This window comes from Rathayibacter sp. AY1D5, assembly GCF_002932515.1.
In the GTDB taxonomy this organism is placed as follows: Bacteria; Actinomycetota; Actinomycetes; order Actinomycetales; family Microbacteriaceae; genus Rathayibacter.
In genome coordinates, this window is record NZ_PSVU01000022.1 from 1 (window position 1) to 55144 (window position 55144).

A 55144-nucleotide genomic window follows, 5' to 3' on the forward strand; every position below is an offset into this window, starting at 1 on the left:
TTCGCGCTCTGGTCGGGCGTCGGCAGGGCCGCGCCGTTGGTGCCGTTGCTGGCGCCGGCGAGCAGGAAGTGGCCGCCGGCGGGCACCGAGCCGGTGAGCGGCACGGTCGTGGTGGGGTTCGCGGTGCCGGTCGCCGAGCGGTACTGGATCGAGAGGCCGCCGAGGGCGATCTCGGCGGCGGTGGGGTTGTAGAGCTCCACGTAGCGGTTGCTGAACGCGGCACCGGCGGAGCCTCCGCGGGCGAAGACCTCGCTGATGACGAGCTCGTCGCCCGAGGGCGCGGCCGCGGCGGAGGTCGCGACCAGCGGAGCGGCCGCCAGGGCCAGTCCGGTCAGGGCCGCCAGGCCGAGCCCGCGCCTCCGGCGGCGGTCGGGCGGGGTGGGAGAGTCGGGCATGGTGGTCCTCTCGATCGCCGCTCGGAAGAGCGGTCGCAGCGTCGTCGCCGCGCGGCGCGGCCAGCGCACCCCCGGAAGGGGCACGCATGGCCACGCTATGCAGTGCGGGTGCCCGGCCTGTGAACCGGACGTTTCATGAACGTAAACTCATCCACCGACATCGGGGCGCGCGGGTGCCGCTCGCGGCGCGTTCGCGGCTTCGCGGGACACACTCGTCGGATGATCTCCTTCGAGCTGGCCCGTGCCCTGCGCACGGCGGGCGTGCGCTGGACGCCCCGCACCGGTGACCGCTTCCGCATCGAGCGGGAGGGCTTCGACGGCGACGTCTTCACCGTCAGCGACATGACCATCGAGGCGCACGAGTACCCGAGCGGGACCGTCCTCGGCTTCAACGGCACCACGGAATGGGCGCTCGACTCCGTCTCTCTGGAGGACTCGCTCTGGCTGCCGCGGGAGGACCAGCTGCGCGAGCTCCTCCGCGGGACCTTCCGCTCCCTCCGTCGCCTCGCGGAGCCGGAGGCGCGGTTCGCCGTCGAGGTCGAGCTCGGCGGGCGGGCGCGGACCTTCGAGGACGCGGCGGCCGAGAACGCCTACGCGGAGGCGCTGCTCGCGCTGGTCAGCTCGGTCGCGGTCGACCTCGACGACGTGGACGAGCTGGACGCGGCCGACGAGCCCGACCGGGCGGCCGAGCGGGCCTGAGGCTCCGTCCGACCCCGACCCTCCGCATCCGGCGGGGCTAGGACGCCGCCTTCTCCGCCGCCGCGGTCTTCTTCGGGGTCCGCTTCTTCGCAGGCGCGTCGGCGCCCTTCTCCGTGTCGGCCTTCTTCGCCGCGGGCTTCTTCTTCGCGGCGGTCGTCGCCGGAGCCTTCGCCGCCTTCTTCGGGGCGGGCTTCGTCGCGGCCTTCTTCTCGGCGGGAGCCTCCTCCGCCGGCGCGCCCTTCGCCCCGCGGCTGCGCTCGACCGAGCGCTTGAGGGCCTCCATCAGGTCGAGCACCTCGCCGCCGCCCTCCTCCTCCGGCGCCTCGCCGAAGGTCGCGGCGGTGTCGAGGGCGTCGCCCTGCTCGATCTTGGCGTCGATCAGCGTGCGCAGCTCCTCCTGGTACGCGTCGTGGAACTTCGCGGCGTCGAAGTCCTCGGAGTAGGAGTCGACCAGGTGCGCCGACATCTCGAGCTCGCGCGCCGCGATCCGAGTGGTGCCCTCCAGCGACGGGAACTCGACCTCCCGCACCTCGTCCGCCCAGAGCAGGGTCTGCACCATCAGGAGCTTGCCGCGCACGCGCAGCGCGGCGAGGCGGGTCTTCTGCCGCAGCGCGAACTCGACGATCGCGGTGCGGTCCGTCTGCTCGAGGGTGCGGCGCAGCAGGACGTAGGCCTTGGGGGAGGAGGAGTCGGGCTCCAGGATGTAGGCGCGGTCGAACATGATCGGGTCGACCTGCTCGCTGGGCACGAACTGCACGACGTCGATCTCGCGGTCGCGCTCCTCCGGCAGCGCCTTGAGCTCGTCCTTGGACAGGACCACGGTGCGCTCGCCGTCGTCGTAGGCCTTGTCGATGTGGTCGAAGGTGACGACCTCGCCGCAGATCTCGCACTTGCGCTGATACCGGATCCGTCCGCCGTCCTTGTCGTGGACCTGGTGCAGCGGGATGTCGTGGTCCTCGGTCGCGCTGTAGATCTTCACCGGCACGTTGACCAGGCCGAAGGTTATCGCGCCCTTCCAGATGGCTCGCATGCGCCCAGTGAACACCGTGTCCCCCGGCCGCCGGAAGCCCTGTCGGACGTGAGGGAGCCCCCGACCGTCGAAGGGACCCGCCGCAGCGGGCGGTCTCGACGGTCCGGGGTCCCCCCAGGGCGGAACGACGGAGCCGCCCGGTCGTCGCGGAGCGACGGCCGGACGGCTCCGGGGCGGTGGCGGCTAGCCGCGCTCGGCGCGCCGGCGGCGCAGCGCGGCGAGCAGGAGCCCGCCGACGCCGCCGGCGATCAGCAGTCCGCCGAGGCCCAGCGGCAGGCCGACGTCGGCGCCCGTCGAGGCCAGGGGCGGGCGGCCGCCGGGGTGCGGCGCCACGGCGGTCGGCGTGCTGCTCGGAGTGGGAGCCGCCGTCGGCGCGGTGGTGGGCGCGGTCGTCGGGGCGACGGTCGGCTGCGCGGTCGGAGCGACGGTCGGCTCGGCGGTCGGGGCCACGGTGGGCTCCGGCGTCGGAGTCGGCGTGGTCGGGTCCTTCTCGGCGTCGATCGCGGAGGTGTCCGCGGCGAACGAGGCGGTCACGAAGGCGATGGCCTTCGACGTGATGCCGAGCGCCTCCTGGTTGATGTTGTCGATGTCGTCGGCGGCGGAGTGGTAGTTCGGGTCGTGCGTGATGCCGGCGGTGCCGCCGAACAGCGCGACCTCCTCCTCCGTCTTGACGTCGTCGGCGCCGGTGAAGACGCCCGAGGACGGGATGCCGACCGAGATGAAGCCGTCGTAGTCGCTGCGGCCGTCGAACGCGGTGTCGATCCAGGGCTGGTCGATCGAGTCGAAGTAGTCGGTGAACGCCTTCTCGGTCGCGATCGAGCCGGCGGGCACGTCCACGGGGGCCTCGTAGGTGGACTGGTCCGCGTCGTAGACGGAGATCACGTAGTTCGGCGAGGCGACCATGTCGAAGTTCATGTAGGTCGCGATCTTCGAGGCGTCCTCCTCCGTCAGGGAGTCGACGTAGGTGTAGGAGCCGACCAGGCCCACCTCCTCGGCGCCCCACCAGGCGAAGCGGACCGCGTTGGTCGTGTCGCCCGCGGCGGCCAGCTGCACGGCCGTCTCGAGCAGCGTCGCGGATCCGGAGCCGTTGTCGTTGATGCCGGGGCCGGCTGGCACGCTGTCGAGGTGCGCGCCGAGCATGACCACGTTGTCGTGGTCGCCGCCCGGGGTCTCCGTGACGATGTTGAAGGTCTCCACCTCGGTCGTCGTCTGGTCGATGAGGACCGAGACGCTCGCGGGGAGCGACGCCAGCAGCGCCTGACCCTCGGCCTGCGTGACGCCGACGCCGGGGACGGCGGCCTCGTCCTGTCCGCCGAACGTCCCGTTGAGGGCGTCGCTCGGCGCGTTGTCGTAGATGATGATCGCGGCGGCGCCGGCGGCACCGGCGGCGACCGACTTCTCGAGGAAGCTGCAGGAGCCGCGGCTGACGAGCGCGACCTTCCCGGTGGCGTCGAGGCCGGTCCAGGCGTCCGTGGTGCAGCCGAGCGGATCGACGGGGGCGATGAGCTCACCGGTCACGCCGCCCTCGGGCGTCGACGGAGTGAACTCCATCGGGGTGCCGACGGCGCCGGTCCCGGTGGTCAGCGTGAACGCGTCGATCGTCTGCGTCGCGGTGGTGAAGTCCTGGCGCTGCGTCGTGTAGCCGGCGCCCGCGAGGACCTTCTCCACGTACTCGCCGCTCAGCTCATAGCCCGGGGTGCCGATCGCGCGGGTGCCGCCGTTGGCGTCCGCGATCGACTGGAGCGCCTCCAGGTGGGTCATGATGCCGTCGACCGTGACGGTGTCGGCGAAGTCGACCGGCTCGACGGCGCTCGCCGTCGGCGCGAAGGCGAAGCCGGCGACGAGGGCGCCCGCTCCGATCATCGCGCTCGAGCCGATCAGCGAGCGGCGTCGGCGGACGCTCGGGGTGTTCGTGGTGGTTCGCGCCACTGGGGCTCCCTCTCCTCGAGAACGGGCCGCCGCGTCGGCGGCCCCGACGCGCACCTCCCGAAGACTGGGAGGGGATCGCGTCCTCTGCGAGGGTATTCACAGGAAACGGTGCGGCCCAGTCCCCCCTGCCAGATTTCATCCGGACGAAACACGGACCGGGCCGGCGGGTCGGTCAGGCCGTCGCCGGGCTCTCGGCCCACTCGCGGAGCATCGCGAGCGTCTCCTCCGGACGGTCGCGGTGGGGGCTGTGACCTGCGCCCGCCACGACCGCGTACCGGATGCGCGGATTCGCGCGCAGCACCAGGGCGGCGAGGGAGAGAGGGAGCAGCGTCTCGACCTGCGGGTCGCCGGCCAGCACGAGGACCGGCGGGCGGAGGCCCGGCAGGTCCGCCAGCAGGTCCCACGGGTCGTTGTCGTCGATCGTCGCCGCCACCGCGGCCGGATCGGCGGCCCGCACCGCGGCGAGCTTCTCGGCCCGGTCCCGCTCGTCCCAGAGCGGCTGCGCGACAGCGAGCTCCTCGGCCGAGACCGCGAGACCGGCGAGCTCGCCCGCGCGGACGGCGGCCCGCTGCTCCGGGGCGAGCCGGAGCACCGGGTCCAGCAGCGCCAGGCGCCCCGCCCAGCCGGACTCGCGGGCGGCGGCGCGCACCGCGACCGCTCCGCCGAGCGAGTGCCCGACGACGAGGTCGAACCGTCCCCGCGCGAGGGCGTCGTCGGCGTAGGCGTCGTGGCGGGCGGAGCCGCCGCGCGGCCCGTCGCCGTGTCCGCGCAGGTCGGGAGCGGAGACGCTCCAGCCCGCCGCGGTCAGCTCGCGGCTCAGCCGCCACCAGGTGCGGCCCGAGCCGCCCAGGCCGTGCAGGAGCAGGACCCTGCCCGCCGTCATCGCCGGAGCCTCAGTCGAAGCGCGGGTCGCGCCCGGTGCGCTCACCGGTCGCGAGCCCGGCGATCGCGGCGAGGTCCTCGTCGTCGAGGGCGAAGCCGAAGACGTCCAGGTTCTCGCGGATCCGCTCCGGCGTCACCGACTTCGGGATCACGACGACGCCGAGCTGCACATGCCAGCGCAGCACCGCCTGCGCCGGCGAGACGCCGTGCTTCGCGGCGACGCGGGCCAGGGCCGGCTCGTCGAGGAGGCGCCCGCGGGCCAGCGGCGACCACGCCTCGGTGACGATCCCGTGGGCGGCGTCGAAGGCGCGCAGCTCCTCCTGGGGCAGCCGCGGGTGCAGCTCGACCTGGTTGATCGCGGGCACCACTCCCGCCTCGTCGAGCAGGCGCTGCACGTGCTCCTCGGCGAAGTTCGAGACGCCGATCGAGCGGGCCCGCCCCTCGCTCTGCAGGCGCTCGAGGGCACGGTAGGTGTCGACGTAGCGGTCGCGCGAGGGGATCGGCCAGTGCACGAGGTAGAGGTCGACGTAGTCGGTGCCGAGCAGCTCGAGGCTCCGGTCGAAGGCGGCGAGCGTCTCGTCGAAGCCGTGGTCGTCGTTCCACACCTTGGTCGTCACGAAGACCTGCTCGCGGGGGAGGCCGCTCGCGCGGATCCCCTCGCCGACTCCGCGCTCGTTGCCGTAGAGGGTGGCGGTGTCGACGTGCCGGTAGCCGGCCTCCAGGGCGACGGCGACCGTGCGGGCCGCCTCCTCGTCGCCGATCTTGTAGACGCCGAGCCCGAGCTGGGGGATCGCGCGGCCGTCGTTGAGGGGGATCAGGGGGACGCTCATGCCTCCCATGCTGGCATGCGCCTCAGACGCTCCAGTCGAGCTCGCCGTGCGGTCCCACGTGCACGTCGTCCTCGATCAGCGCCGCGAGACCGGCCACCCCGAAGAGGAGGCGCCGCTCGGCGCGCTCCGCGTCGCTGCGCTCGTCGATTCCGCGCGCGGCGAAGTGCACGTCGTGGCCCGCCTGCAGGCCCTCGACGCCGAGCCGGCCTCGGAGCGCGCGCACGGGGCGCCGGCCGACGCCGAGTCCGCGCCAGAGGGAGCCCGTCTCGAGGACCACCGCCGTCTCGGAGGCGACGACCCCGTGCTGCTCGCGGTGCGCGGTGAGCTGCCACCCGTAGCCGAGGTGGTGCAGGCGGGTCGAGTGCGGGCCGCGCCAGGCGTGCGAGGACTCCTCGCGGCGGAAGTAGACGGGACTCGGGCGGAAGGACCCCTGCCAGAGCGCGGCGGCGAGCTCCGTGCACCACTCCGGGGTCTCCGGATCGGACCAGGGGTCGAGGAGGTCGGTCCGGGCGGCGGCGCGCCGGTGCTCGCGCACCAGCTCCTCCGCGTCCTCCCGCAGTCCCATGCCGTCCCCTCGTCGTCGTGGGCCTTCACCCTAGGGTGCCCGACAGGCGCCGGACAACCGGGGTGGCGGCCTAGGAGGGCAACGTGACCGGCTCGGTGTCGGGCAGCGGGCTGGCGTCGCGCCCGCGGAGATCCGGGTGGTACCGGCGGCCGAGCAGGGGCACCAGGAAGCCGACCAGGGCGAAGGCAGCGGCGACGACGATGGCGGCGGTCGGCCCGGCCTGGTCGATCTGCACGCCGGCGATCGCGGAGCCCAGCGCCGCGCCGATCAGCTGACCGGTGCCGACCCAGCCGTAGGCCTCCGCCGTGTCCGAGAAGCGCACGCTCGAGGCGGTGATCGCGAACAGCGCCGCGAGAGCGGGGGCGATGCCGATGCCGGCGAGGAACAGCGTGACGCACAGCCACCAGAAGTCGGTCGAGACCGCCGCCAGGCCCATGCCGACCGTGACGATCAGCATCCGCCGCGCGGTCGCCCACCGGCTGATCGGGATGTGGCCGAGGGCGAGGCCGCCGACCAGGGAGCCCGCCGCGAACACGGCGAGCACGACGCCCGACTCGACTCCGCCCTCGCCGAACACCGCGACGACGCCCGCCTCGACCGCCGAGCAGGCGCCGATCAGGAGGAAGCCGACGACCGTGGCCAGCAGCACCGGGGGCTTCGTGAGCACCACGCCCAGGCGGCGCTTCGAGCGCGGGATGCGGACGCGGCCCACCTCGGGCGAGGCGATGAACCAGATCCCGCCGCCGATCAGGAACGCGGCGGCGGTCAGGATGCCCGCGACCGTCGACACCTGGATCGACACGAGCGTCGCCAGCACCGGGCCGAGCACCCAGATGATCTCCTGAGCGGAGGCGTCGAGCGAGAAGAGCGGGGTCAGCTGCGAGCTGGTGACCATCTTGGGGTAGATGGTCCGCACGGCCGGCTGCACCGGCGGCATGCTCAGGCCGGCGACGAACCCGATCACGACGAACTGCCACACCTCGAGCGGGAGCACGGCCATCGCGATGATCGCGCCCGCGCAGACCACGAGGGTGATCGTCAGCACGCGGCGCATTCCGAGCCGCCCCATCAGGCGGCTGGTCAGCGGCCCGGCGATGGCCTGCCCGATCGACATCGAGCCGAGCACCAGGCCGGCGGCGGCGTAGGAGTGGTGCACCCGCTCCACGTGCAGGAGGAACGCCAGCGAGAGCATGCCGAACGGGAAGCGCGCGGTCAGCTGCGCGAGGATGATGCGCCCCACCCCGGGGGTCTTCAGGAGATCGGTGTAGCTGCCCACCGGACGACACTAGCGCTCCGGAGGGGACTGCGGTTCGTCGAGGGAGACCGCTGCCCGAGGGTCCCTCGACGGGTCGCGGTTCCCTCGGCGGAGGGGCGCGTCAGCCGGCCAGCACCTTGCGGATCCGCTGCAGCGACACGCTCTCGGCGGTGCCGAGCGACTGCGCGAAGAAGCTCACCCGCAGCTCCTCGATCATCCAGCGGGCGCGCGCGATCCGCTCCGGGGCGTGCGCGGGCAGCGGCACGACGCCGCCTGCCGAGCGGTAGAGCTCCTGGGCCGCCTGCACCTCGTTCAGCCAGACGCGGTCGCGCCCGACGTTCTCGGCGATCTTTCCGAAGCGCTCGGTGATCCCGCCGAGGTAGCGCGGGAGGTGCCGCAGCCGCTCCACTCCGGTCGCCGAGACGAAGCCCGGGTAGACCAGGCCGGAGAGCTGCTCCCGCGCATCCGTGAGGGCGGGCAGGAGCGCCATGCTCGTCGAGGCCTTGAGCGCCTTCTCGACGCCCCGGGCGGTGGTGAGGATCGTCGTGACCGTCTTCACGGTCTCGAACATCGCGTCCATGACGCTCGCCGAGACCCGGTCGCGCACGGCGTCGAACTCGGCGCGGAGGAAGAGCATCCCGTCGGGCTTCATCCGCCAGAGGACCGCGTCGACGCAGGCGAGCAGGCAGTCGGTGAAGAGCGCGGTCGTGTTCTGGTACGGGCTCTGCGCGAGCACGAGCTTCTCGTTCGAGGTGAGGTGCTGCTGCACGTAGGCGACGGGGCTCGGCGTCGCGAGCAGGAGGAGGCGGCGGACGCCTCTCGGGTGCTCGCGCGCCTGGTCCTCGGCCGTGGCCAGCAGGCGGATCGAGACCGAGTCGCCGTCGTCGATCAGGGCGGGGTAGGCGCGGATGGTGTTCCCGCCCTGCCGGGTGTCGGTGACGCGGGGCAGCTCCGGCATGTCCCAGGTCTTCAGGCCCCGGCGCTCGAGCGCGTCGGGGACCCGGGCCTCGACCACGCGGGCGACCTCGTCGCGGACCCGGCCGCGCAAGCGCTCGGCCAGCGGGGCGAGCTCCTTGCCGGCGGCGATCGTGCGCCCCCGCTCGTCGGCGACGGCGAAGGTGACCCGCAGGTGCGAGGGGATGCGCTCGAGGTCGAAGTCCTCGGGCTGCACCACCACGCCGGCCTCGCGGCGGATCGCTCCGGCCAGGGTCGCCGCGAACGACTCCGTCGGCGGATTCGGCACGTCGTGCGGCAGGGACGCGGTGAGCTTGCGCGCCCAGTCGTTCGCGGGCACCACGTTCCGGCGCAGGTGCTTGGGCAGCGCCTTGATCATCGCGGTGACCAGCTCGGCCCGGAGCCCCGGCACGAGCCAGTCGAAGCCGAGGGGCGTCACGCGGGGCAGGAGGGCGAGCGGCACGTGCACCGTCACTCCGTCCTCCTCCGTCCCCGGCTCGAACCGGTACGAGAGGCGGAAGCGCTGGTCGGCCTGGCGCCACTGCGTGGGGAACGCGGTCTCGTCGATCTGCTCCGCGTCCTCGGGGAGGAGCGTCTCCTGCGTCATCGTCAGCAGGTCGGGCTCGTCGTGCTGGGTCGTCCGCCACCAGGAGTCGAACGAGCGCACCGAGGTGATGTCGCGCGGGAGTCGGCGGTCGTAGAAGTCGAACACGGCCTCGTCGTCGACGAGCAGGTCGCGGCGGCGCGTGCGCTCCTCCAGCCGCTCGAGCTCGGCCCGCAGGGCCCGGTTCTTGCGGTCGAAGGCGTGGCGCGACTCCCACTCGCCCTCGACGAGGGCGTGCCGGATGAACAGCTCGCGGGCGTACGAGGCGTCGATCCGCGAGAACTGGACGCGGCGGCGGGCGATGATCGGCACGCCGTAGAGCGTGACCTTCTCGTAGGCGACCGCCGCGCCCTGCGACTTCTCCCAGTGCGGCTCGCTGAACTGCCGCTTCACGAGGTCGCCCGCGATCGCCTCGGCCCAGGCCGGATCGATCACGGCGTTCGAGCGGGCGAAGAGGCGGCTGGTCTCGACCAGCTCGGCGCTCATCACCGCGTCGGGGAGCTTCTTGGCCAGGGCGCTGCCGGGGAAGATCGAGAACTTCGCGTTGCGGGCGCCGATGTACTGCACGTTCTGGCGCTCGCGGCTCTTCGCCGCGCGCTGCGCCTGCTGCGAGGTGGTGTCCTTGATGCCCAGGTGCGAGAGCAGGCCGGCCAGGAGGCTCCGGTGGATCCCGTCGGGGTCGACCTTCGGCTCGCCCAGCTCGAGCTTGAGGGGGCGCGCGAGCTGGCGCAGCTGGCGGAACACGTCCTGCCACTCGCGCACGCGCAGGTAGTTGAGGTACTCGGCCTTGCACAGGCGCCGGAAGGCGCTCGAGGAGAGCTCCTCCTGCTTCTCCTCCACGTAGTTCCAGAGGTTCAGCAGGGTGAGGAAGTCGCTGGTGGGATCGACGAAGCGCGCGTGCTGCTGGTCGGCCTGCGCGCGGCGCTCGAGAGGGCGCTCGCGGACGTCCTGGATCGTGAGGCCCGCGACGATCGCCATCACCTCGCGGCTGACGCCGTGGCGGCGCGACTCGATCACCATCCGGCCGAAGCGCGGATCGATGGGGAGCCGCGCGAGGTCGCGCCCGATGCGCGTGAGCTGCGGTGCGGCCTCCGCCCCCTTGCGCGGGATGCCGCTCGAGTGCGCGCTCGGCGGCGTGCCGCGTACCGGAGCGGCATCCCGTGGAGCAGCGGAGGGGGAGCCGGGGACGCGGAGGGCGCCGAGCTCCGTGAGCAGGTCGAGGCCGTCCTTGATGCCGCGGGAGTCGGGCGGAGTGAGGAACGGGAACGAGGCGATGTCGCCCAGTCCGAGCGAGATCATCTGCAGGATGACCGCGGCCAGGCCCGTGCGCAGGATCTCGGGATCGGTGTACTCGGGGCGGCGGAGGTAGTCCTCCTCGGAGTAGAGGCGGATCGCGATGCCCGCGCTGGTGCGGCCCGAGCGGCCGGAGCGCTGGTTCGCGGAGGCCTGCGACACCGCCTCGATCGGCAGCCGCTGCACCTTCGAGCGCGCGCTGTAGCGCGAGATGCGGGCCGTGCCGCCGTCGATCACGTAGCGGATCCCGGGGACGGTGAGGCTCGTCTCCGCCACGTTGGTCGCGAGCACGACGCGGCGGCGGACGCCGGGGGTGCGCCCCTTCTCGAAGACGCGGTGCTGATCGGCCGCCGACAGGCGCCCGTAGAGGGGGAGCACCTCGGTGCCCGGCAGGTTGCGGCCCCGGATGGCGTCCTCGGCGTCGCGGATCTCGTTCTCGCCCGAGAGGAACACCAGGACGTCGCCCGGATCCTCGCGCGCCAGCTCGGCCAGGGCGTCGGCGATGCCGGTCATCAGGTCGCGGCTGCCGCTCGTCGCGTCGGGGACGTCGGTGTCGTCGTCCTCCTCCGGCTCCTCGGCGACCAGCGGACGGTAGCGGATCTCGACCGGGTAGGTGCGCCCGGAGACCTCGATGATCGGCGCGGGCTCGCCGGCGGCGTCGGCGAAGTGGGCCGCGAAGCTCTGCGGGTTGATCGTCGCCGAGGTGATGATCACCTTCAGGTCGGGGCGCTGCGGCAGCAGGCGGTGCAGGTAGCCCAGGAGGAAGTCGATGTTGAGGCTGCGCTCGTGCGCCTCGTCGATGATGATCGTGTCGTACCGGCTGAGCATCCGGTCGTGGTTCATCTCGTTGAGCAGGATGCCGTCGGTCATCAGCTTGATCCGCGTCGAGGCGGACGCCTTGTCGGTGAACCGGACCTGGTAGCCGACCAGCCCGCCGACCTCGTCGTCGAGCTCCTCCGCGATGCGCTCGGCGATGGTGCGCGCGGCGATGCGCCGGGGCTGCGTGTGCGCGATGCTCTCGCGGCCGAGCTCCAGGCAGATCTTCGGCAGCTGGGTCGTCTTGCCCGATCCGGTCGCGCCGGCGACGATGACCACCTGGTGGTCGCGGATCGCGGCGGCGATGTCCTCGCGCCGCGCCGACACGGGGAGTTCGGGCGGGTAGCGGATGCTGAGCACGTCTGACATGAGCCCTCCATCCTACGCCGCGTGCGACAATGCCCTGTCTCGTGAAACATCGCGGGCCACCCTGCCCGGTCGGGCGCTCCGGCGCCGGTCGACCACGGCGCACGATCCCGTGGAGCACCCCGATGAATCCGCAGTCCCTGCTGGTCGTGCTGAACATCGTGCTGCTGCTCTTCGCGATCCGGGGCGTGCTGTCGAACCCGAGGCTCTCGAAGGTCGCGAAGGTCTCCTGGGTGGCGTTCATCGTGATCGCGCCGTTCATCGGCAGCCTCGCCTACCTGGCGGTGGGCCGTCGCGGCGGGAGCGGCGGAGGCGGCACGGTCGTGCGCGGCACGGAGCGGCCGTCGGGCTGGTTCTTCGAGCGCTGAGCGGCCGGGCGGCCGGGCGGCGGGGGAGGTCCGCGGACGTCGGCGCCCCGCGGACCTCCTGACCCTCCGTCCCGCGGCAACCCCCTGACCGCAGGCTCCGCCCGCGTCTAGCGTGGAGCGCATGGCCGATCGTCTGCGCTCCAGTGTCAGCCCCTACCTCCGCTCGCACGCGGACAATCCGGTCGACTGGTTCCCCTGGGGCGAGGAGGCGTTCGCCGAGGCGGTGCGCCGCGACGTCCCGGTGATGGTGTCCATCGGCTACTCCACCTGCCACTGGTGCCACGTGATGGCGCGGGAGTCGTTCTCGGATCCGGTGCTCGCCGCGCGGCTGAACGCGGACTTCGTCGCGGTGAAGGTCGACCGCGAGGAGCACCCGGACGTCGACACGGCCTACCTGACGGCCGCGAGCGCGTTCACCCGGCAGCTCGGCTGGCCGCTGACGGCCTTCGCCACCCCCGCCGGCGAGACCTTCTTCGCCGGCACCTACTTCCCGCCGCGCGCCATCGGCGGCGTGCCCGCCTTCTCCGATGTCCTCGACGCGGTCTCGGAGGCGTGGCGGCTGCGGCGCGACGAGGTGCAGGCGACGGCGGGCGGCCTGGCCGCGGCTCTGCGCGAGGCGACCGCGGCCCTGCCCGCCGATTCCGCGCTGCCCGGCGACGCCGAGCTCGACGGCGCCGTCCGCGCACTCGTGGACGAGGAGGACCGGGTGCACGGCGGCTTCGGCGGCGCCCCGAAGTTCCCGGTGGCTCCCGTGCTCGGGTTCCTGGCCTCGCGGCCCTCGGGAGCGGCGCTCGCCGAGCGCACGCTGCTCGCGCTGGCCGCGTCCCCTCTCCGCGACCGCGACGGGGGCTTCTTCCGCTACGCGACGCAGGCCGACTGGAGCGATCCGCACTACGAGCGGATGCTGTACGACAACGCGCAGCTGCTGGACGTCGCGGCCGTCCTGCTCGGGCACGACGGCGCCCGGGTGGAGGAGCTGACCGGAATCGCGGAGGGCGTCGCCGCGTTCCTCCTGACCACTCTCGAGCGGCCGGGCGGCGGCTTCGCGTCGGCGCAGGACTCGGAGAGCACCGTCGACGGTCAGCGCTCGGAGGGCGGCTACTACCTCGCCGAGGACCGGTCCCGCCTCGCGCCTCCCGCTCTCGACGAGAAGGTCGTCACCGGCTGGAACGGCCTGGCGATCCGCGCGCTCGCCCGCGCCGGACGCGTGCTCGGACGGGAGGAGTGGCTCGACGCCGCCCGGCGCGCGGCGGACGCGGTGCTGCAGCGGCACCTCGTCGACGGCCGCGTCGCGGTGCGCGCCTCCCTCGACGGTGCCGTCTCCGCGGCCCGCCCGGCGCTGGAGGACCTCGGGATGCTGGCCGGCGGGCTCCTCGAGCTCGCCGTGGCGGAGGGCCGTCCGCGCTACGCGGTCGTCGCGCGCACCCTGATCGACGGCGCGCTCGACGCGGCCGACGGCCCGCTGCCGTTCGCGCTGCCCGGGGGAGGAGACCCGGCGCTGACCGCGCGGGGACTCCTGCTCGCGGCCGATCCCTCCGAGGGCGCCTACCCCTCCGGCCTGTCGGCGACGGCGGACGCGGCGCACGAGCTGTACCTGCTCACCGGATCGCAGCGCTACCGGGAGGCGGCCGAGGCGGTCGTCGCCTCGATCGCTCCGGGCGCGATCCGGCAGCCGATGGGCTTCGGCGCCGTGCTCGGGCTCGCCTCGCGGCTGGCTCGCCCGGTGCGGCAGCTGGTCGTCGTGGGCCCCGGAGCGGCGGAGGCGGTGCAGGGCGCGCGGTCCGCCGGGATCGGCGTGGTGGTCGGCGTGTCCGACGAGGGCGCCCGGGACTGGGCGGACGCGGGCTTCGAGCTGTTCGAGGGGCGGATCTCGCGGGAGGGGCTGCCGACCGCCTACTCCTGCGAGGCCTTCGTCTGCGCCCTGCCGACGACCCGCCTCCCGGAGGAGCTGCTCACGCGGCCGTGACCACCAGCGGCGCCTCGGGGTCGGCGGCCCACTCGTTGAGCGAGCCGTCGTAGACGACCGCCGTGTCGACTCCGAGCACCGCCAGTGCGAGCGCATCGGCCGTCGCGGCGATCCCGCCGCCGCAGTAGAGGACGATCCGCTCGGCCTGGAGAGCGTCTCCGAACAGCGACCGCAGCCGCTCCGGCGGCAGGAGCGTGTTGTCGGCCCGGTCGACGAGCCGCCCGGCGGGGACGCTCCGCGAGCCCGGCAGGTGTCCGAGGCGGGGTCGGCGCCCCTCCTCCCCGGTGAACTCCTTCGGCGGGACCGCGCAGACCAGCGCCCCGGGAGCCTCGCCGCGCACGACGCTCTCGACGCCGGCCTTGTCGATCCAGAGCGGCCGCTCCTCGCGCACGCTGATGCCGCCGCTCACGGCGGGCTCGACATGCCCCGTCTCGATCGGGCGCTCCTCCCGCCGCCAGGCCGGGAGCCCGCCGTCGAGCACCGCGACGGCGTCGTGCCCGGCCGAGCGCAGCAGCCACCACAGGCGCGAGGCCCACTGGCCGACCGCGGAGTCGTACACGACGACCACCGAGTCGTCGTCGATGCCGAGCGCGGCGGTCGCGGCGGCGAAGCGCTCCGGGTCGAGCCGGGTGAAGGGCAGGGGAGCCGCCGGATCGGACAGCTGCTCGAGCAGGTCGCCGAACACGGCGCCGGGGACATGCCCCTCGAGGAGGTACTGCTCGTCGCCGCTGAGGTAGCCGGGCCGCCCGTCGAAGCCGGGCACGAGCAGCACGCTGGCGTCGACGACGACGAGGTGCTCGCGGCCGAGCTGGTCGGCGAGCCACTGGGTCGAGACGATCGGCCGGGCGAGGTACGGGACGGAGGAGGTGCTCACCCGTTCCACGCTAGGCGCGACCGCCGACATGTGCGCCCCCGTGCGTCACGCACGGTCACGGACGCCACGGGCGCTCAGCACTCGATGACGTTGACCGCGAGGCCGCCCTCGCTCGTCTCCTTGTACTTCGACGACATGTCGATGCCGGTCTGGCGCATCGTCTCGATGACCGCGTCGAGCGAGACGCGGTGGTCGCCGTCGCCGTGCAGCGCGAGGCGGGCCGCGCTCACGGCGGTGGAGGAGGCGATCGCGTTCCGCTCGATGCAGGGGATCTGCACGAGCCCGCCGACCGGGTCGCAGGTCAGTCCGAGGTGGTGCTCCATCGCGATCTCGGCCGCGTTCTCGACCTGGCGCGGACTGCCGCCGAGCACCGCGCAGAGCGCTCCGGCGGCCATCGCGCAGGCCGAGCCGACCTCGCCCTGGCAGCCCGCCTCCGCACCGGAGATCGAGGCGTTCGTCTTGCAGAGCGAGCCGATCGCGGTGGCGGTGAGGAGGAAGCGGCGCAGCCCAGCGCGGTCGGCGCCCGGGACGAAGCGGAGGTAGTAGTGCCCGACGGCGGGGATGATGCCCGCCGCTCCGTTCGTCGGAGCCGTCACGACGCGCCCGCCTGCGGCGTTCTCCTCGTTCACCGCGAGGGCGAAGGCGTGGAGCCACTCCACCGAGGTCGCGCGGGCGCGGTCGAGCGGATCCTCCTCGAAGGCCTCGAGCCGCTCGCGGAGCACCGAGGCCCGGCGGCGGACGCCCAGGCCGCCCGGCAGCACGCCGTCGGTCGCCAGGCCGTGCTCGACGCAGGCGGCCATGGCGTCCCAGATCGCGTCGAGGCGGGCGTCGATGTCGACCCCGGGGTGCAGAGCGCGCTCGTTCGCGGCGGCGATCTCGGCGATGCCGGAGCGGGTCCGGTCGCAGGTCGCCAGCAGGTCGAGCCCGGAGACGAAGGGGTAGGGGTGCGGGGCCAGCGCAGCCAGCTCGGCGCGCTCGCCCGCGCGCCGGATGAAGCCGCCGCCGATCGAGTAGTAGGTCTCCTCCCACACCGGCAGCGGGTCGTCTCCGACCCAGACGCTGAAGGTGAGGGCGTTCGGGTGCTCCGGCAGCCTCGTGCGCGGCTCGAAGACGACGTCGTCGCGCGTCATCGCGAGGCGCTGCTCGCCGGCCAGGAGGATCGTCCCCCCCGCGTCGAGGCGCTCCCATGCCCCGCGCACCAGCGCCGGGTCGCACGTCTCGGGGTCCAGGCCGGCGAGACCGGCGACCACCGCGTCGGGGGTGCCGTGGCCGATCCCGGTGGAGCCGAGCGAGCCGTAGAGGGTGCAGCCCACCCGGCTCACGCGGCCGAGGAGCCCGGCGTCGCGGATCCGCTCGGCGAGGGCGAGGGCGGCGCGCATCGGTCCGACGGTGTGCGAGCTGGACGGGCCGATCCCCACGCTGAACAGGTCGAGGACGGAGACGTAGGCGCTCATCCACTGAGACTACGCCGGGGCCGGCGGAGTGCGCCGCCCGAGCCGCACCCGCGACGAAGAGCCACGGAGATCCGGCGTCGACGAGGGTCGGCGGCGGATCAGCGCAGCGTCTTGCGCGCCGAGATCTGGCCGGTGTCGAAGCCGAGCAGGTGCAGGCCGCCGTGGAAGCGGGCGTGCTCGACCTTGATGCAGCGGTCCATCACGACGGTCAGGCCCTTCGACTCGCCGTACTCGGCCGCCTCCTGGTTCCAGATCCCCAGCTGCACCCAGACCGTGGGCGCGCCGACGGCGAGGACGTCGTCGATCACGGCGGGGATGTCGCTCGCCTTGCGGAACACGTCCACGATGTCGGGCACGACCGGGAGCTCGGCGAGGCTGCGGTAGACCGGCTGCCCCAGGATCTCGGTGGCGTTCGGGTTCACGAAGTAGAGCTCGTAGTCGCTCGACTGCTGCAGGTAGGTGGCGACGAAGTAGGAGGAGCGGGCCGGGTTCGGCGAGGCGCCGACGATCGCCACGGTCCTCGCGCGGCGGAGGATGTCGAGTCGCCTGCGGGCGTCGGGGCCCACCCAGGTGCGCTGCGAGCGCAGCATCTTCGCCAGCGGCGAGTTCGCCGGGACCGAGCAGCTCAGCCCGTTGGACAGCTGGACGACCGTGTCGGCGGTGTCGGTGGTGCTCATGCTCAGACCTCCACGGCCGGGGTGTGCAGGGTGGTGGTCGTGTCCTCGGGGAGCTCGGTCGGAGCGTCGGGGGTGCCGTGCTCCTCGACCGCGCGGGCGAGCGCCTGGTCGAGATCGTAGATGATGTCGTCCGCGTCCTCGATGCCGACGGAGAGGCGGACGAGTCCGGGGAGGACGCCCGCGTGGAGGAGCTGGTCCTCGGTGAGCTGGGCGTGGGTGGTCGAGGCGGGGTGGATCACCAGCGTCTTGGCGTCGCCGATGTTGGCGAGGTGGCTGGCGAGGTCGACCGATTCGATGAAGGTCTGGCCGACGGCGCGGCCGCCCTTGACCACGAAGCTGAAGACCGAGCCCGGTCCCTTCGGCAGGTACTTCTGCGCGCGGTCGTGGTGCGGGTGCGCGGGCAGCCCGGCCCAGTAGACCGCCTCGATGCGGGGGTCGGCGTCGAGCCACTCGGCGACCCGGCGCGCGTTGTCGACGTGCGCCTGGATCCGGTACGGCAGCGTCTCGACGCCCTGGGCGAGCAGGAACGCGGAGTGCGGAGCGAGGACCGGCCCGATGTCGCGCAGCTGCTCCGCGCGCAGGCGCGTGAGGAAGCCGTACTCCCCGAAGTTGCCGTCCCACGACAGGTCTCCGTAGGAGGCGACCGGGTCGTGCAGCAGCGGGAACTTCTCGGGGGAGTAGTGGAAGCGCCCCGACTCGACGACGACGCCGCCGAGCGTGGTGCCGTGTCCGCCGAGGAACTTGGTGGCCGAGTGGATGACGATGTCGGCGCCCCACTCGATCGGGCGGACGAGGTAGGGCGTGGCGACCGTGGAGTCGATGATCAGCGGGATGCCGGCGGCGTGCGCGACCGCGGCGAGGCCCTCGATGTCGGCGATCTCGCCGGAGGGGTTCGCGATCGTCTCGGCGTAGAGCACCTTGGTCTTCTCGGTGATCGCCGCCGCGTAGTCGGCCGGGTCGCTCGAGCGGACGAAGGTGGTGTCCACTCCGAAACGGCGGAGCGTGACGTCGAGCTGGGTGATCGATCCGCCGTAGAGGTTGGCGGAGGACACCACGTGGTCGCCCGCGCCGACCAGCGCCGCGAAGGTGATGAACTGCGCCGAGAGCCCGGAGGCCGTGGCGACCGCGCCGAGGCCGCCCTCGAGGCTCGCGACGCGCTCCTCGAAGGAGGCGACCGTGGGGTTCGACAGGCGCGAGTAGACGTTGCCGTACTTCTGCAGCGCGAAGCGGGCCGCGGCGTCGGAGGTGTCGTCGAAGACGAAGGCGCTGGTCTGGTAGATCGGCAGAGCGCGGGCGCCCGTCACCGCGTCGGGGATGTTGCCCGCGTGGATCGCACGCGTCTTGAAGCCGTACTCACGATCTGCCATGCGATCGACGCTAGCGGGAGCCGCCGACACCGTCGCGCCGGAGCGACGCATCGCGTAACAGAGCGGCCCCGCAGTGCAGAGCGACCGTGCGCGACAGAGCGGTCGAGCGGATCGGAGCGCCGATCAGAGCGCCAGCTGCACCGCGGCCAGTCCCATCGCCGCGATCGCCGCCCACGACACCAGGGCGACGAGCAGAGCACGCCACCCCGTCGTCACGAGCGCGCGCACCCGGACGGCGCTGCCGAGCGCGAAGAGCGCCGCGGCGAGGAGCCAGGTCTGCGCGGTGTCGGCGGCGGCGAGCAGTCCCTCCGGCAGGGGGAGGAGCGTGCGCAGCAGCACCGCGGCGAGGAACCCGACCACGAACAGCGGCACGATCGCCGGGCGCGTCCCGCCGGTCCCGCCGCCGCGCCTCGTGACCGCCGCCGCCACCGCGACCATCGGCGCCAGCATGACCACGCGGGTCAGCTTCACCACGACCGCCACGGCCAGCGCCGACGCACCCGCCACCTGGGCCGTCGCCACCACCTGGCCCACGTCGTGGACCGAGGCGCCGACCCAGTGCCCGAACTGCACGTCGGAGAGCCCGAGCGGCTGCTGCAGGGCGGGGAGCACCGCGATCGCGAGCGTGCCGCAGAGCGTCACCAGCGCGACCGGCGTCGCCTGCTCCTGCTCCTTCGCCCGGGTCGCTCCGGCCATCGCGCCGATCGCCGAGGCCCCGCAGATCGAGAAGCCCGCCGCGAGCAGCAGCGGCTCCTGCCCGGGCAGCCGGAGCGCCCGGCCCAGCGCCCAGGTCAGGCCGAAGGTGGCCAGGACGATCCCGACGACGACCAGGATCGCGCCCCAGCCCAGCGCAGCGATGTCGATCAGCGAGAGCTTCAGCCCGAGCAGGACGATGCCGGTGCGCATCAGCGAGCGGGACGAGAACTTCAGGCCCGGCGCCAGCGCCCCGCTCAGCAGGGGGCGCGCCGCGGGCAGCTGCGCCACGAGGATCCCGAGCGCGACCGCCGCGGTCAGCATCGGCACTGCCGGCACCGTCGCGTGCAGCAGGGCCGCGATCACCGCCGCGACGGCGCAGGCCGCGACTCCCGGGCCCAGCCGCCGGATCAGACCCACGAGGGCAGCCACATGTGGGCCTGCCAGAAGGTGAAGGAGGTCTGCGCGCCGATCCAGAGCGGCAGGAAGTAGGCCGTCAGCGCCGCCGCCGCCACCGCGAAGACGAGCACCACGAGGACGCCGCGGGTGCGCCGCCTCCGCTCGTCACCCGGACTCCCGATCACCATCCCGGCCGTCAGCGCCAGCGCCAGCATCATGTAGGGCTCGAAGACGACGCAGTAGAACTGGAACACCGTGCGGTCGAGGTACAGCAGCCACGGCAGGTAGCCCGCGACGATCCCCATCAGCACGAAGCCGGCGCGCCACTCCCGGTACCGCGCGAGCCGGTAGAGGAGGTACACCAGCGCCAGGACTCCGGCGTACCAGATGAGCGGATTGGCGACCGAGGTGATCGCCTCGTCGCAGCGTGCGGCGGTGCAGCCGTCGACGCCCGTCGCCTGGTCGACGAAGTACATGCTGGTCGGCCGGAGCATGAGCAGCCAGGTGAGCGGGTTCGCCTCGTAGGGGTGCGAGGCCCGCAGGTTGATCGAGTAGTCGTACATCTGCACGTGGTAGTGCCAGAGGCTCTGCGCCCAGTCCGGCACCCACGCCAGAGCCCCGGTCCAGGCGTTGCCGGGGGCCTCCGACGCCCACTGCCGGGCCCATCCGCCGGAGGTGCGCAGCCAGCCCGTCCAGGTGACGAGGTAGGCGATCAGGGCGATCGGCACGACCAGGAGGAAGGTGACCGGACCCTGCTTGAGGATCGCGCCGCTGCCCCAGAACGGCACGCCCGCGCGGCGCCGCATCAGCGCGTCGACGACCACCGCGTACACGCCGTACGCCGCGAGGAAGTAGACGCCCGTCCACTTCACGCCCGCGGCCAGGCCGAAGAGCACGCCGGCCGCGAGCAGCCAGGGCCGCCACCACAGGACCGGCCCCCAGCTCGGCAGCGCTCCCGCCGCCACCTTCCGCGCCAGCTGCAGCTCGGCCCAGCGCCGGTCCAGCAGCACCGCCGCGACCCCGCAGAGCGCGACGAACATCAGGATCCCGTCCAGGAGCGACACCCGCGACATCACGATCGCGTGGCCGTCGAGCGCGAGCATCAGCCCCGCGAAGGAGGAGAGGAGGGTGGAGCGGAACAGGAGGCGGCCGATCACGATCACCAGCGCGACGGCGAGGATCCCCACGACGGCGGTCGCGACGCGCCAGCCGACGCTGTCGTCCGCGCCGAACACGCCCATCCCGAGCCCGATGATCCACTTGCCCAGCGGCGGATGCACCACGAAGGACGGCGCCCCCGTGAAGGTGTCCACGTCGCCGGCCGCGAAGCCGGGGTCCGGGTTCTCGGGCCAGGCGCCCTCGAACCCGAGGTTCCAGAGGGTCCAGGCGTCCTTCACGTAGAAGGTCTCGTCGAACACGAGCGAGCGCGGGTGGCCGAGGTTCCACAGCCGCAGCACCGCGGCCAGGGCGACCACCAGCAAGGGCAGTCCGAGCTCGTACAGCCGGCGGCGCGCGGGGGAGGCGACGAGCCGGGCGTGCAGGTCGTCGAACCAGGAGCCGCGCGGCACGTCCGGGAGCGGGGTGCGCTCCCGCGGTGCGGACGCCTCGGCGGGCTCCACCGGGACCGAGCGCGCCGATCCCGCCGCGTCCAGGAGCAGGTCGTCGAAGTCGCGCTGCGGTCGGTCCGTCACCCGGCCATGCTAACGGGGCGCCTCCTCCCGGGACGGCGGCGATCCGCGGCGGGAGGCCCCGGACCCGGCCTGGGAGACTGGCGGCATGATCATCCTCGCCGGCACTCCCATCGGAAACCTCGGCGACGCCTCCCGCCGGCTCGTGGAGGCGCTGGGCTCCGCCCGCCACGTCGCCGCCGAGGACACGCGCGTGACCATCCAGCTGATGCGCGCCCTGGGCGTCGAGAACCGGCCCGCCCTCTACGCGCTGCACGACCACAACGAGCGCGAGCGCGCCGCCGAGCTGGTGGAGCTGGCCCGCGAGGAGGACCTGCTCGTGCTGAGCGACGCGGGCATGCCCACGGTCTCGGACCCGGGCTACCACCTGGTCGAGGCGGCGGTGGCGGCCGGAGTCGCGGTCACCGCGCTGCCCGGTCCCTCGGCGGTGCTCATGGCGCTCGCCGTGTCCGGGCTCCCGACGGATCGCTTCAGCTTCGAGGGGTTCCTGCCCCGCCGGCACGGCGAGCGGGTCTCGACCTTCCGGGCGCTCGTCGACGAGCGCCGCACCATGGTCTTCTTCGAGTCCCCGCACCGGATCGGCGACGCGCTCGCCGACCTGGTCGAGGCGATGGGCCCGGAGCGGCGCGTCGTCGTCTGCCGCGAGCTCACCAAGATGTTCGAGGAGGTCCGGCGCGGCACGGCGGCCGAGCTGGCCGAGTGGGCGGCCGACGGCCTGCGCGGCGAGATCTGCCTGGTCGTCGAGGGAGCCCCCGCGAGGGAGGCGTCGCTCGAGGACGCGCTGGCCGACGTGCTGGCCCGCGTCGAGGCCGGATCGCGGCTCAAGGAGGCGTCGGCCGAGGTCGCCGAGATCACCGGGCTCTCGCGCCGCGCGCTCTACGAGGCGGCGCTCGCCTCCCGCCGCGGCTGAGGGCTCCCTCCCCGGCGGCGATCGCGGCCGGTCGTCCACGGCCTCCGTCACACGCCGGGAGCGGTGCCGCGCGGTGAATAGGATGGTCGCCATGTCCGACGGCGCCTCCTTCTACCTCACGACCCCGATCTTCTACGTGAACGACGTCCCGCACATCGGGCACGCGTACACCGAGGTCGCCGCCGACGTGCTCACCCGCTGGCACCGCCAGGCGGGCGACGACACCTGGCTGCTGACCGGCACCGACGAGCACGGCCAGAAGATCCTCCGCACCGCCACCGCCAACGGCACGACCCCCCAGGAGTGGGCCGACCGCCTCGTGAGGACCGCCTGGCAGCCGCTGCTCGAGACCATCGACATCGCCAACGACGACTTCATCCGCACCACGGACGCGCGGCACGAGGTCAACGTCCAGAAGTTCCTGCAGAAGCTGTACGACGAGGACGCCATCTACACCGGCGAGTACGAGGGCTACTACTGCGTGGGCTGCGAGGAGTACAAGCAGCTGTCCGACCTCGAGGAGGGCACCGGCGACTACGACGGCCAGTACGTCTGCAAGATCCACTCGAAGCCGGTCGAGCTGCTGAAGGAGAAGAACTACTTCTTCAAGATGAGCGAGTACACCGAGCGGCTGCTCGCGCTCTACGAGGAGCGTCCCGACTTCGTCCAGCCCGAGTCGGCGCGCAACGAGGTCGTCAGCTTCGTCCGCCAGGGCCTGGCCGACCTGTCGATCTCCCGCTCCAGCTTCGACTGGGGCGTGAAGGTCCCGTGGGACGACTCGCACGTGGTCTACGTCTGGTTCGACGCGCTGCTCAACTACATCACCGCGGTCGGCTACGGCCAGGACGAGGCGGAGTTCGAGCGCCGCTGGCCCGCGACCCACATCGTCGGCAAGGACATCCTGCGCTTCCACGCCGTGATCTGGCCCGCCATGCTCATGGCCGCGGGCCTCGAGGTGCCCCGGCAGGTGTTCGGCCACGGCTGGCTGCTGGTCGGCGGCGAGAAGATGTCGAAGTCGAAGCTCACCGGCATCGCGCCCGAGCAGATCACCGACACCTTCGGCTCCGACGCCTTCCGCTACTACTTCCTCCGGGCCATCACCTTCGGCCAGGACGGCTCGTTCTCGTGGGAGGACCTGTCGGCGCGCTACCAGTCCGAGCTCGCGAACGGCTTCGGCAACCTCGCCTCGCGGGTCGTCGCGATGCTGCACCGCTACTACGACGGCGTCGTGCCCGCGCCGGGCGAGCCGACCGAGGCGGAGGAGCGCGTGCAGCGCATCGTCGCCGAGGCCGCCGCGTCGGCCGACCGGTCGATCGACGCACTCGCGATCCACGACGCGATCACCGCCGTGTGGAGCATCGTCGAGGAGCTCAACGGCTACATCACCGAGCAGGAGCCGTGGGCGCTGGCCAAGCGCGAGGAGCGCGAGCGCCTCGGCACGGTGCTCTACACCGCGACGGAGGGGCTCCGCGCCCTGGCCGTGCTGCTCTCGCCGGTCGTGCCGCGCGCGACGGCGTCCCTCTGGGAGGCGCTCGGCGTGACGGAGTCGCTGGGCGCCCTCACCGCGCAGCCGATCCGCGAGGCGGGCCGGTGGGGAGTCCTCCCCGTCGGCACCACCGTCGGCACGCTCGCCGCGCTCTTCCCGCGCATCGAGGCTCCCGCGTCCTGACGGCCGCGCCTCGACCTGTGGACCGACCAGCCGAGCGGCCCGGAGTCGCCGGCGGAGGATCCGCAGGGGAGTGCACGATGACCGCGATCCGAACGCGAGGGGCCGGGTGCGAACGGCCCGCCGCTCCGTGGGGGCGCACATGACGCGCGAGGTCCTCGACGCTCTCGAGCAGGCGGCGGAGCTCACCCGGCGCCACGTCGGGCACCCCGAGCGCGCCGCCGCGCTCGCCCTGCGCCTGCACCGGGTGACCGCTCCGACCGAGCTCGTCTACACGCGGTTCCCGCCGACCCTCAGCCTGGTGCTGGCCGGCCGGAAGCGCTCGGTGGTCGGCGACTCCGACGAGCGGTGGGGCGCCGGCCGCTTCCTGATCACCCCCCGTCGACCTGCCGGTGGTGGCGGCCGTCGTGGAGACCGGCGACCGCGGCGACTTCCTGTCGGCCAACTGGCGTCTCGACCCGCTCGTGGTGGCCGAGATCGCGGCGCTCGCCCCCCGGACGGCCCCGCGGGCTCCCGCCCCGCGGATCGGCACGGTCACGGAGGAGATGGCCGACTCGCTGCGCCGACTCTTCCGTCTGCTCGACGCCCCCGCCGACATCCCGGTGCTGGCCCCCGCGATCACGCGCGAGCTCGTGCTGCGGCTGCTGCAGACGGACCAGGCGCCCCGGCTGCTCGCCGCGTCCAGCACCGTCCGCTCGGAGGCCGTCTCCCGTGCGGTCGAGGCGATGAGCGCGTCGCTCTCGCGCGGATGGACCCTCGGCGCGCTCGCCGCGGAGGCGGGCACCAGCGTGCCCACACTCACCCGCCGCTTCCGCGAGCTGACCGGGATGTCGCCGCTGGGCTACCTGCGGCGGCTCCGCCTCGGGGAGGCCAGGAGGCTGCTCCTGGTCCGGGGCGACACCGCCGCGCAGGCCGCGGCCGCGGTCGGCTACGCGAGCGCGTCGCACTTCGGGCGCGACTACCGACGCGCCTACGAGACGACCCCCGCGGCCGACGCTGCGCTCCACCCCGGGCCGCTCGTCCAGATCCACTGAGCGGCGGGCGCTGTCGCGGGGACTCCGAGCGGCGCGTGCCGCGGCGTCAGACGCGGGCGCCGACGATGCCTCCGTCGACGTCGAGCGTCGTGCCGTGGACGTACGAGGCCTCGTCCGAGACGAGCCAGCGCACGGCCAGGGCGATCTCGTCCGGACGTCCGGGCCGGCCGGCGGGGGTGGACGCGGTCATCTGCTCCAGGATCGCCGCGGCGTGCTCGTTGCCGGGCGTGAGGGTCGCGCCGGGCGCGACGGCGACGACGCGCACGCCGCTCGGGCCGTACTCGGCCGCCCACGCCCGCGTGAGGTGCTCCAGCGCCGCCTTGGTCGCGGGGTAGAGCGCGGTTCCCGGCGTTCCCACCCGTCCCATCCACGAGGTGATGTTGACGACCACTCCGCTCCCGCGCTCGGCCATGGCCGGGGCGATCGCCGCGACGAGCTGGTGCGGCACGCGGATGTTCGTGGTGAGGAGGGACTCGACATCGGCGTCGCTGAGGTCGGCGGTCGGCCCCACCGGGAACACTCCGGCGTTGTTGACGAGGACGTCGATCCGCCCGTCGAGGAGGGTCAGCGCCCGCTCGGCAACGGCGCGGGTCTCCTCCGGCGTGCCCGCGAGGTCGGCGACGAGCGCGGAGGCGGTGCCCCCGTCGGCGCGGATGCCGCCGACGACGGACCCGACCCGCTCGGGGTCGCGTCCGTGCACGAGGACGTGAGCGCCGGCCCCGGCGAGCCGGCGGGCGATGGCTGCGCCGATCCCGCTCGAGGATCCGGTGACGAGGGCGTGGCGCCCGGCGAGGGAGCCGGGTGCGGAAGGGGCGAGGAGCTCGGTGTCTGTCATGGCTCCAGCCTCCCGGCGGCGCGGGAGGCGGGCTGTCCCGATCCGATCGGGTGCTGACCCGATCCGCTCAGGGCGCCTCAGCGGCCGCCTCTCGGCCCTCGTCCACCCGGGACTCCGGCCCGCGCGAGCCCTCCCGGTAGCCTGGAGCGCATGACCGACAGCCAGCACGTCCGCTCCCGCGAGGCCTCGTCCGGCCGCGACCTGACGTACCCGCCGCTGCCCGAGGCGCTCGTCGTCCCCGTCTACGACAACCACACGCATCTCGAGATCGCCGACGGCCTCGAGCCGCTCGACCACCGCGAGCAGCTCGACCGGGCCTCCACCGTCGGCGTCCGCGGCGTCGTCCAGGTCGGCACGGACGTCGAGACGAGCCGCTGGTCGGCCGAGCAGGCGGCGAGCGAGCCGCGCATGCTGGCCGCCGTCGCGATCCACCCCAACGAGGCGCCCGAGCTGGAGCAGCGCGGCGAGCTCGACGCCGCCCTCGCCGTGATCGCCGAGCTGGCGGAGCAGCCGCGGGTGCGCGCCATCGGCGAGACCGGGCTCGACTTCTTCCGCACCGGCGAGAGCGGCCGCGCCGCGCAGTTCCGCTCCTTCGAGGAGCACATCCGCATCGCGAAGGAGCACGACCTCGCGCTGCAGATCCACGACCGCGACGCGCACCGCGAGGTCATCGAGACCCTGCGCCGCGTCGGCGCCCCCGAGCGCACCGTCTTCCACTGCTTCTCCGGGGACGCGGAGATGGCGCGGATGTGCACGGACGAGGGCTGGTACCTCTCCTTCGCCGGCACCGTGACGTTCAAGAACGCCGAGCCGCTGCGGGAGGCGCTCGTCGCGACTCCGCGGCACCTCATCCTGGTCGAGACCGACGCGCCGTACCTCACTCCGTCGCCCTTCCGCGGCCGCCCGAACGCGCCCTACCTCCTCCCGCACACCCTGCGCTCGATGGCCGCGACCCTGGAGACCGACGTCGGCCACCTCGCCGCGACGATCGCGTCGAACACGGAGGCCGTGTACGGCGAGTGGGGCGGCGAGGTCGGCTCCGAGCCGACGGAGCCGGTCGGACCCCTCGCATGAGCGGCCGCCACGCCGCCGAGCCGACGGGCGCCGCGATCCCGCGCCTGCTGGGCCCGGCCGAGATCCGCGACCTCGCGGGCCTCCTCGACGTCACGCCGACCAAGAAGCTCGGCCAGAACTTCGTGCACGACGCCAACACGGTCCGCCGCATCGTCAAGCTCGCTCGGGTGCGCCCGGGGGAGACCGTCGTCGAGATCGGCCCCGGCCTCGGATCGCTGACCCTCGGCCTGCTCGAGGCGGGCGCGCAGGTCGTGGCCGTCGAGATCGACGGGCGCCTCGCCGAGCAGCTGCCGCGCACCGTCGAGCTGATGGCGCCGGGCGCCGATCTCGCGGTCGTGCACGCCGACGCGATGAAGGTGCTCGACCTGCCGGGGGATCCGGTCCGGCTCGTCGCCAACCTCCCGTACAACATCTCGGTGCCGGTGCTCCTGCACTTCCTCGAGCACTTCGCCAGCATCCGGTCCGGAGTGGTGATGGTGCAGTCCGAGGTCGGGCACCGGCTCGCCGCCGGTCCCGGCTCCAAGGTCTACGGCGGCCCGAGCGTCAAGGCGGCGTGGTTCGGCTCCTGGACGACGGGCGGCGCGGTCTCGCGTCAGATCTTCTGGCCGGTGCCGAACGTCGACAGCGTGCTCGTCGCGTTCGACCGCGGCGAGGAGCCGGGCGACGAGACCCTGCGCCGCGCCGTCTTCGCGGTCGTCGACGCGGCGTTCGCGCAGCGGAGGAAGATGCTCCGCCAGTCGCTCGCGACCCTCTTCGGCGACAGCGCCGCGGCGATCGTCGCGCTCGAGCGCGCCGGCGTCCCGCAGACCGCGCGCGGCGAGGAGCTGGACGTCGCCGCCTTCGTCCGCCTGGGCCGCGAGCTCGATCCGGCGCGGGTCCCCGTGCGCGGCGCGGCGGTGCCCGACGGGTCGCTGGCGGAGACCGACGGGGACGACGCGGGCGGCGACGGGGAGCCCGCCCCGGGTGCGGACGAGGGCGCCTCCGCCACCCTGTAGCGTGGATGCATGGCCCACCGCGCGACGTCGAACCGGGTCCACGCGCGGGCGCCCGGCAAGATCAACGTGTTCCTGAAGGTCGGCGCCGTTCGCGACGACGGGTACCACGAGCTGGCCACCGCGTTCCAGTCGCTCTCCCTCTACGAGGACGTGTTCGCGGAGGAGGCGGCCGACTTCTCGGTCTCCTTCTCGGGCTCGATCGACACCTCCCGCCTGGCCGTCGACGGCTCCAACCTCGCGATCAAGGCGGCTCGGGCGCTCGCCCGGGCGACCGGCTACCGCGGCGGCGTGCACCTCGAGATCGAGAAGAACGTTCCCATCGCCGGCGGCATGGGCGGCGGCTCGGCCGACGCGGCCGCGACCCTGCTCGCCTGCGACGCGCTCTGGGGCACGGCGTGCACGAGGGAGCAGCTGCTGGGCATCGCCGCGAGCCTCGGCGCCGACGTCCCCTTCTCCTTCACCGGCGGCACTGCGATCGGGGTCGGCCGAGGCGACGAGCTGAGCCCGGCGCTCGCCAAGGGCCGCTTCGAGTGGGTGCTGGTCCTCTCGGAGGAGGGCCTGTCGACCCCCGAGGTCTACAGCGAGCTCGACCGGCACCGCGAGCGCCACCTGCACGACTTCCGCCCGATCTCGGCGACCCCCGCCATCGATCCCAACGTGCTGCAGGCCCTCCGCGCCGGCGACGCCGCCATGCTCGCCGACGCGATGCACAACGACCTGCAGGCGCCGGCGCTGCACCTGCAGCCCGGGCTCGCCCGCATCCTCGAGCTCGGCGAGGGCCGCGGAGCGCTCGGCGGCCTCGTCTCGGGGTCCGGCCCGACCGTCGCGTTCCTCGCTCCGGACGCCGATGCGGCGGCCGACCTGCAGCGCGAGCTGAGCTCCGCGCGGCTGAGCGCCGTGCGGGTGTCCGGCCCGGTCCACGGGGCTCGCCTGCTCTCGACCTAGTCGCGGAGGCGGTGCCTCCGGAGCGGGGCCCGCGAGCCTCGCGCCCGGCGCCCTCCACAGACGGTCCGCAGAGAAGTTCCGACCTCGTGGCTTAGAGTGCCGCTCATGTCCCGTCGAGCCACCCTCTTCGCGATCCTCTCCGGGATCGTGGCCGCCGTCGTCGCCCTCGCGGCCGCCGAGGTCGTCGCGGTCTTCACCGGATCGGGCGGCAGTCCGCTGGTCGCGGTCGGCGGGTTCGTCATCGACATCGTGCCCCCGGGCGTGAAGGACACGGTCATCGCGCTCTTCGGCACCGGCGACAAGCTCGTGCTGCTGGTCTCGATCGGCCTCGCGATCGCGCTGCTGGCCGTCGGCGCGGGAGTCCTCGAGTACCGCCGCCCGCCGTTCGGCGTGCTGCTGCTGGCCGTCGTCGCGGGCGCCGGTGCGCTCGCCGCCGTCAGCCGCGAGGGCGCGTCCGGGATCGACGCGGCGCCGAGCGTCGTGGGCATGGTGGCCGGTGCCGCGGTGCTCCGCTCGGCCTCCGTCCGCCTCCGCGACTGGCAGGAGGAGCGCGAGAGCGACTCCCCGGACCGCCGGTCGTTCCTCCGCCTGGTCGGGATCGCCGGAGTAGCCGCGGTCGCCGCCGGCATCGGCGCCCGCTTCCTCACGTCCGCCTCCGCCGCCGTCACCGCCGTGCGCGAGGCCGTGTCCCTGCCGGCTCCCGCCTCGGCCGCCGCGCCCGTCCCGGCCGGCGCCGTGCTCGACGACATCGACGGCATCAGCTCCTACGTCACTCCCAACGCCTCGTTCTACCGGATCGACACCGCGCTCTCGGTGCCGTCGGTCGAGCCCGCCGACTGGTCGCTGAAGATCACCGGCATGGTGGAGGAGGAGATCGAGATCACCTGGGACGAGCTGCTCGCGCTGCCGCTCGAGGAGCACCTGGTCACCCTGTCCTGCGTGTCCAACGAGGTCGGCGGCGACCTTATCGGCACCGCGCTCTGGCTGGGCTACCCGATCCGCGAGCTGCTGGCCCGGGCCCGCCCGACCGCCGGCGCCGACATGGTGCTCTCGCGGAGCATCGACGGCTTCACCGCCTCCAGCCCGCTCGACGTGCTGCAGGACGAGGACCGCGCGAGCCTGCTCGCCGTCGGGATGAACGGCGAGCCGCTCCCGGTCGAGCACGGCTTCCCCGTCCGGATGGTCGTCCCCGGCCTGTACGGCTACGTCTCGGCGACGAAGTGGGTCGTCGAGCTGAAGGTCACGACCTTCGCGGAGGACCTGGCGTACTGGTCGACGCGCGGCTGGACCGAGCGCGGTCCGATCAAGATCGAGTCGCGGATCGATGTGCCGCGCCAGGGCCAGCCCGTCGAGGCGGGGACGGTCGCCGTGGCGGGAGTCGCCTGGGCGCCGCACACCGGCATCGCGAAGGTGGAGGTGCAGATCGACGGCGGCGCCTGGCAGGAGGCGCGCCTCGCCGAGCAGGTCACCGCGGACACGTGGATCCAGTGGGTCCTCGAGTGGGACGCGACGGCCGGCGACCACGTCGTGACCGTGCGCGCCACCGACGCGGGCGGCACGGTGCAGACCACGGTCGAGCGCCCGCCCGCTCCTGACGGTGCCACGGGACTGCACCGCCGCTCGGTGTCCGTCTCGGAGCCGGCACCCGCGGGCTGAGGTCCGGGGGCCGCGACCCGGCCGCACTGTGATCGACCCGCGGCGGACCGCTCAGGCGGCACCGCCTAGGCTGGATCCCTATGGCACATCTGCTGGGCGCCGAGGCGCTGCGACTCGAGTACCCCACACGCGTGATCTTCGACGACGTCTCCCTGGGGATCGAGGAGGGCGACCGCATCGGGATCGTCGGACGCAACGGCGACGGCAAGTCGACCCTCCTGCGCCTGCTCGCGCAGCGCATCGAGCCGGACAGCGGCCGCGTCACGCACCGCCGCGGCGTCACGCTCGGGATGCTCGACCAGGCCGACACGGTCGATGAGGACCTCACCGTCGCCCAGGCCGTCGTCGGCGGGCTCCAGGAGCACGAGTGGGCGGGCGACGCGCGCACCCGAGACGTGATCGCGGGCCTGCTGCGCGACGTCCCCTGGGACGGAGTGGTCGGCTCCCTCTCGGGCGGGCAGCGGCGCCGGGTCGCCCTCGCGAAGCTGCTCGTCGGTGACTGGGACGTCGTCTTCCTCGACGAGCCCACCAACCACCTCGACGTCGAGGGCATCGCCTGGCTCGCCGAGCACCTCAAGCGCCGCTGGGCGGCGTCGTCGGGCGGGCTCGCGGTCGTCACCCACGACCGGTGGTTCCTCGACGAGATCTGCACCGCCACCTGGGAGGTGCACGACCGTCTCGTCGAGCCGTTCGAGGGCGGGTACGCGGCGTACATCCTGCAGCGCGTGGAGCGCGACCGGATGGCGTCGACCATGGAGGCCAAGCGCCAGAACCTGATGAAGAAGGAGCTCGCCTGGCTCCGCCGCGGCGCCCCCGCCCGCACGGCGAAGCCCAAGTTCCGGATCGACGCCGCGAACCAGCTGATCGAGGACGAGCCCCCGGTGCGCGACTCGGTCTCGCTCTCGCAGCTCGCCGTCTCCCGCCTGGGCAAGGACGTCGTCGACCTGCTCGACGTCACCGTCCGCTACGGCGAGCGGACCGTCCTCAACCGCATCGAGTGGCGGATCGCGCCCGGCGAGCGCACCGGCATCCTCGGCGTGAACGGCGCCGGCAAGTCGACCCTCCTCGGCCTGGTCGCGGGCAGCGTGGAGCCGACGAGCGGCCGGGTGAAGCGCGGCACCACCGTGCGCGTCGCGATCCTCGACCAGCAGCTGCGCGAGCTGACCGGGGTCCAGCACCGGCCCGTCCGCGAGATCATCGCGGAGCAGCGCACCAGCTACTCCATCGGCGGCAAGGAGATGACCCCGGGCCAGCTGCTCGAGCGGCTCGGCTTCTCGAGCGCGCAGCTCTCGACGCCGGTGAAGGACCTCTCGGGCGGTCAGCGCCGGAGACTCCAGCTCCTGCTCATCCTGCTCAGCGAGCCCAACGTGCTGATCCTCGACGAGCCGACCAACGACCTCGACACCGACATGCTCGCCGCGATCGAGGACCTGCTCGACTCCTGGCCGGGCACCCTCCTCGTCGTCTCGCACGACCGGTACCTGCTCGAGCGCGTCACCGACCAGCAGTACGCCGTGATGGACGGCGCGTTCCGCCACCTGCCCGGCGGAGTCGAGCAGTACCTCGACCTGCGCCGCGCGCTCGAGAAGGGCGCGCCCGCGGGGGCCTCGTCGGGCTCCTCCTCCGCCGCGCCGGCGTCGAGAGGACTCGCGGGGGCCGAGCGCCGCACCGCCGAGAAGGAGGTGTCGGCGATCGACCGGCGCCTGCACAAGCTCACGCAGCTGACGAAGACCGTGCACGAGAAGATGGCGACGCACGACCAGGACGACTACGACGGCATCCTGGCGCTCAACGCCTCGCTCCGAGCCTACGAGGACGAGACGGCCGAGCTCGAGCTGCGCTGGCTGGAGCTCTCGGAGCAGCTCGAGGGCTGACGCCGCTTTTCTCCGCGGCACCGGCAGCTGTCCCGTACCGCGTGGGCGGGCCGCCGTCGCGGGCCCGTACCGACCGGCTCAGCCGAAGTCGAGGGAGAGCTTCCGGAGGAGCTGCGCCAGCCGCTCCTGCTGGGCGTGGGTGAGCGCGCCGAGCAGCTCCTGCTCCGCGTCGACCAGGCGGGTGATCGCCGCGTCGACCCGGGCGAGCCCCGACGGCGTCATCTGCACCAGCACGCCGCGCCCGTCGTTCGGGTCGTCGAGGCGCTCGACCAGGTCGCGCTCGACCAGCCGGTCGATGCGGTTGGTCATGGTGCCGCTGGTGACCATGGTCGCCTGGAGGAGCTGCTTGGGGCTCATCCGGTAGGGCGCGCCCGCGCGCCGCAGGGCCGAGAGCACGTCGAACTCCCACGTCTCGAGCTCCGACCGGCCGAAGGCGCTGCCGCGCGCGCGCTCGAGCTGCTTGGCCAGCCGGCGCATCCGCGAGAAGACCTGGAGCGGCGTGAAGTCGAGATCGGGCCGCTCCCGGACCCAGGCGTCGACGATCCCGTCGACCTCGTCATTCGCACTCACCCGTCCATTGTGGCGGCTGGGCGGCTCGGGGGACGCCGGGAGGCGGACGGGCCGGGAGGCGGGGACCTCCCGGGCCGCCGTCGTCCGCCCGAGCGACGGCCGCCCGCGCCCGAGGCGGGGCCGGGGGCGCGGGGGTGGCAGGATGGACGGCGCGCGATCGCGCGGTCCGCCATGGTGTAACGGCAGCACGGCAGCCTTTGGAGCTGTCCGGTCCAGGTTCGAATCCTGGTGGCGGAGCGGCACCAGGACGGTGCGCTCACGGAGGAGAACGCGAAGAACATGGCAGACAGCACGCTCGCCGTCGTGATCCTGGCGGCAGGCCAGGGCACCCGCATGAAGTCCCGCACCCCGAAGGTCCTGCACCGCCTCGCCGGGAGGCCGCTGCTCGGGCACGTGCTCGACACGGCCGCCTCGCTCGACGCGGCGCACGTCGTCACCGTGGTGCGCCACGAGCGCGACCGGGTCGCCGAGGCCGTCCTCGAGCACACCCCCTCCGCGCTGGTGGTGGACCAGGACGAGACGCCCGGCACCGGCCGCGCGGTCGAGCAGGGCCTCGCGGCGCTCCCGGAGTCCTTCGCCGGCACGGTCGTCGTGCTGAGCGCCGACGTCCCGCTGCTGGACGCGCCGACCCTCCGCCGCCTGCTCGACGAGCACCTCGCCGCGGCGAACGCGCTCACCATGCTCTCCTGCGTGCTCGAGGACCCGACCGGCTTCGGCCGGATCGTCCGCGGCGGCGACGGCGCCTTCGCCTCCATCGTCGAGCAGAAGGACGCGAGCCCCGACGAGCTCGACCTCACCGAGATCAACGCCGGCGTCTACGCCTTCGACGCCGCCGCGCTCCGCTCGGTCATCGGCGCGATCGGCACCGAGAACGCCCAGCGGGAGAAGTACCTCACCGACGCCGCCGCCGCGCTCAAGGCCGCCGGCCGCGCGATCGAGGCCGTCCCCGTGCAGGACCGCTGGCTCGTGGCCGGGATCAACGACCGCGCCCAGCTCGCCGACGCGGCGCTCGAGCTCAACGCGCGCATCGTGCGCCGCTGGCAGCTCGAGGGCGTCACGATCCAGGACCCGGCGACGACCTGGATCGACGTGGACGCGGTCCTCGCCCCGGACGTCGAGATCCTCCCGGGCACGCAGATCAAGGGCCCGACCGTCATCGCCACCGGTGCGGTCATCGGCCCGGACACCACGCTCGACTCCTGCGAGGTCGGCGAGGACGCGGTCGTGAAGCGCTCCGACGCGACGCTCGCCGTCATCGGCGCGAAGGCCCAGGTCGGCCCGTTCTCGTTCCTCCGCCCCGGCACCGTGCTCGGCGCCCGCGGCAAGATCGGCACCTACGTCGAGACCAAGAACGCCGTCATCGGCGAGGGATCGAAGGTCCCGCACCTCTCCTACGTCGGCGACGCGGTCATCGGCGAGGAGTCGAACATCGGCGCCGGCTCGATCTTCGCCAACTACGACGGGGTGAGCAAGGCGTCCTCCGTGGTGGGCTCGCACGTGCGTGCGGGGTCGCACAACGTCTTCGTCGCCCCCGTTAGAATCGGTGACGGAGCGTACACGGGCGCCGGCACGGTCATCCGCAAGGACATCCCCGCCGGAGCCCTCGGGATCACCGTCGCTCCGCAGCGCAACATGGCCGGGTGGGTGCAGACCCACCGTCCGGGCACCGCAGCGGCCGACGCCGCCGAGGCGGCCCTGGCGTCGGATCCCACCGGATCCGACCAGGCGCCCACCGGAGGAAGCGGAGCACAGTGACCGGCATCACCGCCAGCAACAAGAAGAGCCTGGTCCTCGTCTCGGGGAGGGCGCATCCGGCACTGGCGGAGGCGGTCGCCGCCGAGCTCGGGACCGAGCTCGTCACGACCGAGGGGCGCACCTTCGCCAACGGCGAGCTCTACGTCCGCTACGGCGAGTCGGTCCGCGGAGGCGACGTGTTCGTCCTCCAGTCGCACACGTCCCCGATCAACGAGTGGCTGATGGAGCAGCTGATCATGGTCGACGCGCTCAAGCGCGCCTCCGCCAAGCGGATCACCGTGGTCGCCCCCTTCTACCCCTACGCGCGCCAGGACAAGAAGGGCCGCGGCCGCGAGCCGATCTCGGCCCGCCTCGTCGCGGACCTCTTCAAGGCGGCGGGAGCCGACCGGATCATGTCGGTCGACCTGCACGCGGCGCAGATCCAGGGCTTCTTCGACGGCCCCGTCGACCACCTCTTCGCGATGCCGGTGCTGCTCGAGCACTTCCGCGAGAAGCTCGACCCCTCGACCCTCACCATCGTCTCGCCCGACATGGGCCGCGTCCGCGTCGCCGACATCTGGAGCGACAAGCTCGGCGTCCCGCTGGCGATCATCCACAAGCGCCGCGACCCGAAGGTCGCCAACCAGGTCTCCGTCCACGAGATCGTCGGCGAGGTGAAGGGCCGCGTCTGCCTCCTCGTCGACGACCTCATCGACACCGGGCGCACCATCGCGAAGGCGGCCGAGGCGCTGAAGAAGGCGGGCGCGATCGGCGTGGTCGTCGCGGCCACCCACGCCGTCTTCTCGGATCCGGCGGTCGAGCTCCTGAGCTCCGAGTTCATCGACTCGGTCGTCGTCACCGACACCCTGCCGCTGCCGGCGGAGAAGACGTGGGACCGCCTGACGATCCTGCCCATCGCTCCGCTGCTGGCCCGCGCCATCCACGAGGTCTTCGACGACGGCTCCGTGACGTCGATGTTCGACGGCGACGCGTAGGACCCCGCGCCCCGGGTGCGCCCTGCACGGCGCACCCGGGTCCCGCCCCGGCTCCACCGCCTAGGGTGAGGCCGTGCCCCAGCGTTCGGATGCGACCCTCGCCCTGGCGGCGGTCTTCCTGGTCTGGTCGCCGGCCGCCGCGGTGGCGGGCTGGTGGCTGCTCCTCGGGCTCGCCGTCGTGGCGGCCGCCGCGGCCCTGGGCGCCGTCGCCGACGCCGGGCGCACCGTCCACGACGGCCCCTCCTCCGAGTGGCTCGGGATCGTCGGGCGCGCCTTCGCCTCGGCCGCGCTGGCCCTGACCGCGGCCCAGTCGGTCCTCGGGGGAGCGGCCCGGCCCCTGGCCGTCCTGCTGCTCGTGGCCGTCGCGCTCTTCGGTCTGCGCGGCGGGCGCCTCCCCGCCCGCCCGGTCCTGCTCCTCGTCGGTGCGGTCGTCGTCCTGCTGGCCGCCGCCGCCGTGCTCGTGCTGGCGTCCCGTCCGGACCCCGCGCCGCTCGACCCGCTGCGCGACGGAGGGCCGCTGGGAGCCGGCACCGCCGCGGCGCTGCTCCTGATCCTCCTGCCGACCTCCCGCTCCGGCGCGGTGACGGCTCTCCGCCCCGCCCTGCTGCGCATCGGGATCGCCACGGCGGCCGCCGCCGCGCTCGGCACCGGTCTGCTCCTGGCGGCCGGTCCCGAGGTCCTCGCGTCCTCGGAGACCCCCCTGAGCGCTGTCACCCGGGGCACGCCCGCGTCCGGGCTCGTCGGGGCCGCCGCGGTGATCGCGGTCCTGCTCGCGCTCCTCGACCTCGGGAGGAGGGATGCGCGCGCCCTCGTCCGTCTCGCCGGCGCGGGGGAGATCCCGGCAGTGCTCGCCACCAGGAACCGCAGGACCGGCGTGCCGGCGGCGGCCCAGCTCGTCCTCTGCCTGGTCGCCGTGCTCGCGGTCGTGATCCTCGACGCCGACGCGCTGCTCGCCTTCGCCGTGGCCGCTCTGCTGGTGGCGACCATCGTGCGGCGCCTCGACCACGGAGCGGCCGGGGCGAGCGGGCCCGCCCTCGCGTCGGCCGCGGTCTCGCTGCTGCTCCTGCTCGCCCTCCCGGCGGCCACGGCGGCCGCCGCAGCGGTGCTCCTGGCGGCGCTTCTGATCGCGCGGGCGTTCCGGACCTGAGGGGTCAGCCGGCCCGGGCGTCGAGCGCCCGCTCGGGGAGCCGGACGCCACCGCCCGGCTCCGCTGACGACAGGGGAGCTCTCTCCGCAACGAGGAAGGCGCCCCCGCCCGAGGATCCGTGGATCCTGCGGGCGGGGACGCCTTCCCGTGCGACGCGGGTCAGTGCGTGGAGGGGTCCTGCTCGACCTCGGTGCGGTCACCCGACCACAGCGTGTGGAAGGTGCCCTCCTTGTCGACGCGCTTGTAGGTGTGCGCTCCGAAGAAGTCGCGCTGGCCCTGAACGAGAGCGGCCGGGAGGCGCTTGGAGGCGAGCGAGTCGTAGTACGACAGCGCGGCGCCGAAACCGGGGATCGGCACGCCCGAGAGCGCGGCGGTCGAGACGATGCGGCGCCAGGCGGCCTCGCCGTTGGCGACGGCCTCGGCGAAGTACGGGTCCTCGAGGAGGGTCGTGATGCCGGCGTTCTCGTCGTAAGCGTCGACGATGCGGTTGAGGAACTGGGCGCGGATGATGCAGCCCGCGCGCCAGATCTTGGCGACCGCGCCCTTGTCGATCTCCCAGCCGTACTTCTCGGCCCCGGCGATGATCGCGTCGAAGCCCTGCGAGTAGGCGACGACCTTGGAGGCGTAGAGCGCGGCGCGCACGTCGTCCTCGAAGCCCTCGTACTTCTCGACCGGGGTCGGGCGCGAGGTGACGCGGGCCTGCACGGCCTCGCGCTGCTCGGGGTGGGAGGACACGGCGCGGGCGAAGACGGCCTCGGCGATGCCGCCGACGGGGACGCCGAGGTCGAGCGCGTTCTGCACGGTCCAGACGCCGGTGCCCTTCGAGCCCGCCTGGTCGAGGACGACGTCGATGAAGGGGTTGCCGGTGTCGGCGTCGACCTGGCGGAGCACCTCGGCGGTGATCTCGATGAGGTACGACTCGAGGTCGCCCTTGTTCCAGGCGTCGAAGACCTCGGCGATGGCGGCGGGCTCGTGTCCGCCGACGGTGCGGAGCAGGTCGTACGCCTCGGCGATGAGCTGCATGTCGGCGTACTCGATGCCGTTGTGGATCATCTTGACGAAGTGGCCGGCGCCGTCGGTGCCGATGTGGGTGACGCAGGGCTCGCCCTCGGCGACCGCGGCGATCGACGAGAGGATCGGGCCGAGGGTCCTGTAGGACTCGACCGAGCCGCCGGGCATGATCGACGGGCCCTTGAGCGCGCCCTCCTCGCCGCCGGAGATGCCGGTGCCGACGAAGTGGATGCCGGTCTCGCGGACGGCCTTCTCGCGGCGGATGGTGTCGGTGAAGAGCGCGTTGCCGCCGTCGACGATGATGTCGCCGGGCTCGAAGACCTTCGTCAGCTGCTCGATCACGGCGTCGGTGCCGCGGCCGGCCTGGACCATGATGATCGCGGTGCGCGGGGTGGCGAGCGAGGCGGCGAAGTCCTCGATGGTCTCGGACGCGACGAAGCCCGCCTCCGGGTGCTCCGTGATGAGGGTCTCGGTGCGGCCGTAGGAGCGGTTGAACACCGCGACCGTGTTGCCCTCGCGGCTGGCGAGGTTGCGGGCGAGGTTCGAGCCCATCACCGCCAGACCGACGACTCCGATGTTGGCTGTGGCGGTGGGCTTGTCAGACACGGTTCTCCTCGACGTTCGCGTTCAGGGGCGAGCCCAGGCTAGCCCCGGGTCGCTCCGGGGAGCTCGGGTCCGAGCCGTCTCCCGGCTGCACATCGGTCGTGCGGCGCGCGCACGGTCTTGCGCGCGCCGCGACGACCGCGACCGGAGCCGGTCAGGCGCCGTGGCCGAGGGGGACGCGCTCCGACGGGATCGGCGGCGGCGGGGGAGTGCCGTCGCCGAACGGGCGGCCGCCGAGCTCCTCGCGGCGCGAGGGGACGAGCCAGCCGGAGAGGTCCGGGCCCTTGGGGACGACGCCGGTCGGATTGATGTCCCGCTGCACCTCGTAGTAGTGCGACTTGATGTGGGTGAAGTCGATCGTGTCGCCGAACCCCGGAGTGGCGAACAGGTCGCGCGCGTAGCCCCAGAGCGCGGGCATCGCCGACAGCAGGTTCCGGTTGGCCTTGAAGTGGCTGTAGTAGACGGCGTCGAAGCGGGCGAGCGTCGTGAAGAGCCGCACGTCCGCCTCGGTGATGGTGTCGCCGACCAGGTAGCGGCGGGTGCTCAGCCGCTCCTCCAGCCAGTCCAGCCGCGCCCAGAGGCGGTCGTAGGCCCGGTCGTAGGAGCGCTGCGAGCCGGCGAAGCCGCACTTGTAGACGCCGTTGTTCACGTCGTGGAAGACCAGCTCGGCGATCTCGTCGATCTCCTCGCGGTGCTCCTCGGGGTAGAGGTCGGGGGCGCCGTCGCGGTGGAACGCGGTCCACTCGGTGGAGAAGTCGAGCGTCATCACCGGGTAGTCGTTGGTGACGACCTGGCCGCTCGGGATGTCCACGAGGGCCGGGACGGTGATCCCGCGCGGGTAGTCGGGGAAGCGGGCGAAGAACGCGTCCTGGAGGCGGGGGATGCCCAGCACCGGGTCGACCCCGCCCGGGTCGAGGTCGAAGGTCCAGCTGCGCTTGTCGTGGGTGGGCCCGCAGATGCCCATCGAGAGGGCGTCCTCGAGCCCGAGCAGGCGACGCACGATCACGGCGCGGTTCGCCCACGGGCAGGCGCGGGAGACGACGAGGCGGTAGCGCCCGGCCTCCACCGGGTACCCGTCGCGGCCGTCGGCGGTGATCCGCGTCGGGATGTAGTTCGTGTCGCGGTGGAAGCCGTTCTTCTCGACGTAGGAGCCGAAGTCGTCGCTCGTCATACCCGCACGGTAGGCGGTCCGCCTGGACGTCCGGCTACGAGTCCGGCGGCGTGACCGCCTGCTGGCGGGCGGCCGCGATGCCGGGTAGGATCGGCAGCTGAACTTCGGCGAGGGATGCACGTGCATCCGTGATCGACGCGGTGGAAGCAGGCGAGGCCCCCACGGGGCGCCACGGACTTCTCCTCACGCTGACATGCGTTCGAGTCGACAAACCGTCCGTGGCCGCAGGCCACGACCCGATCCGGTGGCGTGCGCGCCGCCCAAGGAGAACATCATGGCTGAACTGACCAACAAGGTCGTCGTCGAGGTCCGCACCTCGTTCGGCAAGGGCGCCGCCCGCAAGATCCGCGCGCAGGACAAGATCCCCGCGGTCCTCTACGGCCACGGCACCGAGCCCCAGCACCTCACCCTCCCGGGCCACCAGGTGCTCCTGCTCACCCGCAAGGCGAACGCGATCCTCGAGCTCGACATCGAGGGCGCCGCGCAGACCACCCTGGTGAAGGACATCCAGCGCGACCCGGTGCGCCAGATCATCGAGCACATCGACCTCGTCGTCATCAACAAGGGCGAGAAGGTCGAGGTGGACATTCCCGTGCACGTCGAGGGCGACGCCGCTCCCGGCACCCTCGTCTCGATCGAGTCGAACACCCTCTCGCTCGAGGTCGACGCCACGCGCATCCCGCAGAACATCATCGTCTCCGTCGAGGGCCTCGAGGCCGGCACGCAGATCACCGCCGCTGACGTCACGCTCCCCGAGGGCGCCACGCTGGTCACCGACGCCGAGGTGCTCATCGTCAACGTCACCGCCGAGGTCGAGCAGGACCTGGGCGAGGACGACGAGACCCCGGCCTCGGGCGACGTCGTCGCCGAGACCGCGGAGTAGTCCGCACCACCCCGGGAACGGGCCCGCTCGCAGCCGCGGCGGGCCCGTTCCGCGTCCGGCGGGGGAGTCCCTCCGCCGCCCCCGAGGAAGAGGAACGACATGGGTGACACCTGGCTGGTCGTCGGACTGGGCAACCCGGGAGCGCAGTACGCGCGCAACCGGCACAACGTCGGCCAGATGGTGCTCGACGAGCTCGCGACGCGGATCGGCGGCTCGTTCCGCCGGCACAACCGCGCCAACGCCGTGGTCGCCGAGGGCTTCCTCCGCCCGGGCGGGCCGAAGCTCGTGCTGGGCAAGCCCAACAGCTTCATGAACCTCTCCGGCGGGCCGACGGCGCAGCTGCTCGACTTCTACTCGATCGACCCGGCGCACCTGATCGTCGTGCACGACGAGCTCGACATCCCCTTCGACACCCTGCGCCTCAAGCAGGGCGGCGGTCACGGAGGGCACAACGGCATCCGCGACATCCTCGCGGCGACCGGAGGAGCCGAGTTCCTGCGCGTGCGGGTCGGCATCGGCCGCCCGCCGGGCCGCCAGCAGGCCGCCGACTTCGTGCTGAAGGACTTCGCCGGCCCGGAGCGCGAGGCGCTCCCGATCCTGGTCTCGGACGCCGCCGACGCCGTCGAGCTCATCGCCGACTCCGGCCTCTCCGCCGCCCAGCTGAAGTTCCACACCAGCGCCTGACCCGCCCTCCACCGAGGGAGCCCCGAACCGGCGAGGGAGATCGCAGCCCCGGGCTCCCTCGACGGTTCGGGGTTCCCTCGGCGGTCGGCCCGCGGGGCGGCCGTAAACTGGACCCGTGCCCCTCAACGAGATCATCTCGGCGCTGTCGCGCGCCTCCACGTTCGACGATGCTCTCGCGTACGCGGTGCGGGACGCCGACTTCTCGGTGGCTGACGGCCTCCGGGTCCCCCTGCTCGCGGGCCTGATCGAGAGGCGCGCGGAGGCGGGACGCCCGCAGGCGGCGCTGGTGGTCACGGCCACGGGCCGCGACTCCGAGAACGTGCGCGCCTCTCTCGGCTGCATGCTGCCGGATGCGGACGTCGTCGAGTTCCCCGCGTGGGAGACGCTGCCGCACGAGCGCCTCAGCCCGAGCGCCGAGATCGTGGGGCGGCGCCTGGACGCGCTGCGGCGGATGAAGCAGTGGTCCGGCGAGCGGCCCCTCGTGGTGGTCGCCTCCGTGCGCGCGGCGCTGCAGCCGGTCGCCGACAACCTCGCCGACATCGAGCCGATCCGACTCGTGAAGGGCGCCCGCGGCTACGACCTCGGCCGCATCTCGGCCGAGCTGGTCGACCTGGCCTACGCCCGGGTCGACATGGTCACGCGCCGCGGCGAGTTCGCCGTGCGCGGCGGCATCCTCGACGTCTTCCCCGCGGTGGCCGAGCATCCGAGCCGAGTGGACTTCTTCGGCGACGAGGTCGACTCCATCCGCGGCTTCTCCGTGGCCGATCAGCGCTCGCTCCCGGGCGAGGCCGACTCGGTGGTCCTCCCGCCGAGCCGCGAGCTGCTGCTGGTGCCCGCGGTGAGGCAGCGGGCCCGCGAGATGCTGCACGAGTTCCCGAGCCTGTCGGCGATGCTCGCGAAGATCGCCGAGGGCATCCCGGTCGAGGGCATGGAGTCGCTCGCCCCCGCGTTGCTGGAGCGGCTGGTCCCGATCTCGCACTACCTGCCCGAGGGGGCGGCCGTCGCGGTCCTCGCCCCCGAGCGCGTGGCGACGCGGGCGATCAGCCTCGCCGAGACGAACCGCGAGTTCCTGCAGGCGGCCTGGAGCGCGGCGACCGCCGGCGCCGAGGCCCCCATCGACCTCGCCTCGGGCGAGTTCATCTCGCTCGGCGCGCTCCGCGACTCCGTGAAGCTCAGCGCCCCGGGCGCCGACGCTCCCGACCACCCCTGGTGGACGATGAGCACGTTCCGCCAGGGCCCCGCCGCGGGCGAGGCCGAGGTGCTGCCGGAGGAGCTCGGGATCGACGAGATCCTCGCCGTCCGCGTCGAGGGCGAGCCGGTCCCCGGATTCGGAGCGAGCGTCGAGGGCGCCCTCGCCCACGTCCGCGCGCGCCTGGCCGACGGCTGGACCGTGGTCCTGACCGCGCCCGGCACCGGCACGGTCGAGCGCACCGACCAGGTCCTCGCCGAGCACGAGGTCGCCGCCCGCATCGTCGCCGACCTCCCCGCCGGGCTCGAGACGGGTCTGGCCTACGTGGTCCAGGCCTCCGTCGATCACGGCTTCGAGGTGGAGGAGGCGAAGCTCGCCCTGCTCACCGACACGGAGTTCTACGGCCGCACCGTCGGCTACGACTCCCGAGCGGTGAAGAAGCTCGCCTCGCGCCGCAAGAACGTCGTCGACCCGCTGCAGCTCACGCCCGGCGACTTCGTGGTGCACGCCACCCACGGCATCGGCCGGTTCGTGGAGCTCTCTCAGCGCGAGGTCTCCAGCGGGGGCCGCAACGCGATCAAGACGCGCCGCGAGTACCTGGTGCTCGAGTACGCCCCCAGCAAGCGCGGCTTCCCCGGCGACAAGCTGCTCGTCCCCACGGACCAGCTCGACCTGCTCTCCCGCTACGTCGGCGGCGAGGCTCCGGCGCTGAGCAAGATGGGCGGGAGCGACTGGGCGCAGGCCAAGAGCAAGGCCCGCCGCGCGGTCCGCGACATCGCGGTCGAGCTCGTGAAGCTCTACTCCGCCCGGATGGCCTCCCGCGGGCACGCGTTCCCGCCGGACACCCCCTGGCAGCGCGAGCTGGAGGAGGCGTTCCCGTTCGCCGAGACCCCCGACCAGCTCACCGTCATCGACGAGGTCAAGGCCGACATGGAGCGGCCGATCCCGATGGACCGCCTGCTCTCGGGCGACGTCGGCTTCGGCAAGACCGAGGTCGCCGTGCGCGCCGCGTTCAAGGCGATCCAGGACGGGAAGCAGGTCGCGATGCTCGTGCCGACCACGCTGCTCGTCCGCCAGCACCTCGAGACGTTCCAGGAGCGCTTCGCCGGCTTCCCCGTCCACCTGCGGGCGCTCAGCCGGTTCCAGAGCGCGAAGGAGTCGAAGGAGACGATCGAGGGCCTGGCCGACGGCACCGTCGACATGGTCATCGCGACCCACCGGCTCCTCAGCGACAACATCGTCTTCAAGGACCTCGGCCTGCTCGTGATCGACGAGGAGCAGCGCTTCGGCGTCGAGCACAAGGACAAGCTCAAGGCGCTGAAGAAGAACGTCGACATCCTCTCGATGAGCGCCACGCCCATCCCGCGGACGCTCGAGATGGCGGTGACCGGCATCCGCGAGATGTCGACCCTCGCGACCCCGCCGGAGGAGCGCCACCCGATCCTCACCTTCGTCGGCCCCTACTCCGAGAAGCAGGTGTCGGCCGCGATCCGCCGGGAGCTCCTGCGCGAGGGCCAGGTGTTCTTCGTGCACAACCGCGTCTCGACGATCAACCGCGTCGCCTCGCAGCTCGCCGAGCTGGTTCCCGAGGCGCGGATCGCGGTCGCGCACGGCAAGCTCAGCGAGTCGCAGCTCGAGCGGATCATCGTCGACTTCTGGGAGCGCAAGTTCGACGTCCTGGTGTCGACGACGATCGTCGAGACCGGCCTCGACATCCCGAACGCCAACACGCTGATCGTCGACCGCGCCGACAAGTACGGTCTCTCGCAGCTGCACCAGCTGCGCGGGCGGGTCGGCCGCGGCCGCGAGCGCGCCTACGCCTACCTCCTCTACGACGAGACGAAGCCGCTGAGCGAGACCGCGCACGACCGGCTGCAGACCCTGGCCGCCAACTCGGACCTCGGCGGCGGCATGCAGATCGCGCTGAAGGACCTCGAGATCCGCGGTGCGGGCAACCTCCTCGGCGGCGAGCAGTCCGGGCACATCCAGGGCGTGGGATTCGACCTCTACCTGCGGATGATCGGCGAGGCCGTCGACACCTTCCGCGGCGAGGTCGCCGAGGGGCAGACGGAGCTGCGGCTCGAGCTGCCCGTCGACGCGCGCATCCCGGAGGAGTACGTCGACAGCGAGCGGCTGCGCCTGGAGGCGTACCAGAAGCTGTCGGCCGCGTCGTCGCCGACGGCGAAGGAGGGGAGCATCGACCTCGTGGTCGAGGAGCTGACCGACCGCTACGGCGAGCTGCCCGAGGCGGTCGAGAACCTCATCCTGGTGTCGAGGCTGCGGATGCGCGCACAGAAGGCGGGCCTGAGCGACGTGGTCGCGATGGGCTCGAACGTCCGCGTGGCTCCCGCTCATCTGCCCGACTCGATCCAGGTGCGCCTGCGCCGGATGTACCCGACCGCGAAGTACCTGCAGCAGGCCGACGCGGTCGTCGTGCCGATGCCCGTGCTCGACGGCGTCCCGCTCGGCGACCGGGCGCTCATCCAGTGGGTGGCGTCGCTCCTGGACTCGCTGTTCCCGGAGCCGGTCACCGTCTGAGGTCCTCGGGGCGGCGCTCCCCGGAGGCGCGCCGCCCCGCTCCGGCGGCCGTCGCCGCTGCGGGAGGGCCCGCTGGCAGGATGGAGGGCATGCCGCTCCTCGCCGCCCGACGTCCTCGAGAGCCGGAGCCGCTCGCCGGCCCGCTGGTCGCCGTCCGCGGGGTCGCGGTCCGCGCCTCGGGGGTCGAGCTGCTCGCCCCGTGCTCGCTCGAGGCGGAGGCGGGGGAGCGCGTCGCGGTGACGGGCCGCAACGGCACCGGCAAAACCACGCTCCTGCGGGTGATCGCCGGCCTCACCGCTCCGAGCGAGGGAGTCGTGGCGGTGGCCGGGCGCGCCCCGGAGGAGCGCTCCGCCGCCCACCGCCGCGCCGTCGCCGCCCTGATCGGCACCCCGCCCTTCGAGCGGGACCTGACCCTCGAGGAGCACCTCGCGATGGTGGCCGTCTCGTGGGGCGCGCCGGTCGCCGACGCCCGCCGCGAGGCCGCGGCAGGTCTCGACGCGCTCGCGCTCGCTCCGCTCGCCCGCCGCTTCCCGCACGAGCTCTCCTCCGGGCAGACGCAGCTGTTCTCCCTCGCGCTCGTGCTAGCCCGGCCCTCGGCGGTGCTGCTGCTCGACGAGCCGGAGCAGCGGCTCGACGTCGAGCGGGTGCCGCTGGTGGCGGAAGTCCTGCGGCGCGCAGCCGCGTCCCGGGCACTCGTCGTCGCGACCCACAGCCCTGTGCTGATCCAGGGTCTGGGCGCGCGGGTCGTCGAGCTGGAGCGGGCGTGACGCGCGCGGAGAGGGCTCGCGTCGCCGAGGTGCGGGCTCTGCACCGGCACCGCGCCGCGGCTCCGCCGAGTCCGCGCGCCTACGCGGGCTACCTCGCCGCGATGACCGTCCTCGTCGTCGTCCTCCCCGTCGCCCGGGCCCTCGCGCTCCTCGCCGCCGAGGCGGGAGCCGCGCCGGAGCCGCTGATCGCCCTCGCCGCGGGTCTCGCCCTGCCCGCCGCCGTGCTCCTGGGTCGGGTGCGCGGACCCGCGGTGGGCGAGCCGCACACCACGGCCGTGCTGCTCGCGACCGATCTGCGCCGCTGGGCGGTGCTCCGCCTGCCCGTGGTCCGGGCGTCGGCCGGTCTCGTGGCGTGCTGCTCCGCCGTCGCGTCGCTCCTCGCCCTCGCCGCCTCCGCGCCGCTCCTCGCGGCCGTCGTCGGCGGCGCCGCGTTCGCCGGCCTCCTCGCCGTCGCCTGGCTCGCCGGTCAGTGCCTGCCCTCGCGCCTCCCCGCGCTCGCGGCGGGCCTCCTCGTCTCCCTCGCGGTCCTCGGGGCCCTCCTGCCCGGTGCGCCCACGCCGGGCGGCCTCCTCGCCTCGGCCGTGAGCGGAGCGGAGGAGGTGCGCGCCGCGACCGTGCTGCTCGCGTCGGCCGCGGTCGTCCTGGCCGCGGCGCCCCGGCTGCTCGACGCCGCGCGCGGATCTCGGCTCCTCGCCCAGGCCCGGCAGTGGTCGGCGACCGCCCGGCTCGGAGCGACGGGCGACCTCGCCGAGTCGCTCGACGGGTACCGCGCCCTCCCGGCGGTCGGGCGGGGGCTCCGAGCGGTCCGCCTCTCCCCGTTCGCTCTCGCGGTGCCGGTGCGCGACGCGATCGGCGCGCTGCGCACTCCCGGACGCTCGGCGGTCGCGGTCGTCGCGCTGGCCGCCGCCGGCGCCGCCGCCGTGCTCGCCGCGGTCGTGCCGTCCTCCCTCCTCGCGCTCCCGGCCGCCGCGGCGGGCGTGCTCGCCTACCTCGGCGCCGGCGTCTGGAGCGACGGCTTCCGCCACGCCGCCGCGACCGCGGGACAGCCGGCGCTCCTCGCGCCCGGCCCGTTCGAGCTGCTCCTCCTGCACGCCGTCCTCCCGCTGGTGCTCGCGGTCGGAGTCGCGATGCTCGGCGCCCTCGCCGCCTCGCTGCTGCTCCCGGGCGCGGCGGTGCCGGTGGCCGCCGCGACCGCCGTCGCCGCCGTCGCCGCGCGGGCGATGGACGCGACCCGGGGTCCGCTGCCGCCGCAGCTGCTCAGCCCGGTGCCGCTCCCGATCGGGGACGGCGCGGGAGTCGCGGTGGTCCTCTGGAACCTGGCGGCTGCACTGGTCAGCGCCTCGACCGCGGTGTCCGTCGCGGCGTCACCCGGGCTCCTCGCCGCGGTGCCGCTCGTCGCCGGCGGCTGCCTCCTCGTCGCGCGGCGGCGTCTCGCGCGGGCCTGAGGCTCCCGGGCGCCCGCGCCGCCCGGATGTCCGCGGAGGCGGCCGGACCGGATGCGAGGATGGCGGTGTGACCGCGCATCCCCGGCTCGACGAGCTCATCCGCACCGTCCACGTCCTCCGCGCCCCGGGCGGCTGCCCGTGGGACGCCGAGCAGACCCACGAGTCGCTCGTGCGCTACCTGATCGAGGAGTCGCACGAGCTCGTCGACGCCATCGAGGCGGGGGACCGGGCCGACCTGATCGAGGAGCTCGGCGACGTCCTCTACCAGGTGCTCTTCCACGCCGACCTGGCCGCCGAGAGCGCCGAGCCCTTCACCATCGAGGACGTCGCGGCGCACATGAACGCCAAGATGATCGGCCGCCACCCGCACGTGTTCGGCGACGCCACGGCCGAGACGGCCGACGACGTCATCGCGGTGTGGGACGAGCTCAAGCGCACCGAGAAGCCGCACCGCACGAGCGTGCTCGACGGGATCCCGCAGGGCATGCCGGCCCTCGCGCTCGCCGACAAGGTGATCGGCAAGGCGACCTCGCTGGGCGTCGTGGACGCCGGCCAGGGCCCGCTTCCCATCGAGTCGGAGGAGGACCTCGGCCCGCTGCTGCTGGCCATCGTCGCCTCCGCCCGCGCCCAGGGGCTCGACGCCGAGCGTGCGCTCCGCACCGCGACGCGCGACCTGCAGGACGAGATCCGCGCGGTGGAGCAGGAGCGGCGCGCGGACTGAGGCGCCCGCGGGCCCGCCCCGGCCGATCTGGGAGAATCGCCGTCATGGCCTCCCCGATCACCCCGCCCCGCGGCATGCGCGACTTCCTCCCCGCCGACAAGGCGAAGCGCGAGCACGCGCTCGGCGTCATCCGCCGCGTGTACGCCTCCCACGGGTTCGACGAGATCGAGACGCCCGTGGTCGAGGACTTCGACCGCCTCCACTCCGGGCTCGGCGGCGACAACGAGAAGCTCGCCTTCAGCGTCCTGCGCCGCGGGCTCACCCGCGACGACCTGGCGGCGGTCGACGACGCGTCCGCCCTCGCCGACCTCGGCCTGCGCTTCGACCTCACGGTGCCGCTCGCCCGCTTCTACGCCTCCCACCGCGCCGAGCTGCCGGCCGTCTTCCGCTCGGTGCAGATCGCGCCGGTGTGGCGCGCCGAGCGCCCGCAGAAGGGGCGGTACCGCCAGTTCGTGCAGTGCGACATCGACATCATCGGCGAGCCCGGGCAGCTGGCCGAGGTCGAGCTCATCACCGCGACCGCGGCGGCACTCGACGCGCTGGGCCTCCAGGACTGCACCATCCGCATCAACGACCGCCGCATCCTCACCGGAATCCTCGAGCACTGCGGCTTCGCCCCCGAGCGCTTCGGCCCGGCGCTGATCTCGATCGACAAGCTCGACAAGATCGGCGCCGCCGGAGTCGTCGCCGAGCTGGAGGCCGACGGGCCGGACGCGGCCGCGGTCCTCGGGGGCTACCTCGCGCGGATCGAGGAGGCGGTCGCCGCCGGGGGAGTGGCGCTCGAGCAGTCCGCGATCCTCGACGTGCTGCCCGAGGGCATCGACCCGGAGGCGGTGCTCGCGCTCGAGACCCTGGCCCGGTCGCTGCGCTCGCTGCCCGCCGGCGTCTCGCTCCGCTTCGACCCGACGCTCGTGCGGGGCATGGGCTACTACACCGGCACGATCTTCGAGATCGCGCACCCGTCCTCGGGCTCCTCGGTCGGCGGAGGCGGGCGGTACGACGGGATGATCGGCCGCTTCCTCGGTCAGGACGTGCCGGCCTGCGGCTTCTCGATCGGCTTCGAGCGGATCGTCGAGCTGATCGGCGGTGCCGTCGTCGAGCGCCCCGACGCCGTCGTCCTCGTCCACGAGCGCGACGCGGCGCCCGAGCTGCTGCTCGCGCTCAAGCAGGAGCTGATCGCCCGGGGCTCGCGCGTGCGCCTCGAGCGCCGGGCGAAGAACCTCACCCCGCTGCTGGACCGCGCGGCCGCCGCGGGCTTCACCCGCTTCGCTCTCGTTCCGCGCGATGCCGCCTCCGCCGCCGACCTCTCCTTCAAGGACCTCGGCTGATCCGCGCCGGCGGCGCCGGGTGAGCGACGCCGGCTGCCTGCGCTGAGCCGCGCCCGCGGGAGGGGCCGGGGCCGTCCTGTCGGGCCTGAACTGGGTCTCAGCCGATCCGTCAGAGGATCATGTCGATCTGGTCGGATCCTTGTCGGATCCGTGAGAGCCTTAATACCCGCGAAATCTGCGGACACACCCGAGAAATCTCCCCCGGATAGCGTCGAGGCACCCGATCGGCGCGGCTTGGCGCGCCCGCACGGGCACCCCGTCGCGACCCCGCGCACCCCACCGCAGCAGCCCTGACGATCCCCACCCGAGGAGTCCCCTTGACCCTGTCGCCCCTCCGCTCCCTCCCGGCCTTCGACCGCCGCAGCCTCCTCCGCCTGGCGGGTGTCGCCGGCCTCGCGATCGGCGGCGCCTCCGTCCTCGCCTCCTGCGCCTCCGACTCCTCCGGTGCGTCCGCCGCGGACGGCGGCGACCTCGGCACCCTCAAGGTCCAGCTCTCCTGGATCAAGAACGAGGAGTTCGCGGGCGAGTTCTTCGCCGACTCGAAGGGCTACTTCACCGAGGCCGGCCTGGCGGGAGTGACGCTCACCCCCGGCCCCTCGACGGGCGTGGCCGAGCTCCTCTCGGGCAGCGCGGACGTCGCGCTCAGCGACGCCGTCTCGATCGGCACCGCGATCGCCCAGCAGGAGGCCCCGCTCAAGATCATCGGCGCGACCTACCAGAAGAACCCCTTCACGGTCCTCTCGATCAAGACCGCCGGGAACATCGCCACTCCGGCCGACCTCGCCGGGAAGAAGATCGGCGTCCAGGCCTCGAACACCTCCCTGTTCCAGGCGCTGCTCGCCGCGAACGGCCTCTCCGAGTCGGACCTCACGGTCGTCCCCGTCGAGTACGACCCCTCCGTCCTCGTCAACGGCACCGTCGACGGCTTCATCGCCTACCTGACGAACGAGGCCATCACGGTCGCGGCCGAGGGCTACGAGGTCGTCAACCTGCCCTTCGCCGACAACGGCCTCCCCTTCGTCGCCGAGACCTTCTCGGTGTCGGAGCAGGCGATCGCCGAGAAGCGCGACGCTCTGAAGGCGTTCCTCGTCGCCGAGATCAAGGGCTGGACCGACGCGGTCAACGACCCGGAGGCGGGCGCGATGCTCGCCGTCGAGAACTACGGCAAGGACCTCGGCCTCAACGAGGAGTCCTCCAAGAAGGGCGCCACCATCCAGGCCGAGGAACTGGTCGTCTCGGACGAGACGGTCTCGAACGGCCTCTTCACCATCTCCGAGACGCTGCAGTCCGAGACCATCGCGTCCCTCGCGGGCGCCGGGATCGACGTCACGGCCGAGGACCTCTTCGATCTGACCCTCCTCGACGAGGTCTACGAGGAGAACCCCGAGCTGATGAAGTACGCGGCCTGATCCTGATCCACGAAGGGCACCACTCGTGACCGACACGACCGACGCCGGCACCCTGCGCGACCAGGGTGCCGGCGGCACCGGCATCCAGATCCACGGCCTGTCGAAGACGTTCCGGATGGGCTCGCGCAGCGTCGCGGCGCTGCAGGACACCGATCTCCACACCGACCAGGGCAGCTTCCTCGCCCTGCTCGGCCCGTCGGGGTGCGGCAAGTCGACCATCCTGCGCATCCTCGCGGGACTGGAGGAGCCGACGTCCGGCTCCATCCGGGTCGACGGCCGCACTCCCCAGGAGCTGCGCCGCGACAACAAGCTCGGCATCGCCTTCCAGGACCACGCGCTCCTGCCGTGGCGCAGCGTCATGGCGAACATCCGCCTGCCGTTCGAGATCGCGGGCAAGAGCGTCGACCAGTCCTACATCGACGAGCTGATCGACCTCGTCGGTCTCCGCGGCTTCGAGAAGGCCAAGCCGGCCCAGCTCTCGGGCGGCATGCGCCAGCGCGTGTCGATCGCCCGGTGCCTGATCCTCAAGCCCGAGGTCCTGCTGCTCGACGAGCCGTTCGGCGCCCTCGACGACATGACGCGGCAGAAGCTCAACCTCGAGCTGCTGCGGATCTGGACCGAGAAGCCCGCCACGACGCTCCTCGTCACGCACGGCATCTCGGAGGCGATCTTCCTCTCGGACCGCGTCGCGGTCATGAGCCCGCGCCCGGGACGGGTGAAGGAGATCATCGACATCGACCTCCCCCGCCCGCGCACCCCCGAGATGCAGCGCACCCCCGAGTTCCACGCCTACGTCGACCAGGCCTCCGAGCTGCTGTTCGGCGACGGCAGCGCGGCCGCGGACGACCGCGTCTAGGAGGCACCGTGGCCACCACGCTCCCCGCGGCCCCGCGCCGCACCCTGTCCCTGCCTCCGTGGCTCACCGGGCTGATCGGCGTCGCCGCGATCGTCGCCGTCTGGTGGATCGTGGCGCTCGTCACCGCGCCCACCGGCGCCGCGACCTACGCGCCCGTCCCCACTCCCGTGCAGGTCGTGCAGACCGCGATGGAGGACGGCGCCGGCTTCTACTGGCGCAACTTCTCCGTCACGATCGGCGAGGCGGCCGTCGGCTACTTCTGGGGCAACCTCCTCGCGCTGGTGCTCTCGGCGCTCGTGCTGGTCCTGCCCTGGCTGGAGGGGGTCGTCTCGCAGCTCGCGGTCATCACCTACTGCGTGCCGATCGTCGCCATCGGAGCGATCGTGCTGCTGATCCTCGGTGGTGCGGACGCTCCCGGGAAGGCGAGCGCGACGGCGATCTTCCTGGCCGGCCTCTCGGTGTTCTTCACCACGGTCGTCGGCAGCCTCCTCGGGCTGAAGGCGGCCGACAAGGCGGCGCTCGACGTCGTCACGGTCTACGGGGGCTCGCGCTTCACCCAGCTGCGCAAGGTGCGTCTGATCGCGGCGCTGCCCAACATCCTGTCGGCGCTGCAGATCGCGGTGCCCGCGGCCTTCCTCGGCGCGATCCTCGGCGAGTACTTCGGCAAGATCGAGACGGGCGTGGGCCCGATCCTGGTCGCGGCGCAGGTCTCGCTGAACTCGCCCCGCGTCTGGGCGCTCTTCCTCCTCTGCGCGGGCGTCGCGCTCCTCGGCTACGGCATCGTCGGACTGATCGGGCGCCTCATCGCGCCCTGGTCCTCCGGAAAGCGGGCATGACCATGACGACCACCGTCCCCGACCGCACGGAGCAGTCCACGGCCACGTCGATCCTCGCGGTCGACGAGCTGCGGCGCCAGCTGCGCACGGCCGCCCTCGGCGCGACTCTCAAGAGCCTGCGCAAGAGCCTGCTCGTCGCCCTGTCGACGATCGTGATCGTGCTGGCGATCTGGATCGGTGTGGTCCTCTTCGGCGGGGTCTCGCCCTACGTGGTCAAGGGCCCGTGGGACGTCTGGCAGCACCTGGTGACCGATGCGAAGGCCGCGGAGCACCGCGCCGAGCTGGGCGGCCTCTTCGCCGTGACCATGGGCGACGCACTGATCGGCTTCGCGGCCGGCCTGGTCGTGGCGATCCTCGGCGCGATCCTGTTCCGCCTGTCGAAGGGCATCGAGCACGCGCTGATGCCGTTCGCGATGCTGCTGCGCTCGGTGCCGCTGATCGCGATGGCGCCGCTGATCATCCTCGTCTTCGGGACCGGCTCGATCGCCTCGGTCGCGGTGATCGGCGGGATCGTCGTCCTGTTCCCCGCGCTGGTGACGATCGCCTTCGGCCTCAACAACGCCTCCCCGCAGATGCTCGACGTGGTCGCGGTCTACGGCGGCAGCACCCTCACCGCGATCCGCAAGGTCGCCATCCCCGGCTCGCTGCCCTCGCTCTTCGCCGCGATCCGCATCTCGGTGCCCGGAGCGATCACGGGCGCGCTGCTCGCCGAGTGGCTCTCCACCGGTGCGGGCATCGGCGGGGCGATCAACGCCTGGTCCGCCCAGGCCCGGTTCGCGGACGTCTGGTCGGCGGTCGTGCTCGTGACCGGCGTCTCGCTCGTGCTCTACATGCTCGTGCAAGTGCTCGAGACCTTCGTCCTCTCCCGGATGTCCCTCTCCCTCACCTGACCCCGTCGCTTCCCCCTTCCGCGGGACGCCATTCGAGTGCGGCTCGCCCGGTGGGTCGCATACCCCGGTGGTGTCTCGCGGGAAGGGGGAGGGCAGGGGGAGCGGAGCGACGGGGCCGGGTCAGACGGTGACGATCGCGTCGACGCGGTGGCCGGCCAGCATCTCGCGGCCCCCGAGCCCGTCGAGCTCCATGACCACCGCGATCCCCTCGAGGCTCCACCCGGCGCGCTCGATCAGGCGGCGGCTCGCGTCGAGCGTGCCCCCGGTCGCCAGCACGTCGTCGACCAGCAGCAGGCGCGCGCCGCGGGGCGCCGCGTCCTCGTGCACCTCCAGCATCGTCTCGCCGTACTCGAGGGTCGCCTGCTCGCGCAGCACGGCCCGCGGCAGCTTGCCGGGCTTGCGGATGGTCACGACGCCGAGACCGGCCGAGTAGGCGGCCGCCGCGGCGAGCAGGAAGCCGCGCGCCTCCACGCCCGCGATCGCGTCGATCCGTCCGCGGTAGGGCTCGATCAGCGCGTCGGCCACCGCCCGCAGGGCCTCGCCGTCGCCGAAGACCGGCGTGAGGTCGCGGAACAGGATGCCCGGGCTCGGGAAGTCCGGGACGACGGCGGTGAGACGGTCGACGTGGTCGGCGGCGGTCGTGGTCACGGGGAACCTCCGGGTCGGCGGGTGCGCCCGGGCCGTCCGGCGATCGGGCCCTGGGAGTCTACGACCGGCCGCGGTCTCCTGCGCTTCGGAGGCGGTCAGTAGACTCCTTCCCGACCGCTCCCGTCTCCGGGAGCCCACCCGTCAAGAGGAGATAGTTGTGGCCCTTATCGAGGCAGTCGTCGCCCGAGAAATTCTGGACTCCCGTGGCAACCCCACGGTCGAGGTCGAGGTCCTGCTCGAGGACGGCGCGTCCTCGCGAGCGGCCGTCCCGTCCGGCGCCTCCACCGGCGCGTTCGAGGCGTACGAGCTCCGCGACGGCGACTCCGACCGCTACCTCGGCAAGGGCGTGCAGAAGGCCGTCGACGCCGTCATCGACGAGATCGGCCCGGCCATCGAGGGCTTCGACGCCACCGACCAGCGCCTCGTCGACGCCGAGCTGATCGAGCTCGACGGCACCGAGAACAAGTCCCGCCTGGGCGCGAACGCGATCCTCGGCGTCAGCCTCGCCGTGGCCAAGGCCGCCGCGCAGTCGTCGGACCTCGACCTGTTCCGCTACGTCGGCGGCCCGAACGCGCACACCCTGCCCGTGCCGCTGATGAACATCATCAACGGAGGCGCGCACGCCGACACCGGCGTCGACATCCAGGAGTTCATGGCCGTCCCGCTGGGCGCCGAGTCCTTCTCCGAGGGCCTGCGCTGGGGCGTCGAGATCTACCACGCGCTCAAGGCGCAGCTGAAGAAGGCCGGCTTCGCCACCGGCCTCGGCGACGAGGGCGGCTTCGCCCCCGACCTGCCCACCAACCGCGAGGCGCTCGACTTCATCCTCAAGGCCGTCGAGGCCGCCGGATTCACCCCCGGCAAGGACATCGGGCTCGCGCTCGACGTCGCCTCCTCGGAGTTCTACGAGGACGGCGCCTACACGTTCGAGGGCAAGAAGCTCTCGGCCGAGGAGCTCTCCTCCTACTACGCCGACCTCGTCGCCAACTACCCGCTGGTCTCGATCGAGGACCCGCTGGACGAGGACGACTGGGCCGGCTGGACCCACCTCACCGCGGCCATCGGCGACAAGGTGCAGCTCGTCGGAGACGACCTGTACGTCACCAACCCGGTGCGCCTCGCCCGCGGCATCGCCGAGAAGGCCGGCAACTCGATCCTGGTCAAGGTGAACCAGATCGGCACGCTCACCGAGACGCTCGACGCCGTGGCCCTCGCCCAGCGCAACGGCATGACCGCGATCCTCTCGCACCGCTCCGGCGAGACCGAGGACACCACCATCGCCGACCTCGCGGTCGCGGTGGACGGCGGCCAGATCAAGACCGGCGCCCCGGCCCGCTCGGACCGCGTCGCGAAGTACAACCAGCTGCTGCGCATCGAGGAGATCCTGGGAGGTGCGGCGACCTACGCGGGTCGCTCCGCCTTCCCGCGCTTCTCCGCGTAGTCTCGGCACGCCGGAGCGGCCCCGGAGCCCAGCACCTCGGTGCGGGCGCCGGGGCCGCTCCACTTCCCCCGCCGCGATCGAGGAGGCACCCGCCCATGGCCCGTCCGCCCCGCCGCCCGCCTCGAGGGAGCCCTCCGTCTGGAAGGCGCTCTGCGCCAGTCCGATGCGCAGGCCCGGCGGCAGGAGCC

General features: G+C 73.2%; 45 protein-coding genes and 1 tRNA gene. 27 read left to right on the forward strand and 19 right to left on the reverse strand.

The genetic code is table 11. The features are described 5' to 3' along the window. Positions 1–395: lamin tail domain-containing protein (locus C5C82_RS08420; protein WP_146085969.1), on the reverse strand; the 395-nt coding region annotated here is incomplete at its 3' end. Positions 396–614: 219 nt separating this feature from the next. Here C5C82_RS08420 and C5C82_RS08425 point away from each other — a divergent pair. Next, a complete protein-coding gene (locus C5C82_RS08425) occupies positions 615–1094 on the forward strand; it encodes a pilus assembly protein CpaE (protein ID WP_244230665.1) in 480 nt (159 codons plus the stop codon). A 37-nt stretch (positions 1095–1131) separates the two neighbouring features. Here the strand turns inward: C5C82_RS08425 and C5C82_RS08430 are convergent, their stop codons facing one another. The 7 genes from C5C82_RS08430 to hrpA form a co-directional block, all read right to left on the reverse strand. Further along, complete coding sequence (locus tag C5C82_RS08430) at positions 1132–2124, reverse strand: Ku protein (RefSeq protein ID WP_104354913.1); 993 nt, start codon at positions 2122–2124, stop codon at positions 1132–1134. A 183-nt stretch (positions 2125–2307) separates the two neighbouring features. Then, positions 2308–4053 carry a M28 family peptidase gene (locus C5C82_RS08435; protein ID WP_104354914.1) on the reverse strand — a complete coding sequence of 582 codons (1746 nt, stop codon included), beginning with the start codon at positions 4051–4053 and terminating at the stop codon, positions 2308–2310. 172 nt (positions 4054–4225) lie between these two features. Further along, complete coding sequence (locus tag C5C82_RS08440) at positions 4226–4936, reverse strand: alpha/beta fold hydrolase (protein WP_104292297.1); 711 nt, start codon at positions 4934–4936, stop codon at positions 4226–4228. A 10-nt stretch (positions 4937–4946) separates the two neighbouring features. Further along, entirely contained in the window at positions 4947–5765 is an 819-nt protein-coding gene (locus C5C82_RS08445) for an aldo/keto reductase (RefSeq protein WP_104292316.1), read from the reverse strand. Positions 5766–5787: 22 nt separating this feature from the next. Next, entirely contained in the window at positions 5788–6330 is a 543-nt protein-coding gene (locus tag C5C82_RS08450) for a hypothetical protein (protein WP_104354915.1), read from the reverse strand. 70 nt (positions 6331–6400) lie between these two features. Continuing rightward, positions 6401–7606: an MFS transporter gene (locus C5C82_RS08455; RefSeq protein ID WP_104222308.1), complete on the reverse strand. Its 1206-nt coding sequence runs from the start codon at positions 7604–7606 to the stop codon at positions 6401–6403. A gap of 100 nt (positions 7607–7706) precedes the next feature. Further along, entirely contained in the window at positions 7707–11621 is a 3915-nt protein-coding gene (hrpA, locus tag C5C82_RS08460) for an ATP-dependent RNA helicase HrpA (RefSeq protein ID WP_104354916.1), read from the reverse strand. A 122-nt stretch (positions 11622–11743) separates the two neighbouring features. On the opposite strand from hrpA, the gene C5C82_RS08465 reads away from it, so the two are divergent. Both C5C82_RS08465 and C5C82_RS08470 read left to right on the forward strand, forming a co-directional pair. Continuing rightward, positions 11744–11986: a PLDc N-terminal domain-containing protein gene (locus tag C5C82_RS08465; RefSeq protein ID WP_160033960.1), complete on the forward strand. Its 243-nt coding sequence runs from the start codon at positions 11744–11746 to the stop codon at positions 11984–11986. A 121-nt stretch (positions 11987–12107) separates the two neighbouring features. Beyond that, a complete protein-coding gene (locus tag C5C82_RS08470) occupies positions 12108–13952 on the forward strand; it encodes a thioredoxin domain-containing protein (RefSeq protein ID WP_104354917.1) in 1845 nt (614 codons plus the stop codon). Here the strand turns inward: C5C82_RS08470 and C5C82_RS08475 are convergent. From C5C82_RS08475 to C5C82_RS08500, 6 genes are all read right to left on the reverse strand, one after another. Next, the gene (locus C5C82_RS08475; protein WP_181133801.1) at positions 13939–14826 is read right to left on the reverse strand and encodes a sulfurtransferase; all 888 of its coding nucleotides are present in this window, start codon (positions 14824–14826) and stop codon (positions 13939–13941) included. The two genes, C5C82_RS08470 and C5C82_RS08475, sit on opposite strands and share 14 nt — an antisense overlap. Positions 14827–14900: 74 nt before the next feature. Beyond that, the gene (locus tag C5C82_RS08480; RefSeq protein WP_104337736.1) at positions 14901–16280 is read right to left on the reverse strand and encodes an L-serine ammonia-lyase; all 1380 of its coding nucleotides are present in this window, start codon (positions 16278–16280) and stop codon (positions 14901–14903) included. A gap of 98 nt (positions 16281–16378) precedes the next feature. Further along, entirely contained in the window at positions 16379–16957 is a 579-nt protein-coding gene (locus C5C82_RS08485) for a CoA-binding protein (RefSeq protein WP_104233696.1), read from the reverse strand. 2 nt (positions 16958–16959) lie between these two features. Further along, positions 16960–18324, reverse strand: a complete 1365-nt coding sequence (locus C5C82_RS08490) for an O-acetylhomoserine aminocarboxypropyltransferase/cysteine synthase family protein (protein ID WP_104226921.1) — start codon at positions 18322–18324, stop codon at positions 16960–16962. Positions 18325–18447: 123 nt separating this feature from the next. Continuing rightward, the gene (locus C5C82_RS08495; protein WP_258061304.1) at positions 18448–19437 is read right to left on the reverse strand and encodes a YeiH family protein; all 990 of its coding nucleotides are present in this window, start codon (positions 19435–19437) and stop codon (positions 18448–18450) included. After that, complete coding sequence (locus C5C82_RS08500; protein ID WP_258061305.1) at positions 19428–21107, reverse strand: dolichyl-phosphate-mannose--protein mannosyltransferase; 1680 nt, start codon at positions 21105–21107, stop codon at positions 19428–19430. The genes C5C82_RS08495 and C5C82_RS08500 overlap by 10 nt, the downstream gene beginning before the upstream one ends. 85 nt (positions 21108–21192) lie before the next feature. Between C5C82_RS08500 and rsmI the strand changes: the two genes are divergently transcribed. The 3 genes from rsmI (at position 21193) to C5C82_RS08515 (ending at position 24714) form a co-directional block, all read left to right on the forward strand. After that, entirely contained in the window at positions 21193–22014 is an 822-nt protein-coding gene (gene rsmI, locus C5C82_RS08505; protein ID WP_104226923.1) for a 16S rRNA (cytidine(1402)-2'-O)-methyltransferase, read from the forward strand. Between the two features lie 91 nt (positions 22015–22105). Next, the gene (gene metG, locus C5C82_RS08510) at positions 22106–23683 is read left to right on the forward strand and encodes a methionine--tRNA ligase (protein WP_104274308.1); all 1578 of its coding nucleotides are present in this window, start codon (positions 22106–22108) and stop codon (positions 23681–23683) included. Between the two features lie 392 nt (positions 23684–24075). Then, entirely contained in the window at positions 24076–24714 is a 639-nt protein-coding gene (locus C5C82_RS08515; RefSeq protein WP_258066039.1) for an AraC family transcriptional regulator, read from the forward strand. 46 nt (positions 24715–24760) lie between these two features. On the opposite strand, the gene C5C82_RS08520 is transcribed toward C5C82_RS08515, so the two are convergent. Beyond that, on the reverse strand, positions 24761–25549 hold the full coding sequence (locus C5C82_RS08520; RefSeq protein ID WP_104354919.1) for an SDR family NAD(P)-dependent oxidoreductase: 789 nt from the start codon (positions 25547–25549) through the stop codon (positions 24761–24763). Between the two features lie 150 nt (positions 25550–25699). Here C5C82_RS08520 and C5C82_RS08525 point away from each other — a divergent pair, with 150 nt between their 5' ends. The 5 genes from C5C82_RS08525 (at position 25700) to C5C82_RS08545 (ending at position 32093) form a co-directional block, all read left to right on the forward strand. After that, positions 25700–26623: a TatD family hydrolase gene (locus tag C5C82_RS08525; protein WP_104222332.1), complete on the forward strand. Its 924-nt coding sequence runs from the start codon at positions 25700–25702 to the stop codon at positions 26621–26623. After that, positions 26620–27618: a 16S rRNA (adenine(1518)-N(6)/adenine(1519)-N(6))-dimethyltransferase RsmA gene (gene rsmA, locus C5C82_RS08530; RefSeq protein ID WP_181134422.1), complete on the forward strand. Its 999-nt coding sequence runs from the start codon at positions 26620–26622 to the stop codon at positions 27616–27618. The genes C5C82_RS08525 and rsmA overlap by 4 nt, the downstream gene beginning before the upstream one ends. Positions 27619–27627: 9 nt before the next feature. Further along, positions 27628–28563 (forward strand): 4-(cytidine 5'-diphospho)-2-C-methyl-D-erythritol kinase, encoded by a 936-nt coding sequence (locus C5C82_RS08535; protein WP_104222334.1) that lies wholly within the window; start codon positions 27628–27630, stop codon positions 28561–28563. A gap of 105 nt (positions 28564–28668) precedes the next feature. Beyond that, positions 28669–30219 carry a molybdopterin-dependent oxidoreductase gene (locus C5C82_RS08540; RefSeq protein ID WP_104354920.1) on the forward strand — a complete coding sequence of 517 codons (1551 nt, stop codon included), beginning with the start codon at positions 28669–28671 and terminating at the stop codon, positions 30217–30219. 80 nt (positions 30220–30299) lie between these two features. Beyond that, positions 30300–32093 carry an ABC-F family ATP-binding cassette domain-containing protein gene (locus C5C82_RS08545; protein WP_104295501.1) on the forward strand — a complete coding sequence of 598 codons (1794 nt, stop codon included), beginning with the start codon at positions 30300–30302 and terminating at the stop codon, positions 32091–32093. A gap of 78 nt (positions 32094–32171) precedes the next feature. Here the strand turns inward: C5C82_RS08545 and C5C82_RS08550 are convergent, their stop codons facing one another. Further along, positions 32172–32663 carry a MarR family winged helix-turn-helix transcriptional regulator gene (locus C5C82_RS08550; RefSeq protein WP_104222340.1) on the reverse strand — a complete coding sequence of 164 codons (492 nt, stop codon included), beginning with the start codon at positions 32661–32663 and terminating at the stop codon, positions 32172–32174. Between the two features lie 165 nt (positions 32664–32828). Between C5C82_RS08550 and C5C82_RS08555 the strand changes: the two genes are divergently transcribed. The 4 genes from C5C82_RS08555 to C5C82_RS08570 all read left to right on the forward strand — a co-directional run bounded on the left by C5C82_RS08555 (position 32829) and on the right by C5C82_RS08570 (position 36539). Next, a tRNA-Gln gene (locus C5C82_RS08555) sits at positions 32829–32900 on the forward strand. A 42-nt stretch (positions 32901–32942) separates the two neighbouring features. After that, positions 32943–34418 (forward strand): bifunctional UDP-N-acetylglucosamine diphosphorylase/glucosamine-1-phosphate N-acetyltransferase GlmU, encoded by a 1476-nt coding sequence (glmU, locus tag C5C82_RS08560; protein ID WP_104295534.1) that lies wholly within the window; start codon positions 32943–32945, stop codon positions 34416–34418. Next, positions 34415–35392 carry a ribose-phosphate diphosphokinase gene (locus C5C82_RS08565; RefSeq protein WP_104250639.1) on the forward strand — a complete coding sequence of 326 codons (978 nt, stop codon included), beginning with the start codon at positions 34415–34417 and terminating at the stop codon, positions 35390–35392. Before glmU ends, C5C82_RS08565 begins: the two co-directional genes overlap by 4 nt. 73 nt (positions 35393–35465) lie before the next feature. Further along, complete coding sequence (locus tag C5C82_RS08570; RefSeq protein ID WP_104354921.1) at positions 35466–36539, forward strand: hypothetical protein; 1074 nt, start codon at positions 35466–35468, stop codon at positions 36537–36539. 159 nt (positions 36540–36698) lie between these two features. On the opposite strand, the gene gndA is transcribed toward C5C82_RS08570, so the two are convergent. Then, complete coding sequence (gene gndA, locus C5C82_RS08575; RefSeq protein WP_104233684.1) at positions 36699–38156, reverse strand: NADP-dependent phosphogluconate dehydrogenase; 1458 nt, start codon at positions 38154–38156, stop codon at positions 36699–36701. A 151-nt stretch (positions 38157–38307) separates the two neighbouring features. Next, on the reverse strand, positions 38308–39324 hold the full coding sequence (locus C5C82_RS08580) for a glutathione S-transferase family protein (RefSeq protein ID WP_104226929.1): 1017 nt from the start codon (positions 39322–39324) through the stop codon (positions 38308–38310). 274 nt (positions 39325–39598) lie between these two features. Here C5C82_RS08580 and C5C82_RS08585 point away from each other — a divergent pair, with 274 nt between their 5' ends. The 11 genes from C5C82_RS08585 (at position 39599) to C5C82_RS08635 (ending at position 52870) form a co-directional block, all read left to right on the forward strand. Further along, entirely contained in the window at positions 39599–40207 is a 609-nt protein-coding gene (locus C5C82_RS08585) for a 50S ribosomal protein L25/general stress protein Ctc (protein WP_104354922.1), read from the forward strand. A 99-nt stretch (positions 40208–40306) separates the two neighbouring features. Continuing rightward, positions 40307–40891 (forward strand): aminoacyl-tRNA hydrolase, encoded by a 585-nt coding sequence (pth, locus tag C5C82_RS08590; protein ID WP_104222352.1) that lies wholly within the window; start codon positions 40307–40309, stop codon positions 40889–40891. Between the two features lie 115 nt (positions 40892–41006). After that, a complete protein-coding gene (gene mfd / locus C5C82_RS08595) occupies positions 41007–44618 on the forward strand; it encodes a transcription-repair coupling factor (protein WP_104324660.1) in 3612 nt (1203 codons plus the stop codon). Positions 44619–44707: 89 nt separating this feature from the next. Next, positions 44708–45385, forward strand: a complete 678-nt coding sequence (locus C5C82_RS08600) for an ATP-binding cassette domain-containing protein (RefSeq protein WP_104268002.1) — start codon at positions 44708–44710, stop codon at positions 45383–45385. After that, positions 45382–46830, forward strand: coding sequence for a hypothetical protein (locus tag C5C82_RS08605; RefSeq protein WP_104268003.1), 1449 nt, complete (start codon positions 45382–45384; stop codon positions 46828–46830). Before C5C82_RS08600 ends, C5C82_RS08605 begins: the two co-directional genes overlap by 4 nt. 67 nt (positions 46831–46897) lie before the next feature. Next, positions 46898–47551 carry a MazG family protein gene (locus tag C5C82_RS08610; protein ID WP_104222356.1) on the forward strand — a complete coding sequence of 218 codons (654 nt, stop codon included), beginning with the start codon at positions 46898–46900 and terminating at the stop codon, positions 47549–47551. 44 nt (positions 47552–47595) lie between these two features. Next, the gene (gene hisS, locus C5C82_RS08615) at positions 47596–48879 is read left to right on the forward strand and encodes a histidine--tRNA ligase (protein ID WP_104295496.1); all 1284 of its coding nucleotides are present in this window, start codon (positions 47596–47598) and stop codon (positions 48877–48879) included. A 317-nt stretch (positions 48880–49196) separates the two neighbouring features. Further along, positions 49197–50288, forward strand: coding sequence for an ABC transporter substrate-binding protein (locus C5C82_RS08620; RefSeq protein ID WP_258059873.1), 1092 nt, complete (start codon positions 49197–49199; stop codon positions 50286–50288). A 115-nt stretch (positions 50289–50403) separates the two neighbouring features. Continuing rightward, a complete protein-coding gene (locus C5C82_RS08625) occupies positions 50404–51144 on the forward strand; it encodes an ABC transporter ATP-binding protein (protein WP_104295533.1) in 741 nt (246 codons plus the stop codon). Between the two features lie 8 nt (positions 51145–51152). Continuing rightward, on the forward strand, positions 51153–51980 hold the full coding sequence (locus tag C5C82_RS08630; protein WP_258059477.1) for an ABC transporter permease: 828 nt from the start codon (positions 51153–51155) through the stop codon (positions 51978–51980). Next, positions 51977–52870, forward strand: a complete 894-nt coding sequence (locus C5C82_RS08635; RefSeq protein WP_104295495.1) for an ABC transporter permease — start codon at positions 51977–51979, stop codon at positions 52868–52870. Before C5C82_RS08630 ends, C5C82_RS08635 begins: the two co-directional genes overlap by 4 nt. A 120-nt stretch (positions 52871–52990) precedes the next feature. Here C5C82_RS08635 and C5C82_RS08640 read toward each other — a convergent pair whose 3' ends face one another. Beyond that, positions 52991–53518, reverse strand: a complete 528-nt coding sequence (locus tag C5C82_RS08640) for an adenine phosphoribosyltransferase (protein WP_104292313.1) — start codon at positions 53516–53518, stop codon at positions 52991–52993. A gap of 157 nt (positions 53519–53675) precedes the next feature. On the opposite strand from C5C82_RS08640, the gene eno reads away from it, so the two are divergent. Continuing rightward, a complete protein-coding gene (gene eno, locus C5C82_RS08645; protein WP_104222361.1) occupies positions 53676–54956 on the forward strand; it encodes a phosphopyruvate hydratase in 1281 nt (426 codons plus the stop codon). The last annotated feature ends 188 nt before the right edge of the window (positions 54957–55144 follow it).

Excerpts from the sequence above, each read along its gene's own strand:
- C5C82_RS08425 (WP_244230665.1), top strand. The coding sequence starts at position 615 with ATGATCTCCTTCGAGCTGGCCCGTGCCCTGCGCACGGCGGGCGTGCGC.
- C5C82_RS08430 (WP_104354913.1), bottom strand. The coding sequence starts at position 2,124 with ATGCGAGCCATCTGGAAGGGCGCGATAACCTTCGGCCTGGTCAACGTG.
- C5C82_RS08440 (WP_104292297.1), bottom strand. The coding sequence starts at position 4,936 with ATGACGGCGGGCAGGGTCCTGCTCCTGCACGGCCTGGGCGGCTCGGGC.
- C5C82_RS08445 (WP_104292316.1), bottom strand. The coding sequence starts at position 5,765 with ATGAGCGTCCCCCTGATCCCCCTCAACGACGGCCGCGCGATCCCCCAG.
- C5C82_RS08450 (WP_104354915.1), bottom strand. The coding sequence starts at position 6,330 with ATGGGACTGCGGGAGGACGCGGAGGAGCTGGTGCGCGAGCACCGGCGC.
- hrpA (WP_104354916.1), bottom strand. The coding sequence starts at position 11,621 with ATGTCAGACGTGCTCAGCATCCGCTACCCGCCCGAACTCCCCGTGTCG.
- C5C82_RS08465 (WP_160033960.1), top strand. The coding sequence starts at position 11,744 with ATGAATCCGCAGTCCCTGCTGGTCGTGCTGAACATCGTGCTGCTGCTC.
- C5C82_RS08470 (WP_104354917.1), top strand. The coding sequence starts at position 12,108 with ATGGCCGATCGTCTGCGCTCCAGTGTCAGCCCCTACCTCCGCTCGCAC.
- C5C82_RS08480 (WP_104337736.1), bottom strand. The coding sequence starts at position 16,280 with ATGAGCGCCTACGTCTCCGTCCTCGACCTGTTCAGCGTGGGGATCGGC.
- C5C82_RS08485 (WP_104233696.1), bottom strand. The coding sequence starts at position 16,957 with ATGAGCACCACCGACACCGCCGACACGGTCGTCCAGCTGTCCAACGGG.
- C5C82_RS08490 (WP_104226921.1), bottom strand. The coding sequence starts at position 18,324 with ATGGCAGATCGTGAGTACGGCTTCAAGACGCGTGCGATCCACGCGGGC.
- rsmI (WP_104226923.1), top strand. The coding sequence starts at position 21,193 with ATGATCATCCTCGCCGGCACTCCCATCGGAAACCTCGGCGACGCCTCC.
- metG (WP_104274308.1), top strand. The coding sequence starts at position 22,106 with ATGTCCGACGGCGCCTCCTTCTACCTCACGACCCCGATCTTCTACGTG.
- C5C82_RS08520 (WP_104354919.1), bottom strand. The coding sequence starts at position 25,549 with ATGACAGACACCGAGCTCCTCGCCCCTTCCGCACCCGGCTCCCTCGCC.
- C5C82_RS08525 (WP_104222332.1), top strand. The coding sequence starts at position 25,700 with ATGACCGACAGCCAGCACGTCCGCTCCCGCGAGGCCTCGTCCGGCCGC.
- rsmA (WP_181134422.1), top strand. The coding sequence starts at position 26,620 with ATGAGCGGCCGCCACGCCGCCGAGCCGACGGGCGCCGCGATCCCGCGC.
- C5C82_RS08535 (WP_104222334.1), top strand. The coding sequence starts at position 27,628 with ATGGCCCACCGCGCGACGTCGAACCGGGTCCACGCGCGGGCGCCCGGC.
- C5C82_RS08540 (WP_104354920.1), top strand. The coding sequence starts at position 28,669 with ATGTCCCGTCGAGCCACCCTCTTCGCGATCCTCTCCGGGATCGTGGCC.
- C5C82_RS08545 (WP_104295501.1), top strand. The coding sequence starts at position 30,300 with ATGGCACATCTGCTGGGCGCCGAGGCGCTGCGACTCGAGTACCCCACA.
- glmU (WP_104295534.1), top strand. The coding sequence starts at position 32,943 with ATGGCAGACAGCACGCTCGCCGTCGTGATCCTGGCGGCAGGCCAGGGC.
- C5C82_RS08580 (WP_104226929.1), bottom strand. The coding sequence starts at position 39,324 with ATGACGAGCGACGACTTCGGCTCCTACGTCGAGAAGAACGGCTTCCAC.
- C5C82_RS08585 (WP_104354922.1), top strand. The coding sequence starts at position 39,599 with ATGGCTGAACTGACCAACAAGGTCGTCGTCGAGGTCCGCACCTCGTTC.
- pth (WP_104222352.1), top strand. The coding sequence starts at position 40,307 with ATGGGTGACACCTGGCTGGTCGTCGGACTGGGCAACCCGGGAGCGCAG.
- C5C82_RS08600 (WP_104268002.1), top strand. The coding sequence starts at position 44,708 with ATGCCGCTCCTCGCCGCCCGACGTCCTCGAGAGCCGGAGCCGCTCGCC.
- hisS (WP_104295496.1), top strand. The coding sequence starts at position 47,596 with ATGGCCTCCCCGATCACCCCGCCCCGCGGCATGCGCGACTTCCTCCCC.
- C5C82_RS08625 (WP_104295533.1), top strand. The coding sequence starts at position 50,404 with ATGGGCTCGCGCAGCGTCGCGGCGCTGCAGGACACCGATCTCCACACC.
- C5C82_RS08635 (WP_104295495.1), top strand. The coding sequence starts at position 51,977 with ATGACCATGACGACCACCGTCCCCGACCGCACGGAGCAGTCCACGGCC.